Annotated in this window: 44 protein-coding genes and 5 pseudogenes (1 of these 49 running past the window's edge); 16 read left to right on the top strand and 33 right to left on the bottom strand. The window is 52.6% G+C overall.

The features are described from left to right. A protein-coding gene (locus tag EX31_RS06435; protein ID WP_013575393.1) for a putative hemolysin crosses the window boundary here: on the bottom strand, positions 1-162 show its 5' portion. 120 nt of this gene lie to the left of the window's left edge; 162 of the gene's 282 nt are visible here — the first part of the coding sequence; the start codon lies at positions 160-162; its stop codon lies beyond the left edge, outside the window. 512 nt (positions 163-674) lie between these two features. Between EX31_RS06435 and nifJ the strand changes: the two genes are divergently transcribed. Then, a complete protein-coding gene (gene nifJ / locus EX31_RS06430) occupies positions 675-4,205 on the top strand; it encodes a pyruvate:ferredoxin (flavodoxin) oxidoreductase (protein ID WP_037033935.1) in 3,531 nt (1,176 codons plus the stop codon). Between the two features lie 179 nt (positions 4,206-4,384). On the opposite strand, the gene EX31_RS06425 is transcribed toward nifJ, so the two are convergent. From EX31_RS06425 to EX31_RS06395, 7 genes are all read right to left on the bottom strand, one after another. Further along, complete coding sequence (locus EX31_RS06425) at positions 4,385-7,042, bottom strand: glycoside hydrolase family 78 protein (protein WP_037033934.1); 2,658 nt, start codon at positions 7,040-7,042, stop codon at positions 4,385-4,387. A gap of 47 nt (positions 7,043-7,089) precedes the next feature. Continuing rightward, the gene (locus EX31_RS06420; RefSeq protein ID WP_037033933.1) at positions 7,090-8,388 is read right to left on the bottom strand and encodes an MFS transporter; all 1,299 of its coding nucleotides are present in this window, start codon (positions 8,386-8,388) and stop codon (positions 7,090-7,092) included. A gap of 108 nt (positions 8,389-8,496) precedes the next feature. Then, positions 8,497-9,363 carry a helix-turn-helix domain-containing protein gene (locus tag EX31_RS06415; RefSeq protein ID WP_037033932.1) on the bottom strand — a complete coding sequence of 289 codons (867 nt, stop codon included), beginning with the start codon at positions 9,361-9,363 and terminating at the stop codon, positions 8,497-8,499. A gap of 252 nt (positions 9,364-9,615) precedes the next feature. After that, a complete protein-coding gene (locus tag EX31_RS06410; RefSeq protein WP_013575388.1) occupies positions 9,616-10,326 on the bottom strand; it encodes a FadR/GntR family transcriptional regulator in 711 nt (236 codons plus the stop codon). Between the two features lie 94 nt (positions 10,327-10,420). After that, complete coding sequence (locus tag EX31_RS06405; RefSeq protein WP_037033931.1) at positions 10,421-11,197, bottom strand: SDR family NAD(P)-dependent oxidoreductase; 777 nt, start codon at positions 11,195-11,197, stop codon at positions 10,421-10,423. Between the two features lie 10 nt (positions 11,198-11,207). After that, the gene (locus EX31_RS06400; protein ID WP_037033930.1) at positions 11,208-13,346 is read right to left on the bottom strand and encodes a heparinase II/III domain-containing protein; all 2,139 of its coding nucleotides are present in this window, start codon (positions 13,344-13,346) and stop codon (positions 11,208-11,210) included. Beyond that, complete coding sequence (locus EX31_RS06395) at positions 13,343-14,686, bottom strand: alginate lyase family protein (protein WP_037033929.1); 1,344 nt, start codon at positions 14,684-14,686, stop codon at positions 13,343-13,345. Before EX31_RS06395 ends, EX31_RS06400 begins: the two co-directional genes overlap by 4 nt. Before the next feature lie 257 nt (positions 14,687-14,943). On the opposite strand from EX31_RS06395, the gene EX31_RS06390 reads away from it, so the two are divergent. Next, the gene (locus tag EX31_RS06390; RefSeq protein ID WP_037033928.1) at positions 14,944-16,743 is read left to right on the top strand and encodes a sodium:solute symporter family transporter; all 1,800 of its coding nucleotides are present in this window, start codon (positions 14,944-14,946) and stop codon (positions 16,741-16,743) included. Positions 16,744-16,860: 117 nt separating this feature from the next. Here the strand turns inward: EX31_RS06390 and EX31_RS06385 are convergent, their stop codons facing one another. Next, positions 16,861-17,103 carry a YgdI/YgdR family lipoprotein gene (locus EX31_RS06385; RefSeq protein WP_013575383.1) on the bottom strand — a complete coding sequence of 81 codons (243 nt, stop codon included), beginning with the start codon at positions 17,101-17,103 and terminating at the stop codon, positions 16,861-16,863. Positions 17,104-17,135: 32 nt separating this feature from the next. Beyond that, on the bottom strand, positions 17,136-17,369 hold the full coding sequence (locus tag EX31_RS06380; RefSeq protein ID WP_015689902.1) for a YgdI/YgdR family lipoprotein: 234 nt from the start codon (positions 17,367-17,369) through the stop codon (positions 17,136-17,138). A gap of 308 nt (positions 17,370-17,677) precedes the next feature. Here EX31_RS06380 and EX31_RS26295 point away from each other — a divergent pair. Both EX31_RS26295 and ttcA read left to right on the top strand, forming a co-directional pair. Then, a pseudogene (locus EX31_RS26295) lies at positions 17,678-17,809 on the top strand (site-specific integrase); the annotation flags it as partial. A 103-nt stretch (positions 17,810-17,912) separates the two neighbouring features. Beyond that, positions 17,913-18,848 carry a tRNA 2-thiocytidine(32) synthetase TtcA gene (gene ttcA, locus EX31_RS06375; protein ID WP_037033926.1) on the top strand — a complete coding sequence of 312 codons (936 nt, stop codon included), beginning with the start codon at positions 17,913-17,915 and terminating at the stop codon, positions 18,846-18,848. Between the two features lie 59 nt (positions 18,849-18,907). Here ttcA and EX31_RS06370 read toward each other — a convergent pair whose 3' ends face one another. The 3 genes from EX31_RS06370 to EX31_RS06360 form a co-directional block, all read right to left on the bottom strand. After that, positions 18,908-19,585, bottom strand: a complete 678-nt coding sequence (locus tag EX31_RS06370) for a hypothetical protein (RefSeq protein ID WP_037033925.1) — start codon at positions 19,583-19,585, stop codon at positions 18,908-18,910. Positions 19,586-19,868: 283 nt separating this feature from the next. Further along, positions 19,869-20,852: a zinc transporter ZntB gene (gene zntB / locus EX31_RS06365; protein ID WP_013575379.1), complete on the bottom strand. Its 984-nt coding sequence runs from the start codon at positions 20,850-20,852 to the stop codon at positions 19,869-19,871. Positions 20,853-20,931: 79 nt separating this feature from the next. Beyond that, on the bottom strand, positions 20,932-21,867 hold the full coding sequence (locus EX31_RS06360; RefSeq protein ID WP_013575378.1) for a LysR family transcriptional regulator: 936 nt from the start codon (positions 21,865-21,867) through the stop codon (positions 20,932-20,934). Between the two features lie 113 nt (positions 21,868-21,980). Here EX31_RS06360 and EX31_RS06355 point away from each other — a divergent pair, with 113 nt between their 5' ends. Beyond that, positions 21,981-23,183, top strand: coding sequence for an MFS transporter (locus EX31_RS06355; protein ID WP_037033924.1), 1,203 nt, complete (start codon positions 21,981-21,983; stop codon positions 23,181-23,183). A 64-nt stretch (positions 23,184-23,247) separates the two neighbouring features. On the opposite strand, the gene EX31_RS06350 is transcribed toward EX31_RS06355, so the two are convergent. After that, the gene (locus tag EX31_RS06350; RefSeq protein WP_037033923.1) at positions 23,248-24,882 is read right to left on the bottom strand and encodes an ABC transporter substrate-binding protein; all 1,635 of its coding nucleotides are present in this window, start codon (positions 24,880-24,882) and stop codon (positions 23,248-23,250) included. 145 nt (positions 24,883-25,027) lie between these two features. Next, complete coding sequence (gene ycjG, locus EX31_RS06345; protein ID WP_015689899.1) at positions 25,028-26,005, bottom strand: L-Ala-D/L-Glu epimerase; 978 nt, start codon at positions 26,003-26,005, stop codon at positions 25,028-25,030. Positions 26,006-26,141: 136 nt separating this feature from the next. Between ycjG and tpx the strand changes: the two genes are divergently transcribed. After that, positions 26,142-26,645, top strand: a complete 504-nt coding sequence (gene tpx / locus EX31_RS06340; protein ID WP_013575374.1) for a thiol peroxidase — start codon at positions 26,142-26,144, stop codon at positions 26,643-26,645. Positions 26,646-26,722: 77 nt separating this feature from the next. Here the strand turns inward: tpx and tyrR are convergent, their stop codons facing one another. Continuing rightward, positions 26,723-28,297, bottom strand: coding sequence for a transcriptional regulator TyrR (tyrR, locus tag EX31_RS06335; RefSeq protein ID WP_015689897.1), 1,575 nt, complete (start codon positions 28,295-28,297; stop codon positions 26,723-26,725). Positions 28,298-28,552: 255 nt separating this feature from the next. Here tyrR and xthA point away from each other — a divergent pair, with 255 nt between their 5' ends. Both xthA and EX31_RS06325 read left to right on the top strand, forming a co-directional pair. After that, positions 28,553-29,362, top strand: a complete 810-nt coding sequence (gene xthA / locus EX31_RS06330; RefSeq protein ID WP_013575372.1) for an exodeoxyribonuclease III — start codon at positions 28,553-28,555, stop codon at positions 29,360-29,362. Beyond that, positions 29,362-29,763 carry a pyrimidine (deoxy)nucleoside triphosphate diphosphatase gene (locus EX31_RS06325; RefSeq protein ID WP_081925148.1) on the top strand — a complete coding sequence of 134 codons (402 nt, stop codon included), beginning with the start codon at positions 29,362-29,364 and terminating at the stop codon, positions 29,761-29,763. The genes xthA and EX31_RS06325 overlap by 1 nt, the downstream gene beginning before the upstream one ends. 74 nt (positions 29,764-29,837) lie before the next feature. Here the strand turns inward: EX31_RS06325 and EX31_RS06320 are convergent, their stop codons facing one another. The 3 genes from EX31_RS06320 to EX31_RS06310 form a co-directional block, all read right to left on the bottom strand. Next, entirely contained in the window at positions 29,838-30,152 is a 315-nt protein-coding gene (locus EX31_RS06320) for a DUF1496 domain-containing protein (protein WP_013575370.1), read from the bottom strand. Then, positions 30,145-32,094, bottom strand: coding sequence for a DNA topoisomerase III (locus EX31_RS06315; RefSeq protein WP_037033921.1), 1,950 nt, complete (start codon positions 32,092-32,094; stop codon positions 30,145-30,147). Before EX31_RS06315 ends, EX31_RS06320 begins: the two co-directional genes overlap by 8 nt. A gap of 223 nt (positions 32,095-32,317) precedes the next feature. Next, the gene (locus EX31_RS06310) at positions 32,318-32,869 is read right to left on the bottom strand and encodes an NAD(P)H nitroreductase (RefSeq protein ID WP_013575368.1); all 552 of its coding nucleotides are present in this window, start codon (positions 32,867-32,869) and stop codon (positions 32,318-32,320) included. Positions 32,870-33,048: 179 nt separating this feature from the next. Here EX31_RS06310 and sppA point away from each other — a divergent pair, with 179 nt between their 5' ends. From sppA to pncA, 3 genes are all read left to right on the top strand, one after another. Continuing rightward, positions 33,049-34,902, top strand: coding sequence for a signal peptide peptidase SppA (sppA, locus tag EX31_RS06305; RefSeq protein WP_013575367.1), 1,854 nt, complete (start codon positions 33,049-33,051; stop codon positions 34,900-34,902). A gap of 157 nt (positions 34,903-35,059) precedes the next feature. Further along, positions 35,060-36,073: an asparaginase gene (ansA, locus tag EX31_RS06300; protein WP_037033920.1), complete on the top strand. Its 1,014-nt coding sequence runs from the start codon at positions 35,060-35,062 to the stop codon at positions 36,071-36,073. Between the two features lie 13 nt (positions 36,074-36,086). Continuing rightward, positions 36,087-36,716 carry a bifunctional nicotinamidase/pyrazinamidase gene (pncA, locus tag EX31_RS06295; protein ID WP_037033919.1) on the top strand — a complete coding sequence of 210 codons (630 nt, stop codon included), beginning with the start codon at positions 36,087-36,089 and terminating at the stop codon, positions 36,714-36,716. A 76-nt stretch (positions 36,717-36,792) separates the two neighbouring features. On the opposite strand, the gene EX31_RS06290 is transcribed toward pncA, so the two are convergent. Further along, positions 36,793-37,065, bottom strand: coding sequence for a YeaC family protein (locus EX31_RS06290; RefSeq protein WP_013575364.1), 273 nt, complete (start codon positions 37,063-37,065; stop codon positions 36,793-36,795). Positions 37,066-37,160: 95 nt separating this feature from the next. Further along, on the bottom strand, positions 37,161-37,574 hold the full coding sequence (msrB, locus tag EX31_RS06285) for a peptide-methionine (R)-S-oxide reductase MsrB (protein ID WP_037033918.1): 414 nt from the start codon (positions 37,572-37,574) through the stop codon (positions 37,161-37,163). Positions 37,575-37,923: 349 nt separating this feature from the next. Here msrB and gapA point away from each other — a divergent pair, with 349 nt between their 5' ends. Next, on the top strand, positions 37,924-38,922 hold the full coding sequence (gapA, locus tag EX31_RS06280; RefSeq protein WP_013575362.1) for a glyceraldehyde-3-phosphate dehydrogenase: 999 nt from the start codon (positions 37,924-37,926) through the stop codon (positions 38,920-38,922). Positions 38,923-39,088: 166 nt separating this feature from the next. Then, positions 39,089-39,958: a D-hexose-6-phosphate mutarotase gene (locus EX31_RS06275; RefSeq protein WP_037033917.1), complete on the top strand. Its 870-nt coding sequence runs from the start codon at positions 39,089-39,091 to the stop codon at positions 39,956-39,958. Positions 39,959-40,040: 82 nt separating this feature from the next. Here the strand turns inward: EX31_RS06275 and EX31_RS06270 are convergent, their stop codons facing one another. Further along, positions 40,041-40,895 (bottom strand): aldo/keto reductase, encoded by an 855-nt coding sequence (locus EX31_RS06270; protein WP_037033916.1) that lies wholly within the window; start codon positions 40,893-40,895, stop codon positions 40,041-40,043. 130 nt (positions 40,896-41,025) lie between these two features. Continuing rightward, the gene (locus EX31_RS06265) at positions 41,026-41,775 is read right to left on the bottom strand and encodes a MipA/OmpV family protein (RefSeq protein ID WP_037033915.1); all 750 of its coding nucleotides are present in this window, start codon (positions 41,773-41,775) and stop codon (positions 41,026-41,028) included. A 605-nt stretch (positions 41,776-42,380) separates the two neighbouring features. On the opposite strand from EX31_RS06265, the gene yeaG reads away from it, so the two are divergent. The 3 genes and pseudogenes from yeaG to EX31_RS25220 all read left to right on the top strand — a co-directional run. After that, entirely contained in the window at positions 42,381-44,315 is a 1,935-nt protein-coding gene (gene yeaG / locus EX31_RS06260) for a protein kinase YeaG (protein WP_013575358.1), read from the top strand. Positions 44,316-44,349: 34 nt separating this feature from the next. Beyond that, a complete protein-coding gene (locus EX31_RS06255; protein ID WP_013575357.1) occupies positions 44,350-45,624 on the top strand; it encodes a YeaH/YhbH family protein in 1,275 nt (424 codons plus the stop codon). A 247-nt stretch (positions 45,625-45,871) separates the two neighbouring features. Continuing rightward, a pseudogene (locus EX31_RS25220) lies at positions 45,872-46,118 on the top strand (transposase); the annotation flags it as partial. Positions 46,119-46,327: 209 nt separating this feature from the next. On the opposite strand, the gene EX31_RS06250 reads toward EX31_RS25220, so the two are convergent. The 10 genes and pseudogenes from EX31_RS06250 to EX31_RS26145 form a co-directional block, all read right to left on the bottom strand. After that, a complete protein-coding gene (locus EX31_RS06250; RefSeq protein ID WP_173362071.1) occupies positions 46,328-46,552 on the bottom strand; it encodes a hypothetical protein in 225 nt (74 codons plus the stop codon). Between the two features lie 56 nt (positions 46,553-46,608). Continuing rightward, positions 46,609-46,938, bottom strand: a pseudogene (locus EX31_RS26290) (IS3 family transposase); the annotation flags it as partial. Between the two features lie 33 nt (positions 46,939-46,971). Further along, on the bottom strand, positions 46,972-47,271 hold the full coding sequence (locus EX31_RS06245) for a hypothetical protein (protein WP_013575354.1): 300 nt from the start codon (positions 47,269-47,271) through the stop codon (positions 46,972-46,974). Between the two features lie 238 nt (positions 47,272-47,509). After that, positions 47,510-47,656, bottom strand: a pseudogene (locus EX31_RS26540) (hypothetical protein); the annotation flags it as partial. After that, positions 47,652-47,888 (bottom strand): annotated as a pseudogene (gene nrfD / locus EX31_RS25215) (NrfD/PsrC family molybdoenzyme membrane anchor subunit); the annotation flags it as partial. The pseudogenes EX31_RS26540 and nrfD, both read right to left, overlap by 5 nt. 421 nt (positions 47,889-48,309) lie before the next feature. Next, positions 48,310-48,558: a hypothetical protein gene (locus EX31_RS06235; RefSeq protein ID WP_013575353.1), complete on the bottom strand. Its 249-nt coding sequence runs from the start codon at positions 48,556-48,558 to the stop codon at positions 48,310-48,312. Positions 48,559-48,757: 199 nt separating this feature from the next. Continuing rightward, on the bottom strand, positions 48,758-49,435 hold the full coding sequence (locus EX31_RS06230; protein ID WP_051930999.1) for a VENN motif pre-toxin domain-containing protein: 678 nt from the start codon (positions 49,433-49,435) through the stop codon (positions 48,758-48,760). Between the two features lie 184 nt (positions 49,436-49,619). Further along, on the bottom strand, positions 49,620-49,793 hold the full coding sequence (locus EX31_RS26520; RefSeq protein WP_158307032.1) for a hypothetical protein: 174 nt from the start codon (positions 49,791-49,793) through the stop codon (positions 49,620-49,622). Between the two features lie 377 nt (positions 49,794-50,170). Then, entirely contained in the window at positions 50,171-50,578 is a 408-nt protein-coding gene (locus EX31_RS06225) for a hypothetical protein (protein WP_013575352.1), read from the bottom strand. A 444-nt stretch (positions 50,579-51,022) separates the two neighbouring features. Next, a complete protein-coding gene (locus EX31_RS26145; protein ID WP_231576035.1) occupies positions 51,023-57,319 on the bottom strand; it encodes a hemagglutinin repeat-containing protein in 6,297 nt (2,098 codons plus the stop codon). Positions 57,320-57,671 lie beyond the last annotated feature (352 nt).

The following is a 57,671-nucleotide window of genomic DNA, read 5'->3' as shown; positions in this document are numbered from 1 at the left end:
CATAGAACAGGCTGCATACGCCGGGCTATCCATATTAACGGTACGTTGCCCGATATTAACGCTGTTGCCTTTTTGTGGAACGTCAGCCGAATCGTCGTGGCTGCTGCATGCGGCTAACACCAGCACACCGGCGGCCAGTAACACGCGAAACGCAGTGATCATCTGTCCTGCTCCTGAATATGACGGGGATTTTTTTGCGAATCGCCATCATATCCGACGTTTTTCGCCTGCGTCGAGCCTTTCGGCAAAATAACATCAACTTTTTCCTAAAATAATCTCAAATTTAAACACTCAGACACATTTTATTTCGGCCGGTTATTTCTTTAACGCATAAAACCAACAGTAATTAACCGCTTTTCCCGCTGCATTCGCGGGAAAATATAATGATAAGGCGCTTATATGCTGACTGAATTTGTCGAAAGATATTCATTAATCATCACGCGCGCCCTTCACGCCCCTATTTAGCCGCTGTCCCGAACCGGCTTCTGCACGGCAGCTAATAATAATCCCAGTGCCTTGGGTTATTCAGTAACCGCTTAAAATATCAGCCGAAATAGCCCTGCACACAATCAGGATAAATCGATTAATCCGCCCTCTGCTAAGCTTTTAACATTCCCGCCAGCAACCGACTTTTCCGCTGGCTGCCATTGTGAGCAAAGCAAAAAAGGTATTCCATGATCACCACTGATGGTAATAATGCAGTCGCTTCCGTGGCTTATCGTACCAACGAAGTGATTGCTATCTACCCGATCACCCCCAGTTCAACCATGGCCGAAATTGCCGGTGCCTGGTCAGGCGAAGGGAAGAAAAATTTGTGGGGCGATGTCCCGACGGTAATGGAAATGCAGTCGGAAGCCGGTGCGATTTCCACCGTGCATGGCGCGTTGCAGACCGGCGCACTGTCGACCTCGTTCACCTCGTCTCAGGGTCTGTTGCTGATGATCCCGACGCTGTACAAGCTGGCCGGTGAACTGACGCCGTTCGTGCTGCATGTTGCTGCGCGCACCGTAGCCACCCACGCGCTGTCCATTTTTGGCGATCATTCGGATGTGATGGCCGTACGCCAGACCGGTTGCGCCCTGCTCTCTGCCGCCAGCGTGCAGGAAGCGCAGGATTTCGCGCTGATTTCTCAGGTTGCCAGTCTCAACAGTCGCGTGCCGTTTATTCATTTCTTCGACGGTTTCCGGACCTCGCACGAAATCAACAAAATTGCCCCGCTCAGTGATGACACGCTCCAGCAGATGTTGCCGCAGGCGCAGATTGATGCGCATCGCGCCCGTGCTCTGTCGCCGGACCATCCGGTGATCCGCGGCACCTCCGCCAACCCGGACACTTATTTCCAGTCCCGCGAAGCCACCAATCCGTATTACAACGCCACCTGCCAGCACGTCATTGATGCGATGAATGCTTTTGCCGTCCTGACTGGCCGTGAATATAAGCCGTTCGAATATGTTGGCGATCCGCAAGCCGAACGGGTGATTGTGCTGATGGGTTCCGGCATCGGCACCGCCGAAGAAGTGATTGAAACCCTGAATGCCCGTGGCGAAAAAGTCGGCGTGCTGAAGGTGCGGCTGTACCGTCCGTTCAGCGCCGGACATTTGCTGTCCGTGCTGCCACAAAGTGTGAAAAGCATCGCGGTGATGGATCGCACCAAAGAGCCGGGCGCGCTGGCTGAACCGTTATACCTCGACGTGATGACCGCGCTGGCAGAAGCCTATTCCCGTGGCGAACGCGATTCACTGCCAAAAGTGAGCGGCGGCCGTTACGGATTATCCTCGAAAGAATTCGGGCCAGATTGCGTGCTGTCGGTGTTCCGCGAACTGTCGCTCAGCCAGCCGCGTCCGCGCTTTACCGTCGGCATTTATGACGACGTCACCGGCCTTTCCCTGCCGGTGGTGGAAGAAGCGTTGCCGCAGCACGCGTCGCTCGAGGCCCTGTTCTATGGCCTGGGCAGCGACGGTTCGGTATCGGCCACCAAAAACAATATCAAAATTATCGGCAACAGCACGCCGATGTATGCGCAGGGTTATTTTGTCTACGACTCCAAAAAGGCCGGTGGCCTGACGGTGTCGCATCTGCGCGTCAGTGAAAAACCGATCAAATCTGCTTATCTGGTGAGTCAGGCGCATTTCGTTGCCTGTCATCAGTGGCAGTTTATCGACCTGTATCAGATGGCAGAACGCCTGCGTCCGGGCGGGATTTTCCTGCTCAATGCGCCGTTCAGCGCTGATGAAGTCTGGGCGCGTTTACCGCTGGAAGTGCAGGCGACACTTATCCAGCGCGAAGCCCGTTTCTATGTGATTAACGCTGCCAAAATTGCCCGCGAATGCAAACTCGGCGCGCGCATTAACACCGTCATGCAGATGGCGTTCTTCCACCTGACGCAGATCCTGCCGGGCGAACAGGCGCTGACAGAGTTGCAGGGCGCGATTGCCCGCAGTTACCGCAGCAAAGGCGAAGAGATCGTCACCCGCAACTGGATGGCGCTGGCCGCTACGCTGGAAGAACTGGTCTCCGTGCCGCTGCAGGCGATCCCTGAAAATCCGCGCAAACGCCCGCCGATTGTTTCCGACGCGGCACCGGATTTCGTCAAAACTGTCACCGCTACCATGCTGGCCGGTCTTGGCGATGCCCTGCCAGTTTCCGCGTTCCCGCCGGACGGCACCTGGCCGACCGGCACCACGCAATGGGAAAAACGCAACATTGCCGAAGAAGTGCCGATCTGGAAACCGGATTTGTGTACCCAGTGCAATCATTGCGTCGCCGCCTGTCCGCACTCGGCGATCCGCGCCAAAGTGGTTCAGCCGGAATTTATGGCAGATGCGCCGTCTGCCCTGCAATCGCTGGATGTGAAATCCCGCGACATGCGCGGTCAGAAGTACGTTTTGCAGGTCGCACCGGAAGACTGCACCGGCTGTAATCTGTGCGTTGAAGTGTGTCCGGCGAAAGACCGTCAGGATCCGTCCATCAAGGCCATTAATATGGCGGATCGCATCGAACATCTGGAAGAAGAACGCGCCAATTACGATTTCTTCCTCAAATTGCCGGAGATTGATAAAACCACGCTGGAGCGCATTGATATCCGCACGTCTCAGCTGATCACCCCGCTGTTTGAGTATTCCGGTGCCTGCTCCGGGTGTGGCGAAACGCCTTACATCAAATTGCTGACCCAGCTTTATGGCGACCGTTTGCTGATCGCCAATGCCACCGGCTGTTCGTCTATTTATGGCGGTAATCTGCCTTCAACGCCGTACACCACTAACGCCGAAGGTCGCGGTCCGGCATGGGCAAATTCACTGTTTGAAGATAACGCCGAGTTCGGGCTGGGCTTTCGTCTGACGGTGGATCAGCACCGCCGCCGCGTGCTGCGTCTGGTTGCATCGCTGGCGGAACATATTCCGGCGGACGTCCTCGGTGGCCTGCGCGATGAAACGTCCACGCCGGAAGTGAAACGCGGGCATGTCACGGCGCTGCGTAACATTCTGGCAGACATTGATACGCCGGAGGCGCGTCAGCTGGCCACCGACGCCGATTATCTGGTGGATAAATCCATCTGGCTGATTGGCGGTGACGGCTGGGCGTATGACATTGGTTTCGGCGGCCTGGATCACGTCTTAAGCCTGACCGAAAACGTCAACGTGCTGGTGCTCGATACCCAGTGTTATTCCAACACCGGCGGACAGCAGTCGAAAGCGACTCCGCTCGGTGCAGTCACGAAATTCGCAGAACAGGGAAAACGCAAATCACGCAAAGACCTGGGCGTCAGCATGATGATGTACGGTCATGTGTATGTGGCGCAGATTTCACTCGGCGCGCAGCTTAACCAGACCGTCAAAGCCATTCAGGAAGCCGAAGCTTATCCGGGGCCGTCACTGATTATCGCGTACAGCCCGTGCGAGGAACACGGCTATGATCTGGCGCTCAGTCACGACCAGATGAAACAACTGACTACCACCGGTTTCTGGCCACTGTACCGCTTCGATCCGCGTCGTGTCGAAGAAGGCAAACCGGCACTGGCCCTGGATTCAAGACCGCCTTCCAGCGGGCTGACCGATACGCTCAATAATGAACAACGGTTCAGAAGGCTGAACTCCCAACAGCCGGAAGTAGCAGAGATGTTGTATGCGGCGGCAGAGAAAGAATTGCAGGCCAAATATGACTTTTTGGCCATGCTGGCGGGGAAGAAGACCGAATCAGAGTCTTGAGTTTTTAAACTGTGCGTTGAGAAAAAATGCGGTCGGCTCCCTCCCCTGCGAAGGGGAGGGTTGGGGTGGGGTATCACAGACAAATCAAAAAGTTAACCTGTGCTTTGACGGCCGTTTTGTCTGCTAAACCCCCTCCCGACCTCCCCCTTCGCAGGGGGAGGAGCAAACAAGCGACCTCACTAAACTAACCGGTATTCCACCCGATATTCCCCCGATCCCACCTCTGCGGTATACCCGTCAGCACAGCGCACAAAATCAATCCCATCCGTTTCCTGCAAGCTTTGACCGTCCGTCAGGACAAGTGTGGCGGTGGTATTGGCCGGAATACTGAGCTTAAGAATCACCTGCTGATCACTCACTTCCCAGCGTACGCCAATCGCACCATAGATTGACTGATAGCGGGTATCCAGCCAGCTCAGGCCGCCGCCGGTCTGCGGTTTGATGATGACGTGTTTGAATCCGGGCTGTTCCTCATCAGCTTCAATCCCTGCCGCCACGCGGTAGAGCCATTCCCCCACCGCGCCATAAGCGTAGTGATTGAAGGAATTCATGTCCGCGCTCCACATGCTGCCGTCCGGTTTGATGCCGTCCCAGTGTTCCCAGACAGTGGTGGCACCGGCTTTCACCTGATACAGCCACGAAGGGAAATCCTCTTTCAGCAGTAAATTCCAGGCTTCTTTAGTGCGACCATTCTGGCTGAGTGCGTGACAGAAATACGGCGTGCCGACGAAGCCGGTCACCAGATGCCCGTCGTGCTCGTTGAGCAATTCAACCAGCGTATCGGTGGTGCGCTGGGGGAATTCGTCGGGGACCAGATTGAAGTACAGTGCCAGAATATGCGCGGTTTGCGTTCTGGCCGCCAGACGACCCGATGGCGTAAAGAACTCCTCCTGAAAACGACGGACAATCGCCTGATGCAAGGCAGTGTAATGTTGATAGTCTTCAGTACGATTCAGCGCTTTGGCGGCTTTGGCGAACAATTGTGTGGAATAAGCGTAATACGCCGTGCAGGTCAGGTCGTTTGGGGTAGCACCGAAATAACTGCCCTCTTTGGCATCCAGCGCCACCCAGTCACCAAACTGTAATTTGTAATGCCAGATGTGATTTTCCGCATGCGCGGTCATGAAATCAATCCAGCCTTTCATGCTGGCATACTGGTTTTCCAGCACGTTGGTATCGCCATACATCAGGTACATTGTCCACGGGTTGATCACCGCGGCATCCGCCCAGGCCGAGGCAGAATGGGTTCCGCCTTCAGACAACAGGCGGTCCTGGCCACAGTAACCGGTCAGGATATCCGGGATAACGTGCGGCACACCGCCTTCAGCCGTCTGGTCATAACGAAGATCGGTCAGCCATTTGGCGAAGAAATTGCGGGTTTGCATCAGATAACTCGCCGTACGGCAAAAAATCTGCGCATCCCCCGTCCAGCCAAGCCGCTCGTCACGTTGCGGGCAGTCCGTCGGCACGTCGACAAAGTTACCTTTCAGCCCCCACAGAATATTGTGATGTAACTGATTCAGATCCGGGTTTGAACAGGCGAAAGACCCGGTCTGCTCCATATCGGAATGCAAAACAATGGCGGTGAAGTTATTCAGATCCAACTGTGCAGGATATTCCTCAACTTTCACAAAGCGGAAACCTTGCCAGGTGAAGTGCGGATGCCAGGTTTCTTCGCCCTTACCTTTGAGCACATATTCAGTGCGCTGTCGGGCAGAACGCAGATTATCGAGATACACATTGCCCTCTGCGTCCAGCACTTCAAAGTGGCGTAACACGACTTTATCGCCCGCTTTGCCGCTGACCGTAAACTCTACCCAGCCACTGAGATTCTGGCCAAAATCAATGACTGTGTCGCCCTGCGGCGTGGTGAGCAGCGCAACAGGCTTAATTTCTCCCATTTTCCTGACCCTGTTGCTTCCCTGCGCCACCAGTGTGGATTTTTCATGCATCGCCAGACTGACCGGACGCCATCCCTTCTCTGCGAAACCTTTCACGCACCAGCCGGGGATTTCCCTGCGCGCATCGTAAGTTTCGCCGTCATAGATTTCTGAAAACAGAATGGCGGAATCCTGCCCTTTCCAGCTTTCATCGCTGACCACAATTTCATGCGAGCCATCGTTATAATTAATGACCAGTTGGGAAATAAGCGCGCTCCGTTCACCATAATAATTGCGATGACGGCTGAAGCCCATATCACCTTTGTACCAGCCCGCACCGACAATAGCGCCAATAACGTTTTCGCCTTTTTCCAGATGTCCCGTCACATCATAAGTCTGATAAAGTAAATGATGGTGATAACTCGTCCAGCCGGGCGTCAGGGCATCTTCTCCGACTTTATGACCGTTGAGATGTAATTCATAAAGTCCGAGTGCACTGACATGAATAAAGGCAGACTGAATATCTTCCGCACGGTTCAGAACAAAAGGTTTTCGCAATAATGTTGCACCGGAATTGTCTTTATCTGCCGACGTTTCGGCGGTAATAAAATCAGCCAGCCATTCATGGCTATACAGCACGCCGGAAATCATCTCCGCAGGTGAACTCCAGGCACTGGTTTCGTCATAATTATCACGTACCTGTACGCGGATAAAATAATGCTGCGAGGATGTGAGCATTAATTCCGTCAGGGAAACATTATTTGAACGTTCGCTTTCCTGCCATTCACCGCGAAGCAGGATATTATCAAAATTCTGATCCTGGCTGATCTGGATCCGGTAAGCAGTTTGCCGGACATTTCTGTTATGGCTTTCAATTTCCCAGCCTAATACAGGCAGTTCCTGCACACCGTGCAATGCAGATTCCTGATTTACTGTAAGTCTGATCACTGCGAGCATAATGCCTTACTCCTCGTGTAATGTTGCCTGAGCGGTAAAATAAACAACTAGATTTGCTTTATAGCGGATGCCGGATATTGTGTTGCCGGTTCTTTAATAACCGTACCGGCTTCGCTGTTAAATTCATTCCTTTGCTTGCCGTGGAAACAGATCCAGCCGATCAATAAACCGGAAGCCACCGTAGAGGATAAGATGAAATACAATACCAGCGGACCGGCATCAAGCAGCAGTGGCGTAATGAATGCCAGCACACCGCATAACAACCGGGAAATAGCGACGATAATACCTTGTGCTGTAGACCGGAGCATGGTCGGGAAGGATTCCTGCGACCAGACTTTCATTATCCCTTCGAAGGCCAGACCGCTGCCTATCGCGGTAAAGAATAAACAACAGAACCAGGATACGGGTGAAAAGTTAAATACTACCGGCAGGAAGAATCCTCCCGCAAAACAAAATGCCCCCATAATAAACGCGGGGATACGTTTCGGTGTATCGACAAAGCGCATAAACATGATCCCGGCAAATACCCCGACCGGCATGGTCAGCAGGTTCCACAGCGAGTGTTGCCCGACGGAAATACCCACTACGTTAACTGCAATATAAGTCCCAAACTGACCGCCGGTATTCGCTGCAAGATTGGTAAAAGTATAGAACAGGCACAGCGCAATAAACGGCCACAGATATTTCCCGTGGATAAGATCTTTAAACGACGCTTTCTGCGCACGCACCGTGACAATGCCTGCACGCCTTTCGTTTCGGGCAATCAGCCATAAAGGCGACTCCGGGATCGTACAGCGCAACGCCAGCAGAACGACGGCCACCACGCAGACATGCAGATACATAATCTGCGCACCGGGCCTTCCCCAGTCGCCCACCATGGCAGAAATTGCCATCGTGGTGCCAATCCCCAAAAACCACAGCAGATTCGACAACCCGATAATTTTCCCGCGATTTTTATCCGTCGCCGCTTCAGCAATGGTCGCCAGTGATACCGGTAAATCTGCACCGGTAGCTAACCCGACCAACAATGTGCCAGTCAGCAGCACCGGAAAGGTATTGCCGAATGCCAGCAGCAGCGTACCGATAATGATCATTGCCATGGTGACAATAAACACTTTGCGTCGGCCATAACAATCCCCCAGTCTGCCGCCCAGAAATGCACCCAGTGCAATGCTCAGGGTTAATATGCCGGAAAGTATGCCTATCTGAGCTGATGTTGTCCCTATCGTTTTCTGATAAATAACCAGGGCCGTTCCGTTTGAAACAATCGCGGCTGAATCAATATATGACGCCATGCCGGAAACCACCCCGACGTACCAGGGATTAGGTTGTTTAGTGGTTGACATAATAATGTCCTTCAGAGGTAATGGTGAATAAAAAAGTCCGTGAGTTATCCTGAATTATTAGTGCTGTTATGGTTTTATATTATTAATTCTTATTATTGAATTTTGTTTTTAATAGCGCGTTTTAATCACACTGTTACTGACTCTCATTCGCTCCTGTGAGGGTGTTCTGTGAAACTCTTTTTTATAGGCTTCCGTCAGACGTGATGGGGTGGAAAAACCGCACACGGTGGCTATTTTCCCGACAGTTAAATCGGAGGTACGCAATAATTCCTGTGTTTTTAACAGACGGTAACGCTGCTGAAATTTTTCAGGTGTAAATCCTGTCATCTCTTTTATAAATCTGAACATCGTTCTTTTTGCCACACCACTTTCTTCACACAAATAATCCCAGTTGATGCTGCATGTGTAATTCTCGCGTAAATAATTCAGCAGATGTCGCTTGCCGGAATCTGTCGGGCTGGCCCGGCATTCCTTGCGGGTTGCACACTGGTACAGGATGACCATCATCGAAAATAAATAAGACTCTGCTGTGGCAAAGTAGGCGTTGTCGTAACGGGCATCACATTGCCGGGTGATTTTATCGGTCAGCTCAATAACTTTCGTCAGTTCCCCGTCCGTTAATCCTGCACGCCGTTTTTTTATCGAGGCAGTATAATCTTTGATCCCCGCCGTCAGTTGCCCAATGTTATTGAGAAAATAAAACGGGCGCTCTTTATGGAGCAAAATATTAGTAATTGACAGCTTATTGGTAGATTCATAACAATGGACATCATGAGCGCTGACGATGAAAAAATCGCCTTTATGAATAAATTCTGCCTGGTCGTTGATTATATGAAACCCGCTGCCGTTGCGGACAATAACCAGCTCATCAAACTCATGCCCGTGTACATCTTCCATCGACTGGCGATTCATATCGAATAAACTGAAAGCATGATGTTCCGAGAGAAAGAAATCACTGACCTTGAGTATTTTCATATATTCACCGGGTTAATAACTAAAATAAATATCGTTAATCACTCTGCGCCATAAAATATTATGTCCTGATAAAATGATTAGACCGTAATAATTATGACAAGTCTATATAACCCACTGGCACTGGGGCGTAACCGCCCGTGACGTTTGTTTCATTTTTGTATCAGTGAGCTCATTTGAGGATCATCAGACATAAAAAATGCGCAGAGAGATCTGCGCATCGGGAGGAACGGCATGAAACGGTTTTGCTGAACGTTATGTCTGATGCAACCGGTGCTTATGCCCTTTCATCAGACTCAGCGAGGCAGAAAATGCCGCACCTTCGTCACCGGCCATAATCGCTTCGTAAATACGTTTATGTTCACTGAGGCACATGCCCCCTTCTTTTGAGGAATACTCAAAGAACCATTTGAAAATGGTGGTCAGCACGTTGCCGAACGGCACGTAAAAACAGTTTCCGGAGGAAATGAAAATCATCCGGTGGAACTGCGTATCGATATCGACCCAATGTTGTGCATCGAAGTTTTCGGCTACGTGACACATCTGGCGATAAATTCTTGAGAGTTCAATGCGTTGCTCTTTACTGGCGTTCACCGCCGCCAGCGCGGTGGCGTGCGGTTCAATCGCTTTGCGAAATTCCAGAAACTGGTGGTAAATATCTTCCGTCGCTTCCATGCCCTGCATCCATTCCAGCAACTGCGGATCCAGCATGTTCCATTGCGGACGCTCTTTCACGCGGGTGCCGATTTTTGGCCGCGACTCCAGTAATCCCTTGGAGGTCAGCAGTTTCAGCGCTTCACGCAACGCAGTACGGCTGACGCCAAACTGTTCGCCCAGCTCGATTTCACTCGGCAGTATCGCGCCTGACGCCAGTTCGCCCGAAAGAATTTTGCGGGCGATGTCGCGGGCGATATGGGTATTCAGGCCACGGGTCATGCCTGCGGCGGTTTCAAACTGCATCGTCATGCTCTTCCCTTTTTCCTGTGCAGATTGCCGACATCATAGTTCAGGTGGCGGCGCGCTGCATGCCCCCGCCACACTGAAACACCCGAACTGTGCGCTACGGCGCCATCTGGCCGCCATTCACATCCAGAATCTGGCCGGTAATGTAACCACTGCAGGCGTGCGAGGCGAAAAACAGGTACGACGGCGCCAGTTCTTCAGCGGTGCCGAAACGGCCCATGGCGATGGAACCGGCGATTTTTTCGCGCACTTCTGCGCTTTTATCCGCGTGAAAAACGGTGTCGATGGTGCCCGGCGCGATCACGTTAAAGCGGATATTGTCCCGGGTGAATTCTTTCACCCAGTTGCGGTGCACATTGTGCAGCCAGGCTTTTGAGGCGGCGTAGAGACTGGCTCCCGGCCCGCCGCCTTCGCGTCCGGCAATCGAACCGGTACTGATCACCGATGCGGTTTTTCCGCTTTGTTTCGCCGCGTGACGCAGATGCGGAATAGCAAATTTCGTTACCATCAGCGCCGAGCGGGCATTGAGATCCATCACATGGTCATAAAAATCATCGTCAATGCTTTCCAGCCCCTGACGTCCGCCCAGGCCGCCTGCGTTATTAATCAGTACATCAATGCCACCAAAGCGTTCTACAAAACTCGCCACCAGCGCTTCGCACTCGGCCGACTTCGTCACATCCGCACCAAAATACGCCACTTCGCCGCCGTTCTTAGCGATATCAGCCGCCAGTTTGTCCAGGCTGGCATCATGACGATGGCCGTTAATCCCGACTTTTGCGCCCGCTGCGGCAAATGCCTCCGCCGCCGCCAGCCCGATACCTTTGGTTGAACCGGTGATCAAAACACGCTGACCTTTCAAATCGTTAAACATAGTGACTCCTTTATGATTCAGGGATGTTCAGAGGTGAAACGGATTGCCACGCCACGCTGAACGCATCTTCCGCAGCCGGTGCGGCGCGGTTGCTGATGCGGACGTTCAGTGTCCGGTTGGCGACAAAGTAAATATTCAGTTCGGTTTGCACGTCGTCATGACTGACCACACTGACGCGTTCTGCCTTGCCACGCGCGTCGAGGGACATTTCGCTGGCTTCATCAAAATAGCCGTGGGTTTCAAACACGCTGGCGAAAATGGCGTTTGTCCCCTGGATTCGCAGCAGTAAAGCGGGTTCATTACGCAGGTTAAAATTCGGATCGCTGGCCCCGGTGCGGGCGACAATCAATTCGCCACCGTCGGGAAATGCGCTGACCAGGGTGCGGTAACTGTCGCCGTCAAGCCAGCTGAATAAGGCCGAATCTCCCGCCGCAATATCAGCCCTCGCGCAATCCCATAAATGCTGATAGCCGTGACCTTCGCCGAGTGGCGTCAGTTGGCTGGCAGCATCAAGGACGGCATCAGTGCGGACAAACTGACCGAGATGATGCAGGCAATAATCGTACTGGTGCGGCTCATGGCTGGTAAGCCGGAACACATCAACGATCAGCGGCGAAGACAGTTCCGGCAGGCTCAGCATCAGCACCGTCCGTTGCTGGTTCACCCCCGGATAATAGTCATTAAGCCGCGCACTCATCCCCTGATATGCCGGATTGTCCGTGACGAAGAAATGCGGTTCGCCCCAGCGTTTTTCGGCCTCAAGACTGTTGCCACCATTCTGGCTTTGCCCGTCAACCACCACGGTGTTGTGCGCGACGGTCTGCTTGCAGTAACTATTGTTTTCAGGAATGTAGCGGCCACCGAATTTAGGCTCGACGTTGACCCAGCGGCCAAAGCCGTAATCGCGCAGGAACTCGCGTCCGCCGCTGAACAGGCTAAGATGCAGGCCGTCAAAGTGGCCGTGATTGAGCGCCGAATGCAGGCGGGGAATGCTGCCGTGCTGGCCGTACCACATCAGCGCCATGTCCTGATTTTCTGCGTCACTGCGTAAAATCCCGATGCCGCCCTGCGTGCCTTGCGGGCCATCGCGCAGTTCTGCGCTGCCCCAGTCCACGGGCGTTGCCGGGGCTTTTTTCAGGGCAGCAGAGAGTTTCAGCGCGGCCGCACTCACCCACACCGTTTGCTGTTGTTGTGCGACAGCGATCCACTGCGGATTGTGGCCATAGCGGGAATAGCAGACGCTGGCGGCGATCACCGCGCCGTCATCACGGATATTGATGGTTTTAGAGGAATCATTCAGCGCAGGCCAGACGCCGTCGGGGAATGCGGTCTGCATCAGGGCTTCACAGGTTTTACGGATAATCTGCTCACGGAACTGATAAATCTGTAAATCCGGCTGACGCCGTTCAATGGCCTCCGCCAGCAGTAACAACGGGCGCAACGCAAAGCGGTGGTAATACGGCCCTTCGATATAATAACCGTCCGGCGAAAAAAGCTGGCTGAGCTGGGCAAAGAATCCGCCACTTTCACTGTCGCCTTTCAGGCCATATAAGGCTTTTTCTACCAGCGATGCATCGCCCAGCACATAACCGCTGATCGCCGCTGCGGCCACCGACCAGATACCGTGGTTATGCACGATATCGAAATCACGGGTATGCCGGTTCAGCGCATCATCTGCCATCACCTGAAACAGGTTAGTTTCGATATGTTCCCGCTTAGCCGCGCTAAGCGATGACATCACACAGTGGTAGCCTTCGACGGCGTACAGCCAGAACATATTTTCATTCAGGGTCTGATGGAACAAACGACCGGGCGCATTGCTGTCTTTGCTGGTCGCGCTGCCCAGCGAGGGATAAATGTCGGCGTAACCGGTCAGCAGCGCCAGCGCGTAATCGCCATAACGTGGCTCACCGGTGATCAGCGCTAAACGCCCCGCCAGATTGATTCCCAGATAGTTTTGCTTGTGCTGGGCATGCTCAGGGCCACCTGCCTCGCCGTGGCCGGGAATCGTCGGCGGCTGCACGAGCATGTTTTCCAGCGTGGCGATTTGCGCACGCAGCGCCGCACCCAAAGGAGAATCTGCATTAATCTGTCCGCGCAGTTCATCCGCTTCGCCCGCGCTTATCTGCAACGGCTGCCAGTGATTCATTTATGCATCTCCTGAGGCTGTGGCGCGACATATCCTGCCGCAAACGATGGCAATGACAGCAGCCAGGTTTCGCGTTCAGCCTCCATCACCGCGCCACGGGTCACGTCTTCGTAGTATCCGCCGGAAGCCGGTTTCACCGCTGGCGGCAAGGTGAATTTCGCGCTGCGGATGTATTGTTCGTAACGGTTTTCACCCGTCGCGTTATCCGCCCAGGACAGCAACGGCACCGGACGCACACGGATCTGATCGAGTGACTTGTATGGCCAGGGCACTGACGGATCGGTAAAGCGCGCCATGAAATCCAGCGAGGTCAGCACGCTGCCGCCTTGTGACGTTTTGTAATGCCAGAGGTCAATGCCGTTTTTCTGCGCCAGCACCGCCATCATGCTGATCGCCTGCAAATTGAAATAGCTGTAATGAAACGAACGCGTGCGCGCCAGCTCGGCGGGCTGCGTGCCATCGGGTTTGAGTTGCACATCCAGCTTGCTTTTCATCAGTTTTGCCATGCCGCCAGTCAGCGCTTTATCGCCCAGATACCAGGCAATACCGGAGACTTGTGTCACATACCAGTTACCGTGATTGTTCTCTGTACGCCCTTCTTTTTTCGCGATTTTACTGCCCTGCAACCACTGCAGATAATCCTGCATCCACGCCCGCATTTGCTGTTCGTCGTTATCTGTCCAGGCCGGATTTCCGCGCAACAGCACTAACGAATCGACAATTCGGGTGGAGAAATAGCGGCCATCCAGCACACCGGCGTTACGTCCCGGCGAAATGCCCGGCACACCCTGCGCATAATTCAGATTCGGGTTCATGCGCGTTTCCGGGTTGATAAACCAGGTGCGTAGCAGGCTGGCGGCTTTATCGGCGTATTTCTGTTCGCCGGAGAAATACCACGCCAGCGTCAGGTTCTGCACCCGTGCGGTAAAATCGGCCAGCCGCACACCATCACTCTGGTCGTTTTTACTGGCGGGATTTACATGACCGTCCTTGCGCACCCACGGCAGCCCGTCGGGTGTGCTGTCGTCCGGCCACCAGTACGCACTCAGGCTGAGATAATCATGCTTCGAGCCTCCCGGCGGCGTCATGCCTTTGTCGGTCACGCTCAGCTCAGGCTTGTTCAGCGCGGAATCCGCCGCGGCCAGCAAGTGCTGATACGCCTCCGCCGTTTGCGGTGCCGCATGGTGATCATGCAGTTGCTGGCGGACAACAGCCATTTGCGCCGTATTCAAAAATGCCGGTTCCGCAGCCAGTGCACCGGCAGAACCCGTCATCAGCGTCAGCAACAGCACCAGGCTGGCCGTCACTCCTTTTCCATTACTGCACAGCATTAACGTCATGTATTCTCCCGGCTCCGCGCCATTTCCCCGTTGAGATTTCACGCTTTAGTCATACTAATAAAGCAACGAACCTTCATTTTCGCCAGCCAGAATTGACTTAAAGGCAGATATTAAGCCAAACAAGTGACCAGAATCACAATTTGATAACAAACTAAGCATTTCTTATTTGTCCGACTTTTAATTTCAATTCCCTCTTCTACGCTTGCTCAATACATAACCAAAAAACATCTCACCCTACAAACAAGAGAGTAACGGCAATGGATATCAACGTTCTGGTCATGATCGGTTACTTCGTCTTAATGATTGCTATCAGTTATGCCTTCAAAAAAATGGCGTCCGGCTCCTCGAGCCACTATTTCCGCGGCGGCGGGCGAATGCTCTGGTGGATGGTCGGCGCAACCGCCTTTATGATCCAGTTCAGCGCCTGGACATTTACCGGTGCGGCCGGTCAGGCTTACCGCTACGGTTTCAATGTCGTCAGCGTGTTTGCCGGTAACGTGTTCGGCTATCTGATCGCCTGGTGGTGGTTTGCCGCCCGCTTCCGCCAGTTGCGTGTTGATACCGCAACCGAGGCAATCAACCATCGCTTCGGCAAAGGTAACGAACAGTTTTTCACCTGGATGATCATTCCGCTGAGCATTCTCAGTGCCGGCGTATGGCTGAACAGCCTGGCGGTGTTTGCCAGCGCGGTATTCCGGCACGACATCACTCTGACGCTGTGGGTGACGGGCATCGTGGTGCTGGTGATTTCGCTGCTGAGTGGGGCGTGGGGCGTGGTCGCCAGTGATTTTGTGCAGACGCTGGTGGTGGCGATTATTTCCATTGCCTGCGCAGTGGTGGCGTTATTTAAAGTCGGCGGCCCGGTGAAACTGGTGACGGAGTTTCCTTCCGGCTTCATTACCGGCCCTGACGTTGGCCCGCATTATATTTCCCTGCTGGTGGCCTGTTTCCTGTTCTTCTTTATCAAGAATGTGCAGAGCATCAACAATCTGCAGGATTCCTACCGCTTCCTGAATGCCAAAGACAGTTTCAATGCCAAAAAGGCGGCATTGTTCGCGTTAGTGCTGATGCTGGTCGGTACGATTATCTGGTTCATTCCGCCGTGGGCGGTGGCGATCCTTTATCCTGACGCGGCAACCGCGCATCCGGAACTGGGCAAAAACGCGACCGATGCGGTGTATCTGATTTTTGCAGAACGCGCCATGCCGGTGGGTACCGTCGGCCTGCTGATGGCCGGACTGTTCGCCGCCACCATGTCTTCTATGGATTGCGCACTGAACCGTAATTCCGGGATTTTTGTACGCAGCTTCTGGACGCCGGTCATTAACCGCAACAGTGAACGCAGCGACAAATATCAGTTGCGCGTCGGCCAGATTGCCTGCGTGGTGAATGGCGTACTGGTCATTCTGGTGGCGCAATACATGCACACCATGCAGACAGTCAGCCTGTTCGACCTGATGATGAAAGTCGGCACGCTGATGCAGGCACCGATTGTGGTGCCGCTGTTCCTCGGTGTGTTTATCCGTAAAACGCCGGACTGGGCGGCATGGGTCACCGTATTATTCGGATTATGCGTGTCTTATGTGGTGGCGAACCTGTTCACCGCGCCGGATGTCGCCCGTCTGCTGGGGATCACCCTGACGGCACGTGAGCTGCTGGATGTAGCGATCATGTGGAATATCTTTGCGCACATGGTGTTTACCGGCGGGTTCTTCTGTCTGACCACCCTGTTCTATCGCGAGTCCGATACGGTGCGGGAAACTCAGCGTCAGCAGTTCTTTTCTGACATGGAGACACCCGTCTATGCCGACCATGAACAAGATGAGTTTGACCGCCTGCAGCGCGATAAAATCGGCCGTATTTCGATGTACATGGGCGCGGGGTTGCTGCTGATGGTGCTGGTGCCGAATCCGTTGTGGGGACGGCTCCTGTTTCTGCTGTGCGCCCTGTCAGTTCTGCTGTTCGGCTGGATATTGCACCGCAGCGCAGAAAAAGGCATGAAAGCCGCACTGGCCAAAAAAGCATTAAAACGCAATGTGGTGACGTCGCAAAGATAGGGGCAATGAGAGAACCAATGCAGAGATTTTGGGCAACGGTTTGCTGTATTCCGCTCATAAAAAACCCGCTTTAGCAGCGGGTTTTAATATCAGACAAAAAAAGATTACGCACCGGATTTACTTCGGAAGTTCTGTTACCTGTTTCACTTCAGTTTTGCTGATTTGCTGTTTCACACCATTGGCGTCGGTATATTCCAGCAGACCGGAATCTGCTTCTTTCGGTTTACCGTCGCTGATGATGGTTCGCGCATCATTGGTCTGAATCGCATAACTCGTGCGGGTACAGCCAGACAGCGCTGCGACACACAGGATAGCGGCTAAAGGTAAAAGCATTTTTTGAGGCAATAAATTCCTGTTCATCATTCTCTCCTTTGTCAGAATTTCCGGATAAATCAGTTATCCAGTTCACTCATGTTTTTAACCTGGTCGCGATTGATCTGCTCGGTTTTACCCGTCTCGGCATTTTTATAAGACACCAGACCGGTATCGTCATCTACCTGAGGTTTACCGTCTGTGACGATGGTTTTCCCGTCCGTAGTTTTAATCGCCTGATTAGACGCGCAACCTGCGACAAAAAGAATGGATACAGCGGCAAGTGACGCGGCAATAAGGTTTTTCCTGTTCATACTTCTCTCCTGAAAGTGATTCTGATTTAACAATGCGTTTAGTAAGCATAGTTAGCATTTCAGCTTGTTCATTGAGAAACATCTGTATTTGCCCCCGTACGTTCATCACAGGTGTGTCATTCAAGGCACAAAATCCCTTAAACAGCCCCGCTTCCCCCTCTGCGGACAGGTAAAATAACCTAAACTATTGCCTGAAAAATTTGCCGATTCTTGGCCGGAGATGACCGAAAGTACTCATGAACATCTGAAAGTTTATTTGTCGTTATGACACCGGAAATAAGGGTCGCCTCTTCTTCCAGACCTGCAACTCCCTTTCCCCAATCGGAGCATGCCGGAATGCTGCTATAAAACGCGCTGACATTTCACGGCGTAATCCGTATCATACGCGCCACACGAACGCATGCCGGATGCTGACTGCGGGAACAAACCCGCCTTTTATCATCGGCAGTTGGAGCATGAAAGCGACCCGACCGGTATGCTGAACAAGAAACTCGCGTTGCAGGTTTTCCCTGCTGCGCCACCAGACGAATCGAACATCAAAAAATGTCAGATAATCAATTAGTTAATAAAAAAGATCAGTACAACCTCAACAAGTTACAAAAGCGCCTGCGCCGTGACGTTGGGAAAGCAATTGCTGACTTCGGTATGATCGAAGAAGGTGATCGCATTATGGTTTGTCTTTCCGGCGGAAAAGACAGCTACACCATGCTCGAAATTTTGCGCAATCTGCAACAAAGCGCGCCGGTGAATTTTTCACTGGTGGCGGTCAATCTTGACCAGAAACAACCGGGGTTTCCGGCACACATCCTGCCTGAGTATTTAGACGCGCTGGGTGTGGAATATAAGATTGTCACCGAAGACACCTATTCCATCGTCAAAGATAAAATCCCGGAAGGCAAAACGACCTGTTCCCTGTGTTCACGTCTGCGCCGCGGGATTTTGTACCGCACCGCGACGGAACTGGGTTGTACCAAGATTGCCCTCGGCCATCACCGCGATGACATTCTGCAAACCTTGTTCCTCAACATGTTCTACGGCGGCAAGCTGAAAGGAATGCCACCAAAACTGATGAGCGACGACGGTAAACACATCGTGATCCGTCCGCTGGCGTACTGCCGCGAGAAAGATATCGAACGTTTTGCGATTGCGCGCGAATACCCGATTATCCCTTGTAACCTGTGCGGCTCGCAGCCAAACCTGCAACGTCAGGTTATCGGCGACATGCTGAAAGACTGGGATAAAAAATATCCTGGCCGCATTGAGACCATGTTCAGCGCAATGCAAAATGTGGTGCCTTCGCATCTCAATGACATGAATCTGTTCGATTTTAAAGGGATCCGTCATGGCGATGCCGTAGTCGACGGTGGAGATCTGGCGTTTGACCGTGAAGATATTCCGCTGCAGCCTGTTGGCTGGCAGCCGGATGAAGATGAAGCGGCGGTGCCGGTTGAGCGTCTGAACGTGCTGGAAATTAAATAATCTCCCGCACAGCGTTCACTGTGAATCTTATAGCCCGCGCAATGCGGGCTTTTTGTTTATCAGGCTAGTGTGAACGTCTCCGTCCAGTTGTAATTAGTCATGACAAGGTTCACCGGCAAACTCAGCGAGCCAAAGTCTTTCTGCCGGTTTTCATGGAACCAGACACGCAGCGATTCAGGCAGATATTGCGCGCTGTAACGCAGCAAGGTGCTGTGCCAGAAGACTTGCGGGATTTCCGTGTTGGGGAATCGCTCTCTGATCCTGGCTGCCCACGGCGTATTCAGCAGATACTCAACCAGCGCCTGTCTCACCCGCAAACTTTCCGCGTCCGGAAATCCCGCCAGCAGAAGCTGATCCGGTAAAGCCACCAGCCGCAAATCGCTGATCTGCATAACATGGCCACGGCAATACTGTTCAAAAATGCTGATCAGATCCGCGAGGCCTTCCGCGTCTTCAGGGCGGTCATACAGCGCCTGCGTGATAGCGAAAAAGGTGAAATGCATGCCGTTAACCCGCGCCACATCGGCCAGCGGATCCCCTTGCGCAGCGGTGGCTAAGTCTTCCAGTAACCCCGCCATCCGGGGGCCTGCGCGATGACCGCTGGTGATGGCAAGCCGCGTCGGGTGATAAAAAGGCTCAGTGCGGATTTCGCCCGTGTCGCGGTGGTTTTTCCAGATGCCGGATGTTTTAGTGGTCGTATTTTCATACGCCTGATGAATCATTTCCCGGGTATGCACAGCAATCTCCTGTTATGTCGAAAATAAGGCAGGCAAGCAAAAATGCCGGTACAGGCCTTCCGCAGGGGAGAAACCTTAAAAAAGATTGAGCGAAATCAACATTAGAATGGCTGAATCGGTGCAGTATCTATTCCGCAGGTGAATGCAACGTCAAGCGATGGGCGTTGTGCTCCATATTGTCTTATTTCCAAATTTTTAGAATTAATGCATAGCACAATTTAATTCGAACGACGCCGGTCTTATGACCGGCTTTTTTTTGGCTTTTTTTCAGCCAGTTAATGCTCTACAGCCACCGGCTTTTTTTCATCCACAGTGCGACACCACCGCCCAGCGCCAGCAGACAGGCACAGAAAATCCCGAAACCAAACGGCGAGGTATTGCCGGGAATACCGCCCAGATTGACACCAAACAGACCCGTCAGGAACGTCGCAGGCAGGAAGACCATCGCCAGCAGCGACATGGTGTAAGTGCGGCGGTTCAGTGAATCGGCCAACAGTGAGCTGATTTCATCCGAGAGTACGGCAGTACGCGCAATGCTGGCATCCAGATCATCCAGTCCGCGCCCCAGCCGATCGGAAATTTCCTGCATCAGACGGCGGTCATCGTCATTCATCCACGGCAGGCGTTCACTGGCAAGGCGGGAGAACACATCGCGCTGCGGCGCCATATAGCGACGTAAAACGATAAGCTGTTTGCGCAGCAACGCCATCGCACCCCGCTCCGGCACCTGCTGCTCCATCAAATCATCTTCAATATCGATAATTTTATCGTGCAGATCTTCAATGAAATTACTGGTGTGATCGGTCAGCGCATCGCAAATTTCCACCAGCCAGCGCCCGGTATTCCGCGGCCCGCTGCCTTGCTTCATATCCCCGATCATCTCTTCCATGGAAAACACTTTCCGGTGCCGCGTGGAGACAATCATTTTATCGGTGAGGTAGACGCGGATGGTGACCAGCTGATCGGGCCGCGCATCCGCATTAAGATTGATACTGCGCAAGGTGATCAGCGTGCCCTCGCCTACGCGCATAACTTTCGGGCGGACGCTGTCACCGGCCAGTGCCTCGCGCACGGTATCCGGTAACACCGGCGTACTGTTGATCCACTGTTCGCTGGCAGGAAGCGTGTAATCAAGATGCAACCAGCAGGGTTTATCTTCACTGGCGACACATAGCGGACTGATATCGTTCACGCCGCCCTGTCCGTCCATCTGGAAAGCATAAACGGCATCCGAAACCTGTAGTTCTTTTCCCTTAATGACTTCCACGACATTCCTCGCTTTTTCTTCGTTATCTGTTTTAAGTTTAGCGCTAAGTCCCTCAGTTTCGCGACATAACCGAGTGTTTCTACCCGCCGGGTGTCTGCATTTCGGCCAGTTCAGGCATCACGCCGCGCATCATTTCGAGGAATTTGCGCAAGCGCGCCGGATAATAACTGGAATACGGATAGACCAGATAAACCGGCAGCGGCAAGGCGTTCCAGCCGGGTAATACGCGCTGTAAACGTCCTTCGGCGATGTCTTCTTTGACGATCCACGCAGACACAATGCCCGCCCCTAATCCCGACAACGCGGCCTTACGCATGGCGTATAAACTGTCAGTCGCCATACGCGGCGCAATGTTGCAACTTTCCATTCTGCCGTCATTGTCATGTTTTAGCGTAAATTCGTTGCGGTAATACGTGCTGAAAGAAATCCAGGGTAATTTTGCCAGTTCGCTGACCCGGGTAACCGGATGCTGCCGCAGCAGTTCCGGCGTCGCCACCACAATACGTGGCACCTCGGCCAGCAAAATGGCCACCATCGACGGATCGGCAACATTCCCCACCTGAATGGCGCAGTCAATATCTTCAGAAATGAAGTCCGGCGTGCGGTCATTCAGCATCCAGTCGACGGAAAGATTCGGGTATCGCTGTAAATAACGGGTTAGCGGCGCGATCAGCTGGTCCTGTCCGAACGCATGCGGCGCACGCACCCGCAGGGTCCCCACCGGTTCATCACCCGCCCCGCTTAGTTGATCTTCCAGCGAGACCCAGCGTTCGAGTAATAATTTTGCCTGCTCATAACACCGCTGGCCGTCGTCGGTGAGCTTCATCGCGTGGGTGGTGCGCAGGATAAGTTTCGCGCCCAGCAGGCGCTCGAGTGACTGCAAACGGCGACTGACGGTCGGCTGGCTGGTGCTCAGTTGCGCCGCAGCCGCAGACAAACTGCCGCTTTCCACAATACGCACAAAAGTTTGCATCAGGTCGATACGGTCAATACCGCTGGTGACGGGTGTATTCATACGCCTCACGTATAACAGTTTTACCTTTCTGCAGGCTACCACTTATAACCATTCGGGTGAAGAATGCATTCCACGCACTTACGGCTACAAACTTATTATTCAGGGGTCACGTTATGTCAGAACTTACCAGCACATCCCATGTTGAGGGATCCGCCCTGTCGGGCAAAATCATTTTTACACTGGCCGCCGGTGCGGGGTTAAGCGTCGCCTCGATTTACTACAGCCAGCCGATGCTCGGCATTATGGGCGGTAATCTGCAAGCCAGCACCACGTCCGTCGGTCTGATTCCAACGCTCACACAGGCCGGTTACGCATTGGGGATTCTGTTTCTCATTCCGCTGGGTGACCGCCATGACCGCCGCACCATTATTCTGCTGAAAAGCATTTTACTGGCCGCTGCGTTGTTGCTGTGTGGTTTTGTGCCAGGCATTCACGGTTTGCTGGTCGCCAGCCTGATCACCGGTATCGGTGCCACCATGGCGCAGGATATCGTGCCCGCCTCGGCGCATCTGGCGCCAGCCGCACAACGGGGGAAAACGGTCGGCACGGTGATGACCGGTCTTCTGGTCGGGATTTTGCTTTCCCGCGTACTCAGTGGTTTTGTGGCCGAATATTATGGCTGGCGGGTGATGTATCAGCTGGCGGCGCTGAGCGTCGCGCTGATTGGCGTTGCGCTCTGGCGGGTATTGCCGCGTTTCAAACCGGATACGCGTATCAGTTATGCCGGTCTGCTGCACTCGATGTTTGGCTTGTGGAAAAACTATAAAACACTGCGTCATGCCGCACTGGCTCAGGGTTTGCTGTCCGTCGCGTTCAGTGCCTTCTGGTCAACGCTGGCGATTATGCTTAACGAACAGTTCCATCTGGGCAGCGCGGTGGCCGGGGCATTTGGTCTGGCGGGTGCAGCAGGGGCATTAGCTGCGCCGCTGGCCGGTGCGTTAGCCGATAAGAAAGGCCCGGCGCGGGTCACGCAAATGGGTTCTGCACTGGTGATGATTTCTTTTGCGGCGATGTTCCTGTTACCGCTGTTGTCACCGCACGCTCAGCTGGCGCTGATTGTGCTGAGCGCCATCGGTTTTGACTTAGGTATTCAGGCCACGCTGGTGGCACATCAGACGCTGGTGTATGGCCTTGAACCAGCGGCACGCGGCAGACTGAATGCCCTGCTGTTCACCGTGGTGTTTATCGGCATGTCAGCCGGTGCGGCGCTGGGCAGTAAAGCGCTGGCAACCGGTGGCTGGACGGGTGTGGTGGCGCTGGCAACGATTGCGGCCGGTGCGGCACTCTTGCTACGTCTGTTCAGCCGTAAAAACTGAAAGATGAGATAAAAGAAAAGCGCCCGCAGCTATTCACTGCGGGCGCTTTTTTACGTCAGAAATATCAATGTCTGAGGATGTACATTTCCTGACTGTAAGCCACATCTTCTGGGTTATTAATCGGATAGCCTTTCACCCAGGGTTTGATCAGACGGCCGTTGGTGTACTGATAAATCGGCGCAATGGGGGCCTGTCCGGTAATAATCTGCTCGGCTTTGTTGTAGTCATTATTGCGGCGCGCTTCGCTGGTTTCACGGCTGGCGTCACTGATGACTTTATCGTATTCCGCATTGCTGAATTTGCTGATGTTGCCGTTATGTGTGGACGTCAGCAGCGACAGAAACGTCGAGGCTTCGTTGTAATCGCCGACCCAGGACGCGCGGATCACATCGAAATTACCGGTGTTGCGGCTGTCGATGTACGTTTTCCATTCCTGATTCACCAGTTTCACATCGGCACCCAGCGTCTTTTTCCACATCGATGCCACTGCGATGGCAATCTTCTGATGGCTTTCCGAGGTGTTATACAGCAGCGTCAGATGCAGCGGTTTTGACGGGCCGTAACCGGCCGCCGCCAGCAGGCTTTTCGCCTGTGCGTTCAGTTCTTCCTGTGAATATTGCTGCAGCTCACTTTCAGCCGGTTTGAAGCCGTTGGTCACATCCGGCGTAAAGCGCCACGCCGGTTTTTCGCCCGTGCCCAGCACTTTTTCAGCAATAATTTTACGGTCAATACTCAGTGAAAGCGCCTGACGCACCCGGACGTCGTCGGTCGGCGCACGGCGGGTATTGAAGGCGTAATAATAAGTGCCGAGCTGATACGGCGTGTAAACCTGCCCCGGCAAATCGTGCAGCAATTTTTTGTACTGGTCTTTCGGGAAGGACTCGGTGATGTCGATATCATTGGCCAGATAACGTTTCGTGGCGTTGGATTCTTTGTTGATCGGCACGAAGGTGACTTTCGTCAGCACCGTGCGGGCATGATCCCAGTAATACGGGTTCGGTTCCAGCACCAGCTTTTCATTGACCACGCGGTCTTTCAGCACATACGCGCCGTTGCCCACCAGATTGCCCGGTTTGGTCCATTCATCACCGTATTTTTCAACAGTGGCTTTATGCACCGGGAACAGGCTGAAATTCGCCAGCAGACTGACGAAATAAGGCACCGGTTTATCCAGAGTAACGCGTAAAAGCGTAGGGCTGACGGCGGTCACACCCAGTTTATCCACCGGCATTTTCCCGGCGATAATCGCATCCGCATTAGCAATGCCGGCCAGCCCGGCAAACCACGCGCCGGATGATGACCCTTTCGGATCCACCAGACGCTGCCAGCTATAGACAAAATCCTGTGCGGTCACCGGATCGCCGTTCGACCATTTGGCGTCTTTGCGTAAAGTGAACAGGAATACCTGATTGTTCTGGTTTTGCCAGCTTTCCGCCACGCCCGGAATATTTTTCCCGGTGGCGTCCTGATTCACCAGCCCTTCGAATAAATCACGCGCCACCTGCGCTTCCGGCAGGCCGACAACTTTTGCCGGATCCAGTGAGGCGGGTTCGTCTTTAATGTGACGGACAATTTCCTGTTTGGTAGCGAGCTGGGAACCGGCGGGAACCTGAGCGGCGATAGCCTGACTGGCAGTCAGCGCCGCCAGCGCGGCGCATGCGGAATACGATAAAAGCGGAAATGGATTTCCCTGCAGCATAAATTCTCCTGAACTGACAAAGGGCTACGCCCTGAAACATTCACGAGTTTTATCATTACCGGTAATAATTCCCTATAAGAAATCATTACAGATTTGCCTTCGCGCACAAAACCGCCGGGTTTGGTGAATAAAAAGCCGGGCGAAGTCAGTCCGAACCGGCAACGTCAATGCCACCGCAGTGAAATTTCATGGCCGGTTCGACGTCCTGAGCCAGCCAGGTCGGGCCATCAAGGTCAATAAACTTAGCCCCTGCCGTCAGCGGTAATGCTGCGCGAACCGCCCGTGACGTGCACAACATGCAGCCGAGCATAATCTCAAAACCCTGTTCACGCGCGGCTTCTGCCAGCACCAGTGCACCGGTGAGTCCACCGGTTTTATCCAGTTTAATGTTCACCATGTCATAGCGGTTTTTCAGCGCCGGTAAGCCTTCAACCGTATGACAGCTTTCGTCAGCGCAAATCGGCAGCGGGTGGATAAAGTTTTCCAGTACCGAATCCTCACCGGCAGGCAGCGGCTGTTCAAGCATCAGAATGCCGAGGTCAGCCAGCAACTGACAGCGAGCCGCCAGTCCGTCGCTTTGCCAGGCTTCATTGGCATCGATAATCAGCGAGGCGTTCGGCACGGCGGCACGCACCGCCACCAGCCGTTCGGCAATCAGGCGGTCATCAAGTTTGATTTTCAGCAGAGTCGCCCCCTTTTGCTGCAAGGCCAGCGCCGCTTCCGCCATCGCTTCCGGCGAACCGATACTTACTGTCTGCGCCATGCTGATGGAAGGCAGCGGTTCAGTGCCGGTCAGTTGCCATAAATTCAGGCCACTGGTCTGGGATTCAAGGTTCCACAGCGCACAGTCCAGCGCATTGCGGGCGGCGCCTGCCGGAAGTATCTGTTGCAATTTTTCGCGGCTGGCACCCTGTTCTATAGCGGTAACGACGCTGGCGATTTGTGCCATTACCGAGGTTTCGCTCTCGTCATAACGCGGATACGGCGTGCATTCCCCGACGCCGCGAATGCCGTTTTCTTCTATTTCGACCACCACCACCCGCGCTTCAGTGCGGCTGCCACGGGAGATCACAAACGGCGTATGTAACGGCCAGGCTTCAGGATAAAAGCGAACACTTCTCATAGCGTCTCCAATAGTGAAATGCGCCCTGCGGGATACAATCAATACATACAACTTATTAACAAATAATCTATATCCAACATAGCATTGTTCCCCTAAACTGAAAGCCGTTTGACTCAAATGGAAATAGGAAATAATCATGACCCAGACAGTACACTTTCAAAGCAACCCGGTTAGCGTTGCAGGCAAAATCCCTCAGAAAGGCGATGTTGCTAAGCCTTTCACCCTGGTCGCTAAAGATCTTTCTGATGTCAGCCTGAGCAGCTTCGCGGGCAAACGTAAAGTCCTGAACATTTTCCCAAGCATCGATACCGGCGTTTGCGCCACGTCCGTCCGCAAATTCAACCAACTGGCGGCTGACATCGACAACACTGTGGTGCTGTGCATTTCTGCTGATCTGCCCTTCGCACAGTCCCGTTTCTGCGGCGCGGAAGGCCTGTCCAATGTGATTACCCTGTCCACCCTGCGTGGCGGTGATTTCAAATCCGAATACGGCGTGGGCATTACCGATGGCGCGTTGTCCGGTCTGACTGCCCGTGCAGTTGTGGTGCTGGATGGTCAGGATAACGTGTTGTACAGCGAGCTGGTGAATGAAATCACCACTGAGCCTGACTATGAATCTGCGCTGGCTGTGCTGAAATAATCACTTCTTAGCAGATAAAAAAAAAGCAACGGCGTAATCCGTTGCTTTTTTATTGTGCATAATTTCTGAACCGGGAATTACTCGTCGCTGTCGCCCGTTTCGCCACGACGACTGCTGAGGCCGTATTCGCGCAGTTTGTTAGCAATAGCCGTGTGTGAGACGCCCAGACGTTTCGCCAGTTTACGCGTGCTCGGATAAGTGCGGTAAAGCCGGGTCAGCACGGAGCGTTCGAAACGTTTGCTGATATCGTCAAGCGAACCGTTCAGTGCTTCCTCACCTATCGTCACTTCAGCGTCAAAGTCCGGCAGAACGATGTCCTGCGGGCGTAGCTCTCCGCCTTCCAGTTGCGTCAGCGCACGATAAATGGCATTTTTCAACTGGCGGACGTTGCCCGGCCAGCCGTAGTGCGTCAGGTAATTCGCCAGCTGTGAAGACAGTTTCGGACGCGGCATCCCCTGTTCATCCGAGAAACGCGCCACGAACAGTTCCGTCAGCGGCATCACATCCGCAGGACGGTCGCGCAGCGGTGGCAGTGTCAGGCTCAGCACGTTCAGGCGGTAATACAGATCCTCACGGAACTCGCCGCGCTGCACCAGTTCCACCAGGTTTTTCTGAGTGGCGCACATCACGCGGACATCCACTTTCACTTCGTGCTCTTCACCCACGCGACGGAACGTACCGTCATTGAGGAAGCGCAGCAGTTTGATCTGCATTCTCGGCGACATTTCACCGATCTCATCGAGCAGCACGGAGCCGCCGTTAGCCTGTTCAAAGAAGCCTTTTTTGCCTTCCAGCGCATTCGGATAAGCGCCTGCCGCGTAGCCAAACAGCTCACTTTCTACGACGTCATCCGGCAGCGACGCACAGTTCAGACCGAGGAAAGGTTTTTTGCCACGTGCGCTGCGCAGATGGCAGGCGTGCGCCAGTAAATCTTTACCGGTGCCGGTATCACCGACAATCAGCAGCGGCGCATCCAGCATGGCAAGTTTACGCGCCTGATCCAAAACGTGACGCATTTTGGTGCTGACTGCGACGATGTGGTCAAACTCACTGTCATCGTTAACAGTCAGATCCTGCAACTGACGTCCCATGCGGGCAGCCGATTTGAGCATGACGACGGCGCCGGCAATTCCGCCTTTTTCGTCTTCGTCATCCACATGTATTGGCGTGAGATCCATCAGGAAATCCTGGCTGCGGATCACAATACGTTCGGTGTGTGGCTGGGCATTTTCGCTTTCCAGCCAGCGCGTGACGTTGTAACCGGTGATCAGATTCGCCGCCGTCACATTGCGGATTTTGTCTTCATCAAGTTCAAACAATGCCATCGCCGACGGATTGGCTTGCTCGACCTTGCCTTTCATATCAATGGAAAAAACCGGTTCCGGCATGGAAACCAGTAAAGCGCGTAACGCACGATGCTCCCGTTCGGAAGGCATGAACGACACGGTACGAACGTCCGTCACGCCGTCGATGCGGCGGATTTCAGCCATCAGGGCGCGAAAAGTATCAAAATCCAGTTGGGAAAAATTCAGGTAAATACGGCCAATCGAGGCAATCTCGATACCGCGTAAATCAATACTGCGTAAAACCAGTAAATCGAGGAGTTCACGGGTGAGACCCAGGCGGTCTTCGCAAAAAACTTCCAGACGCATCAGTGTTGACCTTTTTCTGCCGGTGCGGAAATCGCTGCAGGCATAATACTCTTTCATGTACACCGGAAGAAGAGACTGTCACGAAAAGTTGACAAAATAATTCGCTGAATGACATCTGACTGCCATGATGATCGGGTAAGGATTTTGCTTTCATAGTGATTTCTGCTGACAGCATCCGGCACATGTTGGTTTCGCCATCCCGCCTTTTTCTGCTACTATCGCCCTTCTGATTTCATCGCCAAATGGTTCCCGACTATGAAGTTCGTCTCCTTTAATATCAATGGATTGCGCGCACGTCCACATCAGCTTGCGGCAATAATCGAACAGCACCAGCCTGACGTTATTGGTTTACAAGAAACCAAGGTGCATGACGATATGTTCCCGCTGGAAGAAGTCAGCCAGCACGGGTATCACGTGTTTTATCACGGGCAAAAAGGCCATTACGGCGTTGCCATGCTGACCAAGCAAGAACCCGTCGCTGTACGCCGTGGTTTCCCCGGTGATGATGAAGAATCTCAGCGCCGCATCATCATGACCGATATCGAAACGCCACAAGGCATTCTGACGGTCATCAACGGTTACTTCCCGCAGGGTGAAAGTCGCGACCACCCGACTAAATTCCCGGCAAAAGAGAAGTTTTACCGTGATTTGCAGGATTACCTGACCACCAGTTTGTCGGTGAACAATCCGGTCGTGGTGATGGGCGATGTGAATATCAGCCCGACCGATCTGGACATTGGTATCGGCGAAGACAGTCGCAAACGCTGGCTGCGCACCGGTAAATGTTCGTTTCTGCCGGAAGAACGTGAGTGGATGGATCGCCTGAAAGGTTGGGGTCTGATCGACACCTTCCGTGCCGCCAACCCCGACACCGCTGATAAATTCTCGTGGTTTGATTACCGTTCACGCGGCTTTGATGAAAACCGTGGTCTGCGTATTGATCTGATCATGGCGAGCACGCCGCTGGCCGCGCGTTGTATCGCCACCGGGATTGATTACGATATCCGCGGGATGGAAAGGCCGTCTGACCATGCGCCAATCTGGGCGACGTTCGACCTGAAGTAATGACCATGAAAACGATTGACGTGGTCGCCGCCCTGATTGAGCGCGAGGGCAAATTACTGCTTGCCCGAAGGGATGCGTCCGGCGATCAGGCCGGTTTGTGGGAATTCCCCGGCGGCAAAGTCGAAGCCGGGGAAAGCCAGCCTGCTGCATTAGTGCGCGAGTTGCAGGAAGAAATGGGCATCACTGCCACGGTGGAAGATTTCATCGCTACCAGCGTTATGCAACAGTCTGAACGGTTAATTCGTTTGCATGGCTGGCGGGTCAGCGGGTTTACCGGCGAGATTAGGTTACAGTGTCACTCTGAAATCTGTTGGGTAACGCCGGATGAGGTGCTGTCGTTTGAACTGGCACCGGCGGATATCCCGCTGGCACAAGCCTATCTGGCGAAATTTACCGGTTAGCGATCATGGTAAATAAAAAGGCGCGGACTGTTGCCAGTTTCGCGCCTTTTTTGTCTGAAAATTTTAAGAAAGCGTTATTTCTTCAACACTTGCCATTTGAGTTCGTTGGTGCCCACCACATTCGGATCACGGGAACACTGCAGGACCACGCTGTCTGCCGTGACAACGGCCCCCTCGCTGTAACTCTGGTTGTTGTAGATACAGCAATTGTGGCAGGTTGGCGCGCTGTTATTGTTGTTGCCGCTGTTCTGCCAGATTTGCGGCGGCAATGGCACAACGACATCCGTACCGTTGCCGATATTGCTGCGGTTCGCCATCGCCGGTGCAGCCAGCAACGCGGAACTGATCAGCGCTGCCATCAGAACTTTACGGATAAAAACATTATTCATCACTGTTTGCTTCCTTCCCTTTGGTACTCGCTTTGCGGCGTTTAGGGGCGCTTTTGCCTTTCGCCGCAGCGCCCGCCGGTTTGGAAGGCAGACTGCGGAATGCCGAAGACACCCGGTTCGTTTTGGCCTGCATGATGAGATTCTGCAACGTCGCGACCAGCGGTTGCATGAAATCCTGATAACGGCAGCTCTTTTCACTGATACGCGTCAGCGTGGATTCCCAGTCAGCGGTCATATCCGGGCGGGCGGCGATGTCCGGCAGCGAGTGGATCAGCGCGCGGCCGGTATCGCTGGAATGAATATAGCGCCCTTTCTTGTACAAAAATTCGCGGCGGAACAGCAGCTCGATAATGCCGGCACGGGTTGCTTCCGTACCTAATCCATCTGTCGCACGCAGGATTTTTTTCAGTTCTTTATCCTGCACAAAACGCGCAATCCCGGTCATGGCGGAAAGCAATGTAGCATCGGTAAATGGCCGCGGCGGCTGGGTCTGGCGTTCAACCACTTCTCCGCGCTCGCACAACAGTTCGTCACCTTTGGCCACCACCGGCAGCGGCGTGCCTTCGTTTTCCTCGTCGCGTTCTTTACTGCCCAGCAACGTGCGCCAGCCCGCCTCGGCCAGAAAACGCGCTTTGGCGATAAATTTACCGCCCGCGATATCCAGGTCGATAACACATTTGCGGTAAACCGCATCCGGGCAGAACTGCATCAGATACTGACGCGCCACCAGTCCGTAAATTTTGCGTTCGTCATCCGTCAGATTGACGTTACTGCTGCGCGCCGTCGGGATAATCGCATGGTGCGCATCAACCTTTTTGTCATCCCAGCAACGGTTACGTAAATCGGTATCCACTGCCGGTTGTGGCATCAGGTCAGGCCGGTGAACGCCAATAGCATTCAGCACGGCATGACGACCGGCAAAATGCTCTTCTGGCAGGTATCGGCAATCCGAACGCGGATACGTAATCAATTTGTGCGTTTCGTACAATTTCTGGCAGATATCAAGGATCTGCTGGGCGCTCAGCCCAAAGGCTTTCGACCCTTCAATCTGCAATGTAGAAAGCGAAAACGGCAACGGCGCAATATCATTCTCACGCTTGTCATTATAGCCGGTGACCATCGCCGGTTGTCCGGCAATGCGCGCCACGACATGATCGGCCAGCGGACGGTGCAGCAATCGCCCTTCTTCATCCTGATACGGCTCGCAGGAATCACTCGGCTGCCACAGCGCCACAAAATGCTCTTCGGCAGGCGTGACGATATGCGCTTTTACTTCAAAGAAATCTTTCGGCACGAAGTTTTCGATATCTTCATCGCGACGGACCACCAGTCCGAGAACCGGGGTCTGTACGCGTCCGACGGAGAGCACGCCGTTGTAACCGGCGTTGCGCCCCAGAATGGTGTAGGCGCGGGTCATATTGATGCCGTAAAGCCAGTCGGCACGGGCGCGGGCCAGCGCGGAAACACACAGCGGAATAAAGTCACGGTTGTCGCGCAGCCGCTCAATAGCACGCTCGACGGCCTGCGGGTTGAGATCGTTAATCAGGCAGCGCTGGGTCGCGTGACGTTTTTCCGGCGTCAGTTCGAGATAATCCAGCACTTCATCCACCAGCAACTGCCCTTCGCGATCCGGGTCACCGGCGTGGACAACCTGCGAGGCCTCGAGCAATAAGCGTTTAATCACGTTGAGTTGTTTGGCGACGGAAGAACGCGGCTGAAGCTGCCACTTTTCAGGAATGATCGGCAAATCGGCGAGCGACCAGCGCGCAAAGCGGCTGTCGTAGGCATCGGGCTGCGCCTGTTCGAGTAAGTGGCCGACGCACCAGGTCACCACCTGATCGTTGCCACAGGCAATATAGCCATCGCCCCGGCGATGAGGTTTCGGCAGGACATCCGCAATCGCGCGGGCAAGGCTGGGTTTTTCGGCAATGAACAGACGCATCAACAGGCACCTGTTTGCGGTGTAATCGCGACAAAGATTTCCATTATCCCACCCTTCATTTCACTACGTCCTCATCATGCAGAGTGGCTATGTTAGCCGCTGACGGCGTAATTAGTAAGATGGTTACAAGGATCCGCGACGGCGGTCGCTCATTTAGGCAGCAAAAAACCGGTTTAATCGGAAAAGGCCGATCAAAACCGGTTAATAAGCGAGCGGTCTGATTTTACAAATGCGTGACGAATGGCGTGCTGTCGGCCGGGATCACCTGCAAACTGGCTTTCAGTTGCGGTGTACCGAGATACAGGAAACCGACGATTTTATCGTTTTCACCACATTTGAATGCCTTGCGTACGTCCGGATGATCAGTCCACGCGCCGGTACGCCAGATGCCGTTAAAACCCTGCGCCAGTGCAGCCATCTGCATGGCATGAACCGCACAACCGGCGGAAAGCAACTGTTCCCATTGCGGTACTTTAGGACTTTCTTTGCACACGGCAATCACGGTAATAATTTGCGGTGCGCGCAATGGCGCCTGCGTGGCTTTCTCAATGGCTTTTTCATCCGCGCCGTCTTTTATGGCAGCCGCGCGCAGCACCTCACTGAAACGGGTCAGGCCGTCGTTTTCAGCAATGACAAAACGCCAGGGTTGCAGGGCACCGTGATCCGGGGCGCGCATACCCGCATGGATGATGTTTTGCAGCGCTTCACCGGCCGGTGCCGGTGCAGCCAGGCGGGAAGCAGAACGGCGGTTAAGTAATAAGTCCAAAGCGTCCATGATGTTCTCCTGAGAATAATTGCTATTTGAATTACGTTAACATAATCGTAACGCCTTTTTCCAACGGTCAACTGGCTTTCAGATAATGCATCACTGCCAAACTCTGACATGATTTAAAGCTGACATTTTTCTGGCGGGTCATTAGGATAGCGGGACTTATCTGTCTTGTTGGAGAGACCATGCGCACATTGTGGCGAATTATCGCCGGTTTTTTTAAGTGGACCTGGCGTCTTCTTAATTTCGTCAGAGAATTTATTCTCAACGTATTCCTTATTCTCATTATTCTGGCTGGTGTTGGCATCTGGTATGCCGTGCAGGACAAGCCTGTCGAAACGACCCAAGGTGCACTGCTGGTTGATCTCAGCGGCTCAGTGGTCGACAAGCCTTCCGTCAATAATAAAGTCCGTCAGTGGGGCCGCGAATTGCTGGGCACGTCGAGCAGCCGCTTGCAGGAGAACTCGCTGTTTGATCTCGTCGAGACCATCCGCTCCGCTAAAGACGACAAAAACGTTACCGGGATTGTGTTACAGCTGACCGATTTCACCGGCACCGACCAGTCTTCACTGCAGTACATCGGTAAAGCGCTGCGTGAATTCCGCGATGCAGGCAAACCGGTTTACGCCATCGGCGACAGCTATAACCAGTCACAATATTATCTGGCCAGTTATGCCAACAAAATCTATCTGTCGCCACAGGGCGCGGTCGATCTTCACGGTTTTGCCACTAACAATCTGTATTACAAATCCCTGCTGGATAAGCTGAAAGTCACCACCAATATCTTCCGCGTCGGAACCTATAAATCCGCCGTTGAGCCATTGATCCGTGATGATATGTCTCCTGACGCCCGTGAGGCAGACAGCCGCTGGATTGGCGGATTGTGGACCAACTATCTTAATACCGTGTCAGCCAACCGTCAGATCACGCCCGAACAACTGTTCCCGGGTGCGGCGGGCGTGCTGGCGGGTATGCAGGCAACCGGCGGTGATATGGCGCAATATGCGCTGAAAGCCAAGCTGGTTGATGCACTGGCGTCACGCACCGAAGCCGACAACGAGATGGTGAAAGCCTTTGGCTGGAACAAAGACACCAAAGACTTTAATTACACCAGCATTTACGATTATTCACCGAAGCCAAAACCGGACAACAACGATCCGCAAATCGCGGTTATCTTTGCCACCGGTGCAATTAACGACGGTGAAGAACAACCGGGCGCAGTCGGTGGCGACACCACGGCACAGCAAATTCGTGATGCCCGTCTGGATCCGAAAGTGAAAGCGATTGTCTTGCGCGTTAACAGCCCGGGCGGCAGCGTCAGCGCTTCTGAAGTCATCCGTTCCGAACTCGCGGCTGCGAAAGCCGCAGGTAAACCGGTTGTGGTTTCAATGGGCGGTATGGCGGCATCCGGCGGTTACTGGATTTCCACACCAGCCAACTACATCATCGCAAGCCCGAGCACCCTCACCGGCTCCATCGGTATCTTTGGTGTAATCAACACGTACCAGAACACACTCGATTACGCGGGTGTTCATACTGACGGCGTGGCAACGTCACCGCTGGCGGATATCGCTTCCACCAAAGCGCTGCCGCCGGAGTTCTCGCAGATGATGCAACTCAATATCGAGAACGGTTATAAAACCTTCCTCGGTCTGGTTGCCGATTCACGCCACAAAACGCCTGAGCAGATCGACCAGATCGCCCAGGGCCACGTGTGGATCGGTTCAGATGCCAAAGCCAATGGCCTGGTTGATGAGCTGGGTGATTTCGATGACGCCGTGAAGAAAGCCGCTGAACTGGCCAAACTGCCAAAATGGCAACTGAACTGGTATGTCAGCGAGCCAAGCCTGAGCGACCTGGTATTCTCGCAGGTCAGCGCATCGGTCCACGCTATGTTGCCAGCGGCAATCCAGGCGTATCTGCCTGCGCCGGTGAGCAAAATGGCCATGGCGCTGAAATCACAGGCTGACCTGTTCAGCAACATGAACGATCCGCAGAACCGTTACGCACTCTGCCTGACCTGTGGTGATGTGAAGTAACGTTCCGTTTTGGGATAATGTGGGATAAAGAATCGCCTTAATGCACAGCCCGGAGCTTCTTGCTGAGAACTCCGGGCTTTTTTAGGGTGGGACGTCAGCCACGAAGCCTTTATACTTAGCGCAGTTGCTTTCACCTTTCTAAAAAAGAACATCTTCGATGACTAAAAAATCTATTTACGTTGCCTATACCGGCGGCACAATCGGTATGCAGCGTTCTGAACAGGGTTACATTCCGGTGTCCGGCCATTTACAACGTCAGCTGGCGCTGATGCCTGAATTCCATCGTCCTGAGATGCCTGAATTTACCATTCAGGAATACGCGCCTCTGATGGATTCCTCCGACATGACACCGGAAGACTGGCAGCACATCGCCGATGATATTCAGGCGCATTACGACGACTACGACGGTTTTGTTATCCTGCACGGCACCGACACCATGGCATTCACCGCTTCTGCGCTGTCGTTCATGCTGGAAAATCTGAGCAAACCGGTGATTGTGACAGGGTCACAGATTCCGCTTGAAGCGTTGCGTTCTGATGGTCAGATCAATCTACTGAACTCGCTGTATATCGCCGCGAATCATCCGGTCAACGAAGTCACCCTGTTCTTCAACAACCGTCTGTATCGCGGCAACCGCAGCACCAAAGCGCACGCAGATGGTTTCGATGCCTTTGCCTCACCGAACCTTTCGCCGCTGCTGGAAGCCGGGATCCACATCCGCCGACTTTCCACGCCGTCACTGCCTGAAGTGCCTGCGGCGAAGCTGAAAGTGCATCACATCACGCCACAACCGATCGGCGTGGTAACGATCTACCCGGGCATTTCCGCCGAAGTGGTACAAAACTTCCTGATGCAACCGGTAAAAGCGCTGATCCTGCGCTCCTACGGCGTCGGTAATGCCCCGCAAAAAGGTGACCTGCTGAAAGTGCTGAAAGACGCATCTGAGCGCGGCATTGTGGTGGTTAATCTGACGCAATGTATTTCAGGGCGCGTCAACATGGGCGGCTATGCTACCGGCAACGCCCTCGCCCATTCCGGTGTGATCAGCGGCTTTGATATGACCGTGGAAGCGGCACTGACCAAGTTGCATTATCTGCTCAGCCAGTCACACACTCCCGAGGACATCCGCGAACTGATGCAGCAAAACCTGCGCGGCGAACTCACCGAATAAATAAGAGGGCGATATGAAATCTGCTTTGTTGCTGGTCGATCTGCAAAATGATTTTTGTCGCAGCGGCGCGCTGGCCGTGACTGACGGCGACGCCACGATTGCGGTTGCCAATAAGATGATGACATGGTGTAAAAGCCATGACATCGCCGTGGTGGCATCGCAGGACTGGCATCCGGCCGGACATCGCAGCTTTGCGGTGAATTCCCACGCGGAGCCCTGGACGTCGGGCGAACTGAACGGTCTGCCGCAGGTCTGGTGGCCGGTTCACTGCGTTCAGCGCGAACCGGGCGCTGAATTTCACCCGGGGCTGAACCTGCCGCAGGTGGATTTTGTGGTGCAGAAAGGCACCAATCCTGACATCGACAGTTACAGTGCGTTTTTCGATAACGGACATCGTGCTGCTACGATGCTCAATGACTGGCTGAAAGCGGCGCAGATTACACATTTGTATGTAATGGGGCTGGCGACGGATTACTGTGTGAAATTCACGGTGCTGGATGCGCTGGAGCAAGGCTATCAGGTGACACTGCTGACCGACGGTTGCCGTGGCGTCAATCTGCAACCCGAAGACAGTGCAGAAGCGGTTGAAGCGATGCGTAAAGCAGGGGCAAAAATCAGTACCTCTGAGGCAGTAACAGGCTGAATTTGTCTTCCCGTCTGACTGGATAAAGGCGCTTCAGCGCCTTTATCAGCAAACAGCACTTTCGCAACCCGCCCACTTACTCCGGCTTCAGTTTAATCAGCGTATCCTGCGCAAATTGCTGTTTCAGTTCCTGCTTGCTTTTGGTGACAATCTGCCCGTCCGTGCCGATGCTCATGTGCTGGGCATCAACATTGTGACGCGACTGATACAGCATCACGGCCTGCAGGCTGTGCTCTTTCTGTTCCGGCGTCAGCGCGACACCGTCCGGCCACTTTCCGAGTTCAACTGCCTGCGCGAGACGTGCGTAAATTTCCGGCGTCATTACATCAATAAGTTGATTAATTTCCATCTGAGCACCTTGTGTTCATCTGTATTATTCAAACGGTTTTGAATAATAGCTGAATCGATTTTGTCGGTAAAATTACATCACCTTTTTCTTGCGAACTAACCGCGGGTTTTATTGCCACTTTTGCCATCCGTAAAGCTCATTGAGGCAGAGTTTATGCAGTAACGTTCACCTGTCGGTTTCGGGCCATCCGGGAAAACATGCCCCAGATGAGCTTCACAGCGGGAGCAGCGGATTTCGACACGCGCCATTTTATGCGAATTATCAGTGAGATATTTGATCGCATCAGGGTTAACTGGCTGATAGAAACTTGGCCAGCCACAGCCGGAATCGTATTTGGTATCGGAGTAGAACAACGCTGACTCACAGACCACGCAATGATAAATCCCTTCGCGGCGGTTGTGCAGCAACTTTCCGGAGAACGGAGGTTCTGTTCCGTGTTCCTGCGTGACATAACGTTGAATTTCAGTGAGTTGCTCAAGTGTAGGGGAAGATTTGGCTTCAATGCTCATGATTCTCGTTCTCTGACGAATATAAAAATCAACTTAAATAACAGTTTATAATAACAAAAAATTAACAACGAGTCTGCCCGTTTTGTCCTAAACTGTATGGCATCAGCGTTAGCCAGCTTGCAACTTGTGATGGCGATCACACTCCTGATCTTCCGGCTCTTTATATTCTGTTTTTCGCCCCCATGTGGTTGTGAGCCGATTTAAAAACGGAACGTGCAATAAGCGAGCAAGAGTAGGTCGTCGCTTTGACTTACAGCAATAATTGACACGATTCCGCTTGACGCTCAGCAAGGTTTTTGTAATTTTACAACCAACCTTTTATTCACTAAAAAAATAGCTGGTGGAATATATGACTATCAAAGTAGGTATCAACGGTTTTGGCCGTATCGGTCGCATTGTTTTCCGTGCTGCTCAAGAACGTTCTGACATCGAGATCGTAGCAATCAACGATCTGTTAGACGCGGACTACATGGCATACATGCTGAAGTACGACTCAACTCATGGTCGTTTCAACGGTACTGTTGAAGTTAAAGACGGTCACCTGGTTGTTAACGGCAAAACCATCCGTGTTACCGCTGAGCGTGACCCAGCTAACCTGAAATGGAATGAAGTTAACGTTGACGTTGTAGCTGAAGCTACTGGTCTGTTCCTGGATGATGCGACTGCTCGTAAGCACATCACTGCAGGCGCTAAGAAAGTTGTTCTGACTGGTCCTTCTAAAGACAACACCCCAATGTTCGTTATGGGTGTTAACCATAAAGAATACGCAGGTCAGGAAATCGTTTCTAACGCATCTTGCACCACTAACTGCCTGGCACCACTGGCTAAAGTTATCAACGACAACTTCGGTATCGTTGAAGCACTGATGACCACTGTTCATGCAACTACCGCAACTCAGAAAACCGTTGATGGCCCGTCTCACAAAGACTGGCGCGGCGGCCGCGGCGCATCCCAGAACATCATCCCTTCTTCTACCGGTGCTGCTAAAGCAGTAGGTAAAGTTATCCCAGCTCTGAACGGTAAACTGACGGGTATGGCGTTCCGCGTTCCTACTCCTAACGTTTCTGTTGTTGACCTGACTGCACGTCTGGAAAAACCAGCGTCTTACAAAGAAATCTGCGCAGTAATCAAAGCAGCTTCTGAAGCAGGCGATCTGAAAGGCGTTCTGGGCTACACCGAAGACGACGTAGTATCTACCGACTTCAACGGCGAAAAACTGACTTCCGTATTCGATGCGAAAGCAGGTATCGCGCTGAACGACAACTTTGTGAAACTGGTTTCCTGGTACGACAACGAAACTGGCTATTCAAACAAAGTATTGGATCTGATCGCTCACGTTTCCAAATAATTGGTTATGTGAATGAACTGATTGAAGGGCGACGCAAGTCGCCCTTTTGCTTTCTGTCGGATGCACTTTTTTATCAGCACATGAGTGCGATCAAACAGACGGGTTTGGTTCATGTGTAGTCTTGGTTCAAAATCGTAATTGTTTAACCCTGACAGGATTTTAGATAATGACAGAACAACTCTTTTCTCTTCCGATCGTAAACCAAATCTCTACCTCCGTTAGCCAGCGTCTTGTCGACGAACTGCCGGTACTCGTGGTGACTCATCCGAAAGTCCGTGCTGCCATTGCCCTGCAAGGTGCACATCTGTTGGCATGGCAGCCTGAAGGCGAAGAGCCGGTGCTATGGATGAGCAGCGCCAGCGCGTTCAAAGAAGGTGTTGCGATTCGTGGCGGTATCCCTATCTGCTGGCCGTGGTTTGGTCCGGCGGGCAAACCCTCACACGGTTTTGCACGTAACGTTGCGTGGGAACTGACTGACCACAAAGAAACTGACGAAGATGTGGTTCTGACCTTAACGCTGAAAAGCTCCCCTGAAACACTGGAATTATGGCCGCATGCATTCACGCTGACGGCACGCTTCACGCTCGGCGCAACCTGCCACATCGAGCTGGAGTCAACCGGTGATTTCGAAGCCAACAGCGCCCTGCACACCTATTTCAACATTGGCGACATCGCCGATGTCACTATTAAAGGCCTGGGCAACAACTTTATTGATAAAGTCGATGGCGCGAAAGCCAAACAGGAAGAAGGTGATCTGACCTTCACGGGCCAGACTGACCGCATCTACACCCAGCCGCAAGCCACCAGCGAAATCGTTGATCCGGTTCTGAAACGTACGCTGGTTGTCGCACATGAAAATAACGCCGATGTGGTGGCTTGGAATCCGGGTTCTGCACTGTCGGTGAGCATGGCTGATATGCCGGATGACGGATATAAAACCATGGTGTGCGTTGAAACGGCGCAAGTTTCCCATACACACACCTCTACGCATGCCGCGCCAGCGCGTCTGGCAGTGACCTTCTCTATCCGTAAATAACCGGTTTAGGTTTGCAGCAAAGATGACAAAGGGGCCAGATGGCCCCTTTTTATCGTCTGATGACCGATGTGAATGATTGACTTCAAACCATATCCAGCGGCGTTTTATGATTCGGTGCCGGGAATACTGTGTCAATACGTGCTATTTCATCTGCCGTCAGGCTGAGCGTCAGCGCCGCCGCATTATCTTTCACGTGCTGCGGTTGTACCGCTTTAGGAATAGCGATCACGTTACCGGTGCGCGTTACCCAGGCCAGAGCAATCTGCGCGCTGCTGACACCCCGAGCGTTGGCGATTTCCTGCATCACCGGTGCAGTCAGGACGTCGTGACGTAACTTGCCGGCCTGCGCCAGCGGGCAATAGGCCATAACGGGAACGCTGTGCTCCTCACACCACGGCAGCAGGTCAAACTCAATGCCACGGACTGCCGCGTGATACAGCACCTGATTGGTCATGCATGCATTGCCTCCGGGGATTTTCCACAGCGCCTGCATATCGTCAGTATCAAGATTAGAGACACCCCAGCGCCGGATTTTGCCGGATTGCTGCAATTTTTCCATCGCCGCGACAGTGTCATGTAGCGGAATCGAACCACGCCAGTGCAACAAATACAGGTCTATACAATCTGTTTTTAAACGCTTCAGACTTTGCTCACAGGCGGCGATCGCTTTCGCGCCACCGGCATGATGCGGATACACTTTTGACACCAGAAACACGTCATCACGCCGCCCGGATATCGCTTCACCGACCACCCTTTCTGCACCGCCATCCGCATACATTTCAGCGGTGTCGATCAGCGTCATACCGGCATCCAGCCCTTGCTGCAAGGCCTTCACTTCGGCACGGAGATCACTGTTCCGTTCCCCCATATACCAGGTACCTTGTCCGATTGCGGGTACTGTCGTGCCATCAGGCAATTGCACGGTCTTCGCTTTCATCTGTTTCCTCCGGTTGGGTCATAGCTGAAAAGTTAATTCGATTCTTTGAAAATTTACTGATCTATAAATGTGCAAATGGGGCGATACGCCCCACTAATGTGCAATATGTTCACCATAATGGTGCATTGCCTCAGAAGGTGTAAGTCACACCCGTCCACAACACGCCAGTCCAGTTATTTTCGATGATCGGGCTGTCGGTCACTTCACTGGACAGACGCAGGTAGCGGCCGGTCACGAACCCTTGCCATGCAGGCGTGAAGTTATATTTTGCGGAGACTTCAACATACGGGCTGAAGCTGTCGTTCGGGGAATAGCTGTGGAAGCCACTGCGACGGGATTCGTCTTTGGTCACGCCATAATAATACTGGGTGAGATTCGAGCTAAACCAGGTCACACCAAAGCCCGGCACCACAGCCCAGTTAGAGCCTTTAATGGCATACAGGTAGCCCAGGTCAGCAGTCATGCCATTGCTGGTATCCAGCGTATCCGCATTGAAGCTGGCGCGGAGGGTACCCCACTCGGCGTTATGCGAATAAGCCAGACCGGCCATCAGCGTTGAGTGACGTTTATCGAGGCGCTTCATGCGCTTATCGTCGCTGTCGCTTGGATCAAAGCTCAACGGGAAATAGCTGGCGGTGACGCTCAGTTTGTTGGCGTCATCATTCCACAGGTAATAGCCCGCCATCAGGGTGTGGAAATAGAAATCATCATTGTCGTAATTGATGATCGGTACCGGGTATACGTGGTCATTATTACCACGGTACGGATCCGGAGCGACCAGCGCAGATGCACCCGCCTGCCAGGTTCCCGCCACGGCAGCATGACTGCAAAGCACTGCCGCGCTAACGATGGACAGTGTTTTTAGATTGATCATTTTCATTGTCTTAATTCCATTAAGTAAAAAAACGTCGCTAGTGTAAATGAACCTTAAACGTCACGCTTAGCAATTCTGGGTCTATAAAAAGACATATCCAGAAAAACCGGGGCGATCGCACAATTTAACTGCAAAATATGAAATAAAAATGACTAAAGAAACAACTTCCGCTCTGCAGGGCACGTCCTGTAAGGCTTTTCAGAGCATTCCGCACAACTGAGTCATTGATATGACTTAAAAAACGCCAAAACCAGAGAGGAAATTTTCTTAATGCCAAACTACGCTTATAAATAGATGAAAGACTTAGCCTGAACGGTTGCCCGTCCCACCGAATAAAGACAGTTCTCAAACCATCGAGATTGTCGCTTTCCAAGGGGTTTTGCAAGTTGGCATAAGGGTTGCTGTATTTCAGGTGGGAGATCTTTCTTCCGGGAGCGCTGAAAAAAGCTCTCATTAACCTGTGCGTTACCCGAATCATTGGAATTGCAGCAAGGCGGCAAGTGAATGATTCCCGATGAGCTTACACAGTTAAGTGACCCGGGTGAACAAGCGAAGCCAACGAAGGTGCGGTTCCAAAGACGAAGGGTAAAATAACGAAGGACGGGCATCGTATGAACATATTTGACCATTATCGCCAGCGCTATGAGGCTGCCAAGGACGAAGAGTTCACACTGCAGGAATTTCTTACCATTGCACGGCAAGATCGCAGTGCTTATGTCAATGCGGCGGAACGTCTGTTGATGGCAATCGGTGAACCAGCGATGGTAGATACCGCGCTTGAACCACGCCTGTCGCGTTTATTCTCGAACCGTGTTGTTGCACGTTACCCTGCATTTGAAGAATTTTACGGCATGGAAGAGGCTATCGAACAGATTGTCTCCTACCTGAAACACGCCGCGCAGGGTCTGGAAGAAAAGAAACAAATCCTTTATTTACTGGGCCCGGTGGGTGGCGGTAAATCGTCACTGGCCGAACGGCTGAAATCCCTGATGCAACGTGTACCGATTTACGTGCTGAGCGCCAACGGCGAACGCAGCCCGGTAAACGACCATCCGCTGTGCCTGTTCAATCCGCAGGAAGATGCGCATATTCTGGAAAAAGAATACAACATTCCTCCGCGCTACCTCGGCACCATCATGTCGCCATGGGCGGCAAAACGTCTGCATGAATTCGGGGGGGACATCACGAAGTTTAAAGTCGTGAAAGTCTGGCCGTCGATTCTCGAACAAATCGCCATCGCCAAAACGGAACCGGGCGACGAAAACAACCAGGACATCTCCGCACTGGTCGGGAAAGTGGATATCCGTAAACTGGAAAACCACGCGCAAAATGATCCTGATGCTTACGGTTATTCCGGTGCATTATGCCGCGCTAACCAGGGTGTGATGGAATTCGTTGAGATGTTTAAGGCACCGATTAAGGTGCTGCACCCGTTACTGACGGCGACACAGGAAGGTAACTATAACGGTACCGAAGGGATCTCCGCCCTGCCGTTCAACGGCATTATTCTGGCGCACTCCAACGAATCTGAATGGGTGACGTTCCGTAACAACAAGAATAATGAAGCTTTCCTTGACCGTGTGTACATCGTGAAAGTGCCTTATTGCCTGCGCGTGTCTGAAGAGATGAAAATCTACGACAAGCTGCTCAGCAACAGTGAACTCTCGCATGCTCCTTGTGCACCGGGAACTCTGGAAACGCTCGCGCGCTTCTCGATTCTCTCGCGCCTGAAAACGCCTGAAAACTCCAGCAGTTATTCCAAAATGCGGGTGTATGACGGTGAAAGCCTGAAAGATACCGACCCGAAAGCCAAGTCCTATCAGGAATACCGCGATTATGCGGGCGTAGATGAAGGCATGAACGGGCTGTCGACGCGCTTTGCGTTTAAAATTCTCTCCCGTGTTTTCAACTTTGACCATGTAGAAGTGGCTGCCAACCCGGTGCATTTGTTCTACGTGCTGGAACAGCAAATCGAGCGCGAACAGTTCCCGCAGGACATCGCTGAAAAATATCTGGAGCACCTGAAAGGCTATCTGATCCCGAAATACGCTGAGTTTATCGGTAAAGAGATCCAGACTGCTTATCTGGAATCCTATTCAGAATACGGACAAAACATTTTCGACCGTTATGTTACCTACGCTGACTTCTGGATCCAGGATCAGGAATACCGCGATCCGGATACCGGCCAACTGTTTGACCGTGAATCGCTGAATGCCGAGCTGGAAAAAATCGAAAAACCGGCCGGGATCAGCAATCCAAAAGATTTCCGTAACGAAATCGTCAACTTCGTGCTGCGTGCCCGCGCCAATAACAGCGGCCGCAATCCAAACTGGACCAGTTACGAAAAACTGCGCACGGTCATTGAGAAAAAAATGTTCTCAAATACCGAGGAATTACTGCCAGTTATCTCGTTTAACGCCAAGACGTCGACAGATGAACAGAAAAAACATGATGATTTTGTCGACAGAATGATGGAGAAAGGATACACACGCAAACAGGTACGCCTGCTGTGTGAATGGTACCTGCGCGTAAGAAAATCCTCGTAACAGAAGATCGTTGGCAACGTCGTTTGGGGGAAATATGACGTATTTTATTGACCGTCGGCTGAATGGCAAGAATAAAAGCGCGGTGAACCGCCAGCGCTTTTTGCGCCGCTATAAGTCGCAAATCAAACAGTCGATTGCCGAGGCCATCAACAAGCGTTCGGTTACCGACGTGGATAGCGGGGAATCCGTTTCGATCCCCAATTCCGATATCAACGAGCCCATGTTTCATCAGGGTCGCGGTGGCTTGCGCCACCGTGTTCATCCCGGCAACGACCACTTTGTGCAGAATGACCGCATCGAACGACCGCAGGGGGGCGGTGGTGGCGGCAGTGGTCAGGGCGATGCCAGCAAGGATGGTGAAGGCGAAGATGAGTTTTCATTCCAGATTTCAAAGGACGAATATCTCGATCTGCTGTTTGAAGATCTGGCGCTGCCAAACCTGAGAAAAAACCAGCATAAACAGCTGAATGAATTTAAAACCCACCGCTCCGGTTACACGTCTAATGGCGTACCGGCCAATATCAGTGTGGTGCGCTCTTTGCAAAACTCGCTGGCCCGCCGCACGGCGATGACAGCGGGTAAAAAACGCGAGCTGCGTGAGCTGGAATCGACGCTGACCGAGGTCGAGCACAGCGAACCGGCACAATTACTGGAAGAAGAACGGCTGCGTAAAGAGATTGCTGAGCTGCGGGCAAAAATCGCCAAAACGCCGTTCATCGATACCTTTGATTTGCGCTACCGTAACTATGAACGTCGCCCCGAGCCTTCGAGCCAGGCGGTGATGTTCTGTCTGATGGATGTCTCGGGTTCGATGGATCAGGCAACCAAAGACATGGCCAAACGTTTCTATATCCTGCTCTATCTGTTCCTGAGCCGGACGTATAAGAACGTCGACGTGGTCTATATCCGTCACCATACACAGGCTAAAGAAGTGGATGAACAGGAGTTTTTCTACTCGCAGGAAACTGGCGGGACCATCGTTTCGAGTGCACTGAAACTGATGGATGAAGTCATTCAGGAACGCTACGACCCGGCGCAGTGGAATATTTATGCTGCGCAGGCCTCCGATGGCGATAACTGGGCTGACGACTCCCCGCTCTGCCATCAGCTTCTGGCACAGAAGATCCTGCCGATGGTGCGTTATTACAGCTATATCGAAATCACCCGCCGCGCCCACCAGACGCTGTGGCGTGAATACGAAGTGCTACAGGAGAAATTCGATAATTTCGCCATGCAGCATATCCGTGAACAGGAAGATATTTATCCGGTATTCAGGGAGCTGTTTCATAAGCAGGTTCAGGATCATTAATGTTTAGCCTTTAAAAACAGCCGGTTAAGTTACTTTTACTGGCTGTTTCCCTTCACTTTTGAGTACATATCCCCTTTCAATGAGATCAACAACTTACTCTTTGTTTTGGTGAAGATTTTCTTTCCAGTCGTCCACATCATACCGTTTCATATGACGCAACAGCAGAGTGAGTAAAATAATTTATTGATGAAAAAAGTAAATATCACCATTTATGAACGTATTTATTGGCAAATCATTTCAAAAGTGATGGGCATGCGAAAATAAAGTTACTATGGACTTCTCACCGGCATGCCTGCAGATAACCCATTGATCGAATCGTTCAATGGCAGTCTGAGGAATGCCTGAATATCCACTCATTCCTGTCGATCGAAAATGTGCAAGAAAAGCTCGATCGCTGGCGGAAGGAACATAACCATGATGGGCCACATTCCTCGTTAAATAATCAGACTATGGCAGAATTTATCCGAAGCCTGCAAACAGGCCCGGATCTTTGATTTATCCTGGCACAGATATTGTGAAGGGATCAGAAACCGGAAATCTCAAAAAGTGTGTGGAACTAAAGCTGGTGTGCTTACAAGGGAGGAGAAAAAAGGACTACAAAAATGATATAGCTTGAGTGCAAGAAGGTTACAGAATGGGTGCAAAAACACCGGCGCAAGGCCGGTGTCGATAGTGCCTGACCAATGTAGGTATTTTGAAGAGACTACATCTGTCGAATATCAGATAAAAATTCATGAAACTCTTTTTCTGTCATCTCAAACTCTGGCCCTTCGACCATTGCAATTAGTGACAGCAACGCAAAATCTAACTTTTTCGTGAGTGAAAAACTTGGATCTTGATAAATATCAAGTGCCTCTTTTGATATTTTAAAAATATCAAACCCATCCGCAACTATTCTTTCAAGCCTATCAGCCACTACGTCTTCCATGCTCATTGCTGCCCCCAATTCTTTAATTCTGCTCCGGTCGGAGGGTAGTGAAGTGGTCAACAAAAACTGGCCACGGCTTTAGAGTTTTCCAGAACAATCGTTCTGATTCGTTGGGCGACTAACCACCATTATATTGATGAGTTTTGAGTTGGCTGTGATATCCCGTTATGTAATTCGTTATCGCTGTGCTGGCTTCGCTAAAATTAGCGTATCCATTATCCGGCATCCATTCTGTTTTCAGACTTCTAAAAAAACGTTCCATCAGGCTGTTGATGCTCCCAGCAATTCCCCCGGCGACCCAGGCTTTGCTTTATCTGATATCTCCACAGTAACTGCTTGAAATTACTACCAGTATAGTGCCTACATTGGTCCGAATGATACAGCAACCCCCCAGAGACTGAAAATAATTTGAAACATAACTACTTAATTAGTTTTTGAGGTTTTGCAAAACCAGTATTTCCGTTTATAAAATATAGTCCGCCATCCCAACGATAGGCCGTAATATTACCTAGATCATCTACACTGATATTTGTGAAAGGATTCCCCTCAGAATCATACTCACTATAAACCTGCCAAATTACTTGAGCACTCGCATCAATCAAGTAAACATTTCTGGCGCATTGCTCTCTGCCATAGATGCTTTCCATATCGAGCCGATCATATAGCACTACTTTATTTCCATCTTTTACACTTAACTCGTTCACAATTTGGTCAGTCATTTCAATAATCTCATTTTAAAGGTATTGGCTTACCTAATAATGCCGCTGGTATACGATCTAAAAGCTCATACTGAACCCCACCAGAACTTGATGCTCCAAACTGCGGCTGAGGTGCAACTTTCCCAACTTGCATTTTGGTTCCTGCTGGCACAATTGTAAGTATTCAACCAAAGTGCAGAAGCGTCAGTATGGCGGTGAGCTGTTTGCACAGGCGGCTCTAGGACTGGGTTATCACCCGTTTTAGCGTTTGCTGGATGAAGGGGAGCATTTGGTTCACTCCGGTGAGCGTCACATCGTCTACCGTTGCCTGCGCAACCGGCGCTTTACCCATAAACGCGATGTTGGCGGCAACACGCAGATAGTAATCTTCTGCACGATTGAGCGGGCAGCGCCCAGAGTTGCCCCCAAGCCAGTTTTCGCTCTAACGACCTGTCCTCGCGGTTCGACACGATTAGTAGTGCGAAAAAGGCCGAAAAGGCACTGAGAAACATCACCAACGGGAAAGCGTAGCTAAACCAGATTGGACGGGCTTGTACCACAGAGACTTCGCGACCAGTGTATACCAGTAATCCCACCGCTGAGAATGCACTTGCCAACGCCAGCCATTGAGTAGCGGAGCCGTCACGGCGCCAGCAGCAGCCAGCATCATTGCTGCTCTATACCGAACAACTCCCTTGCGCAATCCCCGCAAAGCACCCAGGGTCGCTGCAACGCCCACGGCGAGCAGCGCCACAGGCGTTGCATGACGTATGTCCATGCCGAGGCCGAACACCAGCGCCAGTCAGTCCCAGCGCGGCTCCGATGATTAGGCCCAGCAGTCCACCCGTCAATGAGAGCATCGTGAATGATCTCTACTTTCCCTTGAGCAGTCTGGGATGCGATTCGTGAGAGGCGGACATCAAGTTCGGCGACTCGGCGGCTGATTCAGCGTGGTCACAGTGATTGTTGTTGCTGTGCGCGAACGACTGGTTATCCTGCCAGAGCTGAACCGCTGAGGATATAAAGTAAAATCCCGGATCGATGGCCGGGATTGAGTAATCAACTTAAATCTAAAGATACAAGTTGCCCGTCTTCACCAAAAATAATTGTCACCGCTCCGTAAGGACAATCAGCCGTAATAACTTTGTTTTTGAGCTCCTCATCTACACAGTGTGAAGCCTTCAGCGTTTGATCATCAAATCGGATTTCAAGGAAATAACCCTCTCCGTTGTTCACATGAGGTAATGCATCTTTTTCACCTCGTGCCGCAAGATATTTTTGTATTTCTTCAATATGTATTTTTGCCATACTCATTGCGCCTCAAGGTAAAGGAACAAAAGAACCTTTCTCGATAAGATTTTTCACTTGGTTTGGCCTGATAGGACCGACAGATATTATCTTCATTTCATTATTTGGTACAGTAATGCGCAAAAGCTTTCCATCAACGGTTTGTATTACATTGATATGACCGCTTCTTGCATCATAAACACGTACCGCATCGGGGTTGTTAACAAGCTTTTGCAAATTTCCCAATTAAGGCTAATGCTCGCTCAGCTGGTAATGTACTTAATAATGCTAACGCATAATCTTCTGGATTTTTTGCATTCAATAATGCCATCACAGTGTCTGATCCTGGATTATTTTCCAAGATAGCCTTGATAACATCCTCAGGTAGATCACCTTTTATATATTGGTCACGGATTTTCTGTTTTTCTTGATCCGTCAGATTGGGATCTTGCAAAAGCTCTTTTTCTAAAGAGGCTGCACCTTCAAAATACTTACTACCTTGGCTACCAAAAACGTCCCCAAGACTACTAAGTGCATTATTCTCCACTGCCGTCTTCCCAGCAATCGCCCCTTGCACGCTTGCCAATGATGAATTCCCGGCCACACCACCCGCCAGACCGGCAGCTAATGTACTTAATGCGCTGACATTTGCCTTCTGCTCCTCCGTCAGGTCTTCTGGTTTGGTATTGGGGTAAAATGCACTGATGATGATTTTCGCAGCTAATTCTCCCGCAGCACCGCCTGCTGCGCCGCCCGTCACTGAGCCACCCTGAATATAGGCTGTCACAGCCCCGGCCAATGCATGCCCAACGGTGTTAGCGACAGCGCTGTCCCCCGTAACTTTTTTTACCTCCTGAGACAGATAAGGTGCCAGCCCGCCCGCCAGAGCCTGTCCCATATCGCCACCGGTGAGCCCGGCAAGCGCTCCGCTGATACGCCGGTTACCATTAGCGTAGAACGGGGCAACTGGTGATCAGGCCTGCTGAGTAATTGATAAAAAGATCCCGGCAACTTGGCCGGGATCTTTTCAGTTCATTTGTTTATATATGTGTTTCAGCCATTTTTCCGAAGAACGCCATTCGTTATGGGTAATAATAGTTACAATCAATTTTGTTAAGCAGTATGTCCTGTAATTCATCTTCTGATAGAGAAAGTGCCAGCAAATAATCTATCTCTGCTTTCATCTGCTGCCGCTCTTCCGCAGTCTCAGTAGCCTTATATGCTGCCAATCTTTCATTCGCATTACCAAACAGCACCTCAAAATCTTAGTTAAGGTAGAACCTTAATAAATATGATAAATAAGGGTATTTTTCTTTAATATTCATTAAGTTGTATACTATTCATTAATCCATATCTGCCATTCTTTGTGGTGAACGACTACGTTTTTCGGCGCCCTAGCGGGGATACGTGGGTAACAAAATTGCCGTCAGACAGGCTGCATCAGTGATGCAAAAGAATGGTTGCGGGGACAAACTCAGGAACTGTGCGCCTAAAATCCGGATTCCGAGTCAGAAAATAGGCAATTGGTTGATTTTTTGGCACCTCCGAAACCATTTCCCTTCACATCAGGCTGATTAGCCCTAAAAACCTTGGTCAGGAGACATGGCAAAAAAGCGATTGAGGCGCCTAACCATCAAGAAAACTCTATTTTACAATCTGATAGAGGGAACGAGCGCCCATCAGAAATAACAAATTGTTCACCTTCGATTTGAGCGAGTAATAGAGCAAGGCCATTTGCCCCTATCTCAATATCTTTTTTCCAACCGTTAAGATCACCATGATAGGAAATCGCGTGAAAAAGAGGACCCGAGGGCGGGGTGACTTTGCACCCTCGATCATTTACCCCACCTCGAACGGCATTCGGAGGTTCAGAAAAGCACGTTACGTTATTAAATTGTTTTCGGAATTTGTTTTTCCCATCATCCGAAAAATAAACAACTTGCTGCCCATCAACAACCGTAACACCAGGTACACTTCGAGAGTCCGATTGCTCAATTTTTCCGCCCAGAATTTTTTCTAAAGCCTCTCGTTCACTAGTCATTTCACACCTCACTTTCAGAACCTTCATTCAACAGTGAAGGCATGCACAGGCTCTTCCGACGACTTGGCTTAGGTTATTAATCAGTAAGTAATTATCGGATAATCACCTTGGCTAGTCGTAATTACATAAGATTCTAACCCGTTATTTTCTGGAGTTATGCATATATAACTTCCATCGTCAAAGCATAAATTCAATCTTTTATTACCCAGGAGTGAGCAATTTTTAACCTCATGATTAAGAAGAGGAAAAAGTAAATTACTTGTTTCTATATTTTCTCCATGACCTAAATGTGACCGTTCATTTCGACCGCATAGGAATGGGCATTGGATCAATACTCGGGTACTAGACGAAAATAATAAAATCATAGACCCAATTCCAACTGTTATTCCGGTAAATATAGAGTGCTCAAACTCATGAAGTTCATCTTTACTAATCATTGCTACCTCATCTTTTTGGTGGCATCGTCTCTGTTGGTAATGGAATGTGCGTTTCCCCACGAGTGCCGGTACCGCCTGTGGCAGGATTCGTCGGCTGACCATTTTTGACCGATATCCAATAACCATTTTCTAACCCAGGTACCGGAGTTGAGCCAGGCGGCATAACTCTAATATACGAGCTGCCAGGGTTACTCGGGTCAGTACCAGGAGGATAATAAATTATGCTTCCGGTTACTCTACCTGGTTTGCTCACCCAGTCCGAGGGGATTACAGGACCTTGTGCCGGGTTTGTGAAAGGTTGCAAGTTAGTCGGTACTTTAGGTGTTGAAGTTCCTCCGCCATTCACTCCACCCCCGTTTTTGCCTGTTCCTGTTGCACCAATCCCAACACCTACTCCTAATCCTGGACTTACTACGTTATGTGTCAGCTCAGGATTTTCAGTGTCAGGAAGCCCACCAAATATCTCATTCTCCTTTTTCCTTAACTCTTCTGCATCCTTTTCGAATTTGCTAAGGTCACTCTCCGCATTATTCTCAACTGCCGTCTTCCCGGCAACCGCACCTGTCCCTGCGGCAAACGACGAATCCCCGGCTACGCCGCCTGCCAACCCGGCGGCAAGCGTGCTCAGCGCGCTCACATTGGCCTTTTGCTCATTCGTTAGATTTTCCGGGTTTATGCCCGGATACAGCTCTTTCGCAATCAACTGCGCAGCCAGTTCACCGGTCGCGGCCCCGGCTGCACCGCCCGACACAGAACCGCCCTGCAGATAGGCGACCACTGCGCCGGCAAGCGCATGCCCGGTGATATTTTCAACTTCGTTAACGTTGCCTTTGGCGTCTGTGGTCGCCGCCTTCACCGCCAGAGACAGATAAGGGGCCAGCCCGCCCGCCAGCGCCTGGCTCATGTCGCCACCGGTTAAGCCTGCCAGCGCGCCTGATATCGCCGTGCCCGCCGTCCAGAACGGGCTGCCGATACCATACTTTTGTTCTGCTGCGATGTATTCCGGCGAGTTCTCCAGCATTTTCTGCTGGTCTGCAGGTGAAGCTTTATTGTACTCCGCCGTGCCTGACAATCTTGCGAGCGCGTCACTTCGTGCATTCACCTGCGCCTGCATGACCACATTCTGCATCGTCTGGACGCCCACCTGGCTGATAGCCTGCGCCACGGCCTGATTTTCTGCTATTTTCTGCTTGTAGAAAATTTTATCGATATGCCCGTTGGCGTTCTCCGTATCACGGCTCAGCGTATTCACATCCTGCGTTTGCTGGCCGGTATCACGCACCGTAATGCTGCCATCAGCAACCGCTGAACGGGTGGTGCCCGATGCGCTGCCGCTGGCATTGGTCATCACCGGCAGCACACCCCCTGCATTGTGCCGCACGTCCCCCTGGTCTTTACTGGATGAGAAACCGGCGCTGACCCCAACGCTGCTGGCACTGTAGTTTGCCTTGTTCTGGATATCGTCCCAGCCCAGCGTCCCGGTATTCAGACTGTTATTGGCCGCATCAGCGGTCGAGGCAATCACGGCACCGTTCAGTTGTGTATGGTCACCGACGTAGATGTCATAACCCTGATTGCCCGCAAACAGCCCGCTCTGGTCGCCCACGCTGGCGTATTCACTTTGGGTTTTAGACTTGCTCATACTCAGGGAAGCAGAGCCGGTCATCGACCCAAAGGTGAAGCTGAATCCACCGCTGATGCTCTGCTGTTTACTCTGGTAGTCGTCGGTATCCTGCTGACTGGTGAGCGTCAAATCACGCCCGATATTTGCCGTGATTTTATCGCCCAGCGCCTGCGCTCCGGAGAGTACGGTGTCACGCCCGCTGCTTAACATCAGATTATCTTTGGCATTTACGCGGGTATTGACGTATTCCGTCGTTTCACCGTCCGAGGAACCTTTCGCAGCATACCCATTACCCTGTACCCCAATGCCGGTTTCCTTACCCAGTGAGATATGCGCGCCGACACTCCAGCCGTTTGAACTGTCTTTACTCGTCTGTTTGCTGTTATTCGTCGCGGCCTGCAATAGCAGATCGTTCTGCGCAGCAAGCGTGACTTTATTTCCCGTCACACCGCTGCCGGTGATAGTGATATCACCGCTTTGCCCGTTGGCACCTGTCGAAACGATGGCAACATTACGTCCACCGGTAATCGTGCTGCCAGTGACCTGATTTTGTTCCAGTTCGGAAGTGGATTTACTTTTACTCGCACCGATATTGACCTGCAACTGGACCAGGTTGCCATCCACTTTGCCATTCATCAACTGAGACGCCTGCGTTGCGGTCCCGTCCATCGAGGACATCCAGCCCTGCTCCACCGCCTGCACGCCATACAGTGCTTTCATTCGGCCGTCGCCGGTCTGTGAGGCCTGTTTGGCAATGCTGGTGAGCGACAACAGCGCATCCGTCACCGGGCTCGACAGCGAGACCGTCAGGCCGCTTTGTTTCTGCTCGTAGATTTGTTTGCGGGTCAGCATGTCATTGCCGGGGTCAACCGTGACCGAGCCGCCGACGATGTTGACGTCATTTTTAGCGATCACATCCGAGCCACCGATATGCGCCTGTTCACCGGCAATCAGATTCACGTTGCCGCCGGTGCTGCCGACGGCACTGCTGCTCTGGCTCTGGGTGGTGCCGTCCTGATTGATTTGCTGACGCGAGGATTTGCTGCCGAACGTCACGCCCAGACCGCCTCCGCTGAACATGCCGCTGGTTTTTTTCTCACTCAGCCGGTAGCTGGACTGTTCCTCTGTCGCCGCCGCGATGTTGAGGTCTTTCCCCGCTTTCAGCGTCACATCCCCGTCACCGACCACGGACGAACCTTTGACCGTCAGGTCTTGCCCGGCAACAATTGACACCTTGTCGCCACTCAGCTGCGAGGCTTTCTCTGTGGTGGCATAGTCCTCAGCGACCGTGTGCGTGGTCGTGCCGGAGAACAGGTGTTTCTTGGTTTTCGTCTTCTCGTCGTAGGCGTAACTGCTCTCTGTGGCAGTATCAAGATTGACATCACGAGCGGCATTGACTGAGATGTTCTGCTTCGCAGTGACACTTGCGGCGTGAGCATTAACATCCTGACCCGCTCTAATTTGTGTACTCCCGCCGCTGACCACCGCCGTCCCTTCCTGCCCGACATTTTCACGGATACTCACGCTTTTGCTGCCGTGGGTTTCGCTGTAGGTGCTGGTCTGCTGCGCGTTCAGGTTGACGTCGCGACCGGCGCTGAGTGAGGCGTTGAGATCGGCGGTCAGTTGCGCAAGATAATCGTTCAGCGCATTGAACAGTGACGGATCGGTTTTACCTATCCCGCCAAGTTGCGGGTTGGTGGTGATCAGGTACGGGCTGGAAGGATCCTGACTCGCCACAAACAAACCGTTATTGCCGGTCGGCAACGGGTAATCCGTCAGTGCAGCGCCCTGATTGCCAATTTGCTTTAACGCATCGGTGACGGAATTGTTCCACTGTACCGAGCCGACGGTCAGGTTTTGAGCGGATGCCAGTTGTTTGCTTTGCGAACCGCTGACCGGTTGCAGGCCTGACGTGCCGTTCAGGGACGGGGCGCTTATCGCATGGGATAAACCGCCTGCATTAGCGGAGGTCGTGGTATTGCTGATGTTATTGCTGAAACTGGCGTTAACCGCCCCACCGGCCTGAATAACTGAGCGGAGGCCTTCGCCGGTGCTGAGGGTTTCGTAAGTTGCGCCGTTCGCTAACTGATAGGTAACTTTAGTATTGGTATCGGCATCAACGTAATAGCAGTTGCCACAGTCAGGGTCAAAGTAAGCTAAGCCGTGGAATTTATCAAAGCTCTCAGTGGCTGTAACGCCTGTATATTTATAGGTCAGATATTCATTTTGGACGCCATTCTCATAAGACTGATTATTCAAAGAACTGCCGGACAGGGTGATGTTTCCCCCTGCCAAAATATTGCTGGCGATATTATCTACATTGCTGGCTGCAATATTTAAATCGCGGTTTGAAGCAATACGCCCCGCGCCTCCTGAGGCGGTAGCATTAACGGTTGAGGTACTGACCAGATATTTCTTTTCTGCAGCCGTCGCTTTCGGCGCAAGGTAAAAATGGTCATCAACGGAACCGTTACCTTGTCCCATACTTCCGCCAGTTCTGACCGATACCGTGTAATAACCGAGGTCGCTTTCGTTGAGATCCCCTAATCTCATGGTCACGGAGCTTTGCCCCAACCATGACGGCGCATCCACCGGCGTTTGAGAGGAACCGGACACACTCAAACCGTCCCGCTGATTCAGCAAATGCCCGGTATTGATGGTGATATCGCCGTTAGTAGTCTCAATATCCCCCGACGTGTTGACCACTTCACTGTTGGCGTTGCCCGCCGCGTCCCGCTGCAGCCACAGGCTGTTGCCCGCCAGAATATCGCCGTAGTTATTGTGAATACTGTCGGCCAGCAGCTGCATGTTGTTACCGGCGTACAGCAGCGCGCTGTTCGTCAGTTGGCCGCCAGCGGACATCACCACGTTGCCTGCCCCGCCGACAAAGCCGCTGTTGTTAAGCACGCCACGGCTGGCCAGGCGGATATCCCCGCCGGACTGCACGCTGCCGCTGCCGTTGAGCTGGATGTTGCTGGCGTCCACGCCCACCGTACCGCCGCCGCCGCGCAGCTGACCGCTGTTGGTAAAGTTGCCCGTGGAACTGAGCTGGATGCCGTTGCCCTGCAAGGTGCCGAGCACGTTCAGGTCGCCCTGCGCGCTGAGGCTGAGGGTCTGCCCTGCCGCCAGCGTGCCGGTCTGGGTAAAGCCCGAACCGAGTTGCAGCGTCATATCCCCCAGCGCCAGCAGGCTGCCCGCCTGATTCAGCACCGGCGTCACCAGCGTCAGGTTGCCTGCGCTGTAGAATTTGCCGCCCGCCTGGTTGTCGGCGTTCTGAACGTTAAGCCCCAGCGACTGACTGCCCAAAACGGTGCCGGTGTTATGCAGTTCGTTACCGGTCAGCGTCAGCCGGTCGCCCTGAAGCTGGCCCTGATTGGTCATCTGCGTGACGTTCAGCGCGCTGTCGCCCTGTCCGGTCAGCGTACCGCTGTTGTTGAGCGCGCCGCCGGTCATGGTCAGGCCCTGCGCCTGCAGCGTGCCGCTGTTGGTCAGCACCGGTGCAGACACTGTCAGCCTGCCGCCGGTCAGTAAGGTGCCCTGATTATTGAGATTACCGGTGAGGGTCAGATGAGTGACGCCGTCGCCCTGCATCTGCCCCTGATTGAGCAGCGACTGCGCGCCCAAATCTAACGCCCCCTGACTGCGCACGGTGCCGCCGCTCAGGTTGGTGATGCCGTTTTGTACCTTGCCCTGCAGGCTTTGCTGGCCCTGTAACTGCCCGGCGTTTGAAATGCTGTTGGTAGTGAGCGTCAGGTTACCGGCCTGAAGAGTGCCGCTGTTAGCAATATTCCCGGCGTTCAGCGTGGCGGTGCCGCCACTGAGTAATGTGCCGCCCTGCTGAATCTGAAGTTGCCCGCTGAGCGTGGTCGCAAGCTGACTGACACCGCTGATGCTGCCGCTGCTGGTCAGCCCACCACCGGTCAGAGTCAGATTATCCGCCGACCAGTTCCCCTGATTATTCAGGTTCGCCGCCTGCAAAATAGCCAGACCGGTTGAGATGATTTTGCCCTGCGCCTGGGTGTTGAGCGCACCGGTCAGGTCGAGGTTGGCGCGTGAGGCGGTCTGGATCGCGCCGTTAAGATCTAACTGACCGGCGTGTAAATCGGCGCTGTCGGCCTGCCAGTTGCCGTTGTTGGTGACGTGCGCGGCGGTGACGGTGAGTGCGCCCTGCGTCAGCATCTTGCCAGACGTGGCGTTGGTTAAATCCTGCTGCAGCTGCGCCGTCAGGCCCTTCAGGCCAATCAGGTTGCCGCTGTTGTCCGCGTTGTTCGCCGTAAGCGCCAGCGTGTCGCCCTGGATCTGTCCTGTGTTGCTGACGTGGTCAGCCGTCACCGTGGCGGTTTTATCGCTGAGCAACTGGCCACTGTTTTCCAGCGTGGCGGCGTTCACCGTGACGTTGCCAGATGAGAGCAGGCTGCCGCCGTTATTGAGGTCACCCTGCATCTGCGCGTTCAGGCCATTCGTGCCTAATGCCGTGCCGCCGTTGGTCAGGCTGTTGCCGGTCAGAGTAAGCTGGCTGCCCTGTAGCCTGCCCTGATTTTGCGTATCGCCTGCCTGCACACCCAGCGTGCCGCCGGACAATACCTGCCCCTGCGCACCGTTGGTTAAGGTGCTGGCGGTGAGCGTGGTACCGCCGTTGCCCTGCATCAGCCCGTTGTTGCTGATACCCGTGGCATTCACACCGACGGTTTGTGCCAGATATAGTCATTCGAACCCTGAGAGTTACACTTTTAAGTGATTCAGGGTATGCGCTTACTGGTTACGAATATTGTGCCAGAATCATGTGGTTTGATGATTGCCGCTTTGCTTTCGAGCCAGTAAGTGCTCCACGTTCGCTAACGAATACTCAGGGCATGCAGACAAACTGCTGACTATATTTCTTTCGAAGAGCGTGGAATGCATACCAATCCCCGGTGAAAAGGAGTTGGTTATGACTGCGATAGATCAGTTTGCTGCTCATGTTGGTCTGGACTGGGCGGATAAAAAGCATGATGTTTGCGTTCAGTTTAAAAACGGCGAACGCACATTCCAT

This window comes from Rahnella sp. WP5 (assembly GCF_000745615.1).
Classification (GTDB): Bacteria; Pseudomonadota; Gammaproteobacteria; order Enterobacterales; family Enterobacteriaceae; genus Rahnella; species Rahnella aceris.
This window is presented reverse-complemented; position numbering and strand designations above follow the sequence as displayed.

Bases quoted from the DNA above. Each gene is read 5' to 3' on its own strand.
- EX31_RS06250 (WP_173362071.1), bottom strand. From the start codon at position 46,552: ATGGAAGACGTAGTGGCTGATAGGCTTGAAAGAATAGTTGCGGATGGG.
- tyrR (WP_015689897.1), bottom strand. From the start codon at position 28,297: ATGCGTCTGGAAGTTTTTTGCGAAGACCGCCTGGGTCTCACCCGTGAA.
- EX31_RS06270 (WP_037033916.1), bottom strand. From the start codon at position 40,895: ATGAAAGCGAAGACCGTGCAATTGCCTGATGGCACGACAGTACCCGCA.
- EX31_RS06380 (WP_015689902.1), bottom strand. From the start codon at position 17,369: ATGAACAGGAAAAACCTTATTGCCGCGTCACTTGCCGCTGTATCCATT.
- sppA (WP_013575367.1), top strand. From the start codon at position 33,049: ATGCGCACATTGTGGCGAATTATCGCCGGTTTTTTTAAGTGGACCTGG.
- EX31_RS06415 (WP_037033932.1), bottom strand. From the start codon at position 9,363: ATGAAAATACTCAAGGTCAGTGATTTCTTTCTCTCGGAACATCATGCT.
- msrB (WP_037033918.1), bottom strand. From the start codon at position 37,574: ATGAGCATTGAAGCCAAATCTTCCCCTACACTTGAGCAACTCACTGAA.
- EX31_RS06390 (WP_037033928.1), top strand. From the start codon at position 14,944: ATGGATATCAACGTTCTGGTCATGATCGGTTACTTCGTCTTAATGATT.
- EX31_RS06245 (WP_013575354.1), bottom strand. From the start codon at position 47,271: ATGACTGACCAAATTGTGAACGAGTTAAGTGTAAAAGATGGAAATAAA.
- EX31_RS06290 (WP_013575364.1), bottom strand. From the start codon at position 37,065: ATGGAAATTAATCAACTTATTGATGTAATGACGCCGGAAATTTACGCA.
- EX31_RS06395 (WP_037033929.1), bottom strand. From the start codon at position 14,686: ATGACGTTAATGCTGTGCAGTAATGGAAAAGGAGTGACGGCCAGCCTG.
- EX31_RS06355 (WP_037033924.1), top strand. From the start codon at position 21,981: ATGTCAGAACTTACCAGCACATCCCATGTTGAGGGATCCGCCCTGTCG.
- xthA (WP_013575372.1), top strand. From the start codon at position 28,553: ATGAAGTTCGTCTCCTTTAATATCAATGGATTGCGCGCACGTCCACAT.
- EX31_RS06225 (WP_013575352.1), bottom strand. From the start codon at position 50,578: ATGACTAGTGAACGAGAGGCTTTAGAAAAAATTCTGGGCGGAAAAATT.
- gapA (WP_013575362.1), top strand. From the start codon at position 37,924: ATGACTATCAAAGTAGGTATCAACGGTTTTGGCCGTATCGGTCGCATT.
- EX31_RS06275 (WP_037033917.1), top strand. From the start codon at position 39,089: ATGACAGAACAACTCTTTTCTCTTCCGATCGTAAACCAAATCTCTACC.
- EX31_RS06310 (WP_013575368.1), bottom strand. From the start codon at position 32,869: ATGGACGCTTTGGACTTATTACTTAACCGCCGTTCTGCTTCCCGCCTG.
- nifJ (WP_037033935.1), top strand. From the start codon at position 675: ATGATCACCACTGATGGTAATAATGCAGTCGCTTCCGTGGCTTATCGT.
- yeaG (WP_013575358.1), top strand. From the start codon at position 42,381: ATGAACATATTTGACCATTATCGCCAGCGCTATGAGGCTGCCAAGGAC.
- ycjG (WP_015689899.1), bottom strand. From the start codon at position 26,005: ATGAGAAGTGTTCGCTTTTATCCTGAAGCCTGGCCGTTACATACGCCG.
- EX31_RS06230 (WP_051930999.1), bottom strand. From the start codon at position 49,435: ATGGGACAGGCTCTGGCGGGCGGGCTGGCACCTTATCTGTCTCAGGAG.
- EX31_RS06410 (WP_013575388.1), bottom strand. From the start codon at position 10,326: ATGACGATGCAGTTTGAAACCGCCGCAGGCATGACCCGTGGCCTGAAT.
- EX31_RS06385 (WP_013575383.1), bottom strand. From the start codon at position 17,103: ATGAACAGGAATTTATTGCCTCAAAAAATGCTTTTACCTTTAGCCGCT.
- EX31_RS06350 (WP_037033923.1), bottom strand. From the start codon at position 24,882: ATGCTGCAGGGAAATCCATTTCCGCTTTTATCGTATTCCGCATGCGCC.
- EX31_RS06420 (WP_037033933.1), bottom strand. From the start codon at position 8,388: ATGTCAACCACTAAACAACCTAATCCCTGGTACGTCGGGGTGGTTTCC.
- pncA (WP_037033919.1), top strand. From the start codon at position 36,087: ATGAAATCTGCTTTGTTGCTGGTCGATCTGCAAAATGATTTTTGTCGC.
- EX31_RS06360 (WP_013575378.1), bottom strand. From the start codon at position 21,867: ATGAATACACCCGTCACCAGCGGTATTGACCGTATCGACCTGATGCAA.
- ansA (WP_037033920.1), top strand. From the start codon at position 35,060: ATGACTAAAAAATCTATTTACGTTGCCTATACCGGCGGCACAATCGGT.
- EX31_RS06425 (WP_037033934.1), bottom strand. From the start codon at position 7,042: ATGCTCGCAGTGATCAGACTTACAGTAAATCAGGAATCTGCATTGCAC.
- EX31_RS06320 (WP_013575370.1), bottom strand. From the start codon at position 30,152: ATGAATAATGTTTTTATCCGTAAAGTTCTGATGGCAGCGCTGATCAGT.
- tpx (WP_013575374.1), top strand. From the start codon at position 26,142: ATGACCCAGACAGTACACTTTCAAAGCAACCCGGTTAGCGTTGCAGGC.
- EX31_RS06325 (WP_081925148.1), top strand. From the start codon at position 29,362: ATGACCATGAAAACGATTGACGTGGTCGCCGCCCTGATTGAGCGCGAG.
- EX31_RS06235 (WP_013575353.1), bottom strand. From the start codon at position 48,558: ATGGCAAAAATACATATTGAAGAAATACAAAAATATCTTGCGGCACGA.
- EX31_RS06400 (WP_037033930.1), bottom strand. From the start codon at position 13,346: ATGAATCACTGGCAGCCGTTGCAGATAAGCGCGGGCGAAGCGGATGAA.
- EX31_RS06315 (WP_037033921.1), bottom strand. From the start codon at position 32,094: ATGCGTCTGTTCATTGCCGAAAAACCCAGCCTTGCCCGCGCGATTGCG.
- EX31_RS06255 (WP_013575357.1), top strand. From the start codon at position 44,350: ATGACGTATTTTATTGACCGTCGGCTGAATGGCAAGAATAAAAGCGCG.
- ttcA (WP_037033926.1), top strand. From the start codon at position 17,913: ATGTCAGATAATCAATTAGTTAATAAAAAAGATCAGTACAACCTCAAC.
- EX31_RS06405 (WP_037033931.1), bottom strand. From the start codon at position 11,197: ATGTTTAACGATTTGAAAGGTCAGCGTGTTTTGATCACCGGTTCAACC.
- EX31_RS06265 (WP_037033915.1), bottom strand. From the start codon at position 41,775: ATGAAAATGATCAATCTAAAAACACTGTCCATCGTTAGCGCGGCAGTG.